52 protein-coding genes, 2 tRNA genes and 1 riboswitch (2 of these 55 cut by a window edge) are annotated in these 56,702 nt (G+C 54.1%); of the genes, 24 read left to right on the top strand and 30 right to left on the bottom strand.

Going from position 1 to position 56,702, the window contains the following annotated elements; all coding sequences use genetic code 11:
• From ldtD to LZP96_RS02270, 3 genes are all read left to right on the top strand, one after another.
• Positions 1-217, top strand: partial view of a L,D-transpeptidase gene (ldtD, locus tag LZP96_RS02280; RefSeq protein ID WP_064325573.1) — the 3' end only. The gene continues 1,607 nt to the left of window position 1, outside the view; only the last 217 of its 1,824 coding nucleotides appear in the window; the start codon falls outside the window, past its left edge; its stop codon occupies positions 215-217.
• Positions 218-391: 174 nt separating this feature from the next.
• Positions 392-943 (top strand): peptidoglycan L,D-endopeptidase MepK, encoded by a 552-nt coding sequence (gene mepK / locus LZP96_RS02275; RefSeq protein ID WP_064325574.1) that lies wholly within the window; start codon positions 392-394, stop codon positions 941-943.
• Positions 944-963: 20 nt separating this feature from the next.
• The gene (locus LZP96_RS02270; RefSeq protein WP_064325575.1) at positions 964-1,611 is read left to right on the top strand and encodes an MBL fold metallo-hydrolase; all 648 of its coding nucleotides are present in this window, start codon (positions 964-966) and stop codon (positions 1,609-1,611) included.
• Between the two features lie 71 nt (positions 1,612-1,682).
• Here the strand turns inward: LZP96_RS02270 and aspC are convergent, their stop codons facing one another.
• From aspC to pncB, 4 genes are all read right to left on the bottom strand, one after another.
• A complete protein-coding gene (aspC, locus tag LZP96_RS02265; RefSeq protein WP_064325576.1) occupies positions 1,683-2,873 on the bottom strand; it encodes an aspartate transaminase in 1,191 nt (396 codons plus the stop codon).
• 179 nt (positions 2,874-3,052) lie between these two features.
• Positions 3,053-4,210, bottom strand: a complete 1,158-nt coding sequence (locus LZP96_RS02260) for a porin (RefSeq protein WP_198324765.1) — start codon at positions 4,208-4,210, stop codon at positions 3,053-3,055.
• A 610-nt stretch (positions 4,211-4,820) separates the two neighbouring features.
• Positions 4,821-6,221, bottom strand: coding sequence for an asparagine--tRNA ligase (gene asnS, locus LZP96_RS02255; RefSeq protein ID WP_064325578.1), 1,401 nt, complete (start codon positions 6,219-6,221; stop codon positions 4,821-4,823).
• A gap of 167 nt (positions 6,222-6,388) precedes the next feature.
• On the bottom strand, positions 6,389-7,591 hold the full coding sequence (gene pncB / locus LZP96_RS02250) for a nicotinate phosphoribosyltransferase (RefSeq protein ID WP_064325579.1): 1,203 nt from the start codon (positions 7,589-7,591) through the stop codon (positions 6,389-6,391).
• Positions 7,592-7,856: 265 nt separating this feature from the next.
• On the opposite strand from pncB, the gene pepN reads away from it, so the two are divergent.
• On the top strand, positions 7,857-10,469 hold the full coding sequence (pepN, locus tag LZP96_RS02245) for an aminopeptidase N (protein WP_064325580.1): 2,613 nt from the start codon (positions 7,857-7,859) through the stop codon (positions 10,467-10,469).
• An 84-nt stretch (positions 10,470-10,553) separates the two neighbouring features.
• Here the strand turns inward: pepN and ssuB are convergent, their stop codons facing one another.
• Genes ssuB through ssuE form a run of 5 tightly spaced genes read right to left on the bottom strand, consistent with a single transcriptional unit; the run spans position 10,554 to position 14,795 of the window.
• Positions 10,554-11,324: an aliphatic sulfonates ABC transporter ATP-binding protein gene (gene ssuB, locus LZP96_RS02240; RefSeq protein ID WP_258925676.1), complete on the bottom strand. Its 771-nt coding sequence runs from the start codon at positions 11,322-11,324 to the stop codon at positions 10,554-10,556.
• A complete protein-coding gene (gene ssuC, locus LZP96_RS02235) occupies positions 11,321-12,112 on the bottom strand; it encodes an aliphatic sulfonate ABC transporter permease SsuC (RefSeq protein ID WP_064325582.1) in 792 nt (263 codons plus the stop codon). The genes ssuB and ssuC overlap by 4 nt, the downstream gene beginning before the upstream one ends.
• Before the next feature lie 10 nt (positions 12,113-12,122).
• On the bottom strand, positions 12,123-13,268 hold the full coding sequence (ssuD, locus tag LZP96_RS02230; protein WP_064325583.1) for an FMNH2-dependent alkanesulfonate monooxygenase: 1,146 nt from the start codon (positions 13,266-13,268) through the stop codon (positions 12,123-12,125).
• On the bottom strand, positions 13,268-14,227 hold the full coding sequence (locus LZP96_RS02225) for a sulfonate ABC transporter substrate-binding protein (RefSeq protein ID WP_258925675.1): 960 nt from the start codon (positions 14,225-14,227) through the stop codon (positions 13,268-13,270). The genes ssuD and LZP96_RS02225 overlap by 1 nt, the downstream gene beginning before the upstream one ends.
• On the bottom strand, positions 14,220-14,795 hold the full coding sequence (ssuE, locus tag LZP96_RS02220; protein ID WP_258925674.1) for an NADPH-dependent FMN reductase: 576 nt from the start codon (positions 14,793-14,795) through the stop codon (positions 14,220-14,222). Before ssuE ends, LZP96_RS02225 begins: the two co-directional genes overlap by 8 nt.
• A 247-nt stretch (positions 14,796-15,042) precedes the next feature.
• On the opposite strand from ssuE, the gene pyrD reads away from it, so the two are divergent.
• Both pyrD and zapC read left to right on the top strand, forming a co-directional pair.
• A complete protein-coding gene (pyrD, locus tag LZP96_RS02215; RefSeq protein ID WP_064325586.1) occupies positions 15,043-16,053 on the top strand; it encodes a quinone-dependent dihydroorotate dehydrogenase in 1,011 nt (336 codons plus the stop codon).
• 166 nt (positions 16,054-16,219) lie between these two features.
• Positions 16,220-16,762, top strand: a complete 543-nt coding sequence (gene zapC, locus LZP96_RS02210) for a cell division protein ZapC (protein ID WP_064325587.1) — start codon at positions 16,220-16,222, stop codon at positions 16,760-16,762.
• Here the strand turns inward: zapC and LZP96_RS02205 are convergent.
• Entirely contained in the window at positions 16,740-17,867 is a 1,128-nt protein-coding gene (locus LZP96_RS02205) for a YcbX family protein (protein WP_064325588.1), read from the bottom strand. The genes zapC and LZP96_RS02205 overlap by 23 nt on opposite strands.
• A gap of 103 nt (positions 17,868-17,970) precedes the next feature.
• On the opposite strand from LZP96_RS02205, the gene rlmKL reads away from it, so the two are divergent.
• The 6 genes from rlmKL (at position 17,971) to rmf (ending at position 25,896) form a co-directional block, all read left to right on the top strand.
• Positions 17,971-20,079, top strand: a complete 2,109-nt coding sequence (gene rlmKL / locus LZP96_RS02200; protein WP_064325589.1) for a bifunctional 23S rRNA (guanine(2069)-N(7))-methyltransferase RlmK/23S rRNA (guanine(2445)-N(2))-methyltransferase RlmL — start codon at positions 17,971-17,973, stop codon at positions 20,077-20,079.
• A gap of 12 nt (positions 20,080-20,091) precedes the next feature.
• A complete protein-coding gene (locus LZP96_RS02195) occupies positions 20,092-21,999 on the top strand; it encodes an ABC transporter ATP-binding protein (RefSeq protein WP_064325590.1) in 1,908 nt (635 codons plus the stop codon).
• Positions 22,000-22,012: 13 nt separating this feature from the next.
• Entirely contained in the window at positions 22,013-23,266 is a 1,254-nt protein-coding gene (gene pqiA / locus LZP96_RS02190; protein WP_064325591.1) for a membrane integrity-associated transporter subunit PqiA, read from the top strand.
• 4 nt (positions 23,267-23,270) lie between these two features.
• A complete protein-coding gene (gene pqiB / locus LZP96_RS02185) occupies positions 23,271-24,908 on the top strand; it encodes an intermembrane transport protein PqiB (protein ID WP_064325592.1) in 1,638 nt (545 codons plus the stop codon).
• Positions 24,908-25,474, top strand: coding sequence for a membrane integrity-associated transporter subunit PqiC (gene pqiC / locus LZP96_RS02180; protein ID WP_064325593.1), 567 nt, complete (start codon positions 24,908-24,910; stop codon positions 25,472-25,474). Before pqiB ends, pqiC begins: the two co-directional genes overlap by 1 nt.
• Positions 25,475-25,728: 254 nt before the next feature.
• Entirely contained in the window at positions 25,729-25,896 is a 168-nt protein-coding gene (rmf, locus tag LZP96_RS02175; protein WP_012016862.1) for a ribosome modulation factor, read from the top strand.
• A 69-nt stretch (positions 25,897-25,965) separates the two neighbouring features.
• On the opposite strand, the gene fabA is transcribed toward rmf, so the two are convergent.
• Positions 25,966-26,484, bottom strand: a complete 519-nt coding sequence (fabA, locus tag LZP96_RS02170) for a bifunctional 3-hydroxydecanoyl-ACP dehydratase/trans-2-decenoyl-ACP isomerase (RefSeq protein WP_064325594.1) — start codon at positions 26,482-26,484, stop codon at positions 25,966-25,968.
• A 68-nt stretch (positions 26,485-26,552) separates the two neighbouring features.
• Entirely contained in the window at positions 26,553-28,313 is a 1,761-nt protein-coding gene (locus LZP96_RS02165) for an AAA family ATPase (RefSeq protein ID WP_064325595.1), read from the bottom strand.
• Positions 28,314-28,499: 186 nt separating this feature from the next.
• Here LZP96_RS02165 and matP point away from each other — a divergent pair, with 186 nt between their 5' ends.
• Complete coding sequence (gene matP / locus LZP96_RS02160) at positions 28,500-28,952, top strand: macrodomain Ter protein MatP (protein ID WP_064325596.1); 453 nt, start codon at positions 28,500-28,502, stop codon at positions 28,950-28,952.
• Positions 28,953-29,018: 66 nt separating this feature from the next.
• Here the strand turns inward: matP and ompA are convergent, their stop codons facing one another.
• Both ompA and sulA read right to left on the bottom strand, forming a co-directional pair.
• The gene (ompA, locus tag LZP96_RS02155; protein ID WP_157685352.1) at positions 29,019-30,071 is read right to left on the bottom strand and encodes a porin OmpA; all 1,053 of its coding nucleotides are present in this window, start codon (positions 30,069-30,071) and stop codon (positions 29,019-29,021) included.
• Between the two features lie 355 nt (positions 30,072-30,426).
• On the bottom strand, positions 30,427-30,939 hold the full coding sequence (sulA, locus tag LZP96_RS02150; protein ID WP_064325597.1) for an SOS-induced cell division inhibitor SulA: 513 nt from the start codon (positions 30,937-30,939) through the stop codon (positions 30,427-30,429).
• 217 nt (positions 30,940-31,156) lie between these two features.
• Between sulA and LZP96_RS02145 the strand changes: the two genes are divergently transcribed.
• Positions 31,157-31,783, top strand: coding sequence for a TfoX/Sxy family DNA transformation protein (locus tag LZP96_RS02145; protein WP_064325598.1), 627 nt, complete (start codon positions 31,157-31,159; stop codon positions 31,781-31,783).
• Here LZP96_RS02145 and yccS read toward each other — a convergent pair.
• The gene (gene yccS / locus LZP96_RS02140) at positions 31,740-33,902 is read right to left on the bottom strand and encodes a YccS family putative transporter (protein ID WP_064325599.1); all 2,163 of its coding nucleotides are present in this window, start codon (positions 33,900-33,902) and stop codon (positions 31,740-31,742) included. The genes LZP96_RS02145 and yccS overlap by 44 nt on opposite strands.
• Before the next feature lie 19 nt (positions 33,903-33,921).
• Positions 33,922-34,368, bottom strand: coding sequence for a YccF domain-containing protein (locus LZP96_RS02135; RefSeq protein WP_064325600.1), 447 nt, complete (start codon positions 34,366-34,368; stop codon positions 33,922-33,924).
• Positions 34,369-34,490: 122 nt separating this feature from the next.
• Here LZP96_RS02135 and helD point away from each other — a divergent pair, with 122 nt between their 5' ends.
• Positions 34,491-36,545 carry a DNA helicase IV gene (gene helD, locus LZP96_RS02130; protein WP_064325601.1) on the top strand — a complete coding sequence of 685 codons (2,055 nt, stop codon included), beginning with the start codon at positions 34,491-34,493 and terminating at the stop codon, positions 36,543-36,545.
• 42 nt (positions 36,546-36,587) lie between these two features.
• Here the strand turns inward: helD and mgsA are convergent, their stop codons facing one another.
• Both mgsA and csgI read right to left on the bottom strand, forming a co-directional pair.
• The gene (gene mgsA, locus LZP96_RS02125) at positions 36,588-37,046 is read right to left on the bottom strand and encodes a methylglyoxal synthase (protein ID WP_064325602.1); all 459 of its coding nucleotides are present in this window, start codon (positions 37,044-37,046) and stop codon (positions 36,588-36,590) included.
• 80 nt (positions 37,047-37,126) lie between these two features.
• The gene (csgI, locus tag LZP96_RS02120) at positions 37,127-37,789 is read right to left on the bottom strand and encodes a curli synthesis inhibitor (protein WP_064325603.1); all 663 of its coding nucleotides are present in this window, start codon (positions 37,787-37,789) and stop codon (positions 37,127-37,129) included.
• Positions 37,790-37,961: 172 nt separating this feature from the next.
• Between csgI and LZP96_RS02115 the strand changes: the two genes are divergently transcribed.
• Positions 37,962-38,375: a CoA-binding protein gene (locus tag LZP96_RS02115; RefSeq protein ID WP_064325604.1), complete on the top strand. Its 414-nt coding sequence runs from the start codon at positions 37,962-37,964 to the stop codon at positions 38,373-38,375.
• 37 nt (positions 38,376-38,412) lie between these two features.
• Here LZP96_RS02115 and hspQ read toward each other — a convergent pair whose 3' ends face one another.
• Together hspQ and rlmI are read right to left on the bottom strand one after the other, a co-directional pair.
• Positions 38,413-38,730, bottom strand: coding sequence for a heat shock protein HspQ (gene hspQ, locus LZP96_RS02110; protein WP_064325605.1), 318 nt, complete (start codon positions 38,728-38,730; stop codon positions 38,413-38,415).
• Between the two features lie 60 nt (positions 38,731-38,790).
• A complete protein-coding gene (rlmI, locus tag LZP96_RS02105) occupies positions 38,791-39,981 on the bottom strand; it encodes a 23S rRNA (cytosine(1962)-C(5))-methyltransferase RlmI (protein WP_064325606.1) in 1,191 nt (396 codons plus the stop codon).
• 94 nt (positions 39,982-40,075) lie between these two features.
• Here rlmI and yccX point away from each other — a divergent pair, with 94 nt between their 5' ends.
• Positions 40,076-40,357, top strand: coding sequence for an acylphosphatase (gene yccX / locus LZP96_RS02100; RefSeq protein ID WP_064325607.1), 282 nt, complete (start codon positions 40,076-40,078; stop codon positions 40,355-40,357).
• Here yccX and tusE read toward each other — a convergent pair.
• Both tusE and yccA read right to left on the bottom strand, forming a co-directional pair.
• On the bottom strand, positions 40,354-40,683 hold the full coding sequence (gene tusE, locus LZP96_RS02095; protein ID WP_064328099.1) for a sulfurtransferase TusE: 330 nt from the start codon (positions 40,681-40,683) through the stop codon (positions 40,354-40,356). The genes yccX and tusE overlap by 4 nt on opposite strands.
• 88 nt (positions 40,684-40,771) lie before the next feature.
• Complete coding sequence (yccA, locus tag LZP96_RS02090; protein WP_064325608.1) at positions 40,772-41,431, bottom strand: FtsH protease modulator YccA; 660 nt, start codon at positions 41,429-41,431, stop codon at positions 40,772-40,774.
• Between the two features lie 269 nt (positions 41,432-41,700).
• Between yccA and LZP96_RS02085 the strand changes: the two genes are divergently transcribed.
• From LZP96_RS02085 to LZP96_RS02075, 3 genes are all read left to right on the top strand, one after another.
• On the top strand, positions 41,701-43,329 hold the full coding sequence (locus LZP96_RS02085) for an ABC transporter substrate-binding protein (RefSeq protein ID WP_064325609.1): 1,629 nt from the start codon (positions 41,701-41,703) through the stop codon (positions 43,327-43,329).
• A gap of 145 nt (positions 43,330-43,474) precedes the next feature.
• Positions 43,475-43,562 (top strand) — tRNA-Ser (locus LZP96_RS02080).
• 133 nt (positions 43,563-43,695) lie between these two features.
• Positions 43,696-43,783, top strand: a tRNA-Ser gene (locus LZP96_RS02075).
• Between the two features lie 54 nt (positions 43,784-43,837).
• Here LZP96_RS02075 and puuE read toward each other — a convergent pair.
• The 5 genes from puuE to puuD form a co-directional block, all read right to left on the bottom strand.
• Positions 43,838-45,103 (bottom strand): 4-aminobutyrate transaminase, encoded by a 1,266-nt coding sequence (puuE, locus tag LZP96_RS02070; RefSeq protein WP_258925673.1) that lies wholly within the window; start codon positions 45,101-45,103, stop codon positions 43,838-43,840.
• Between the two features lie 40 nt (positions 45,104-45,143).
• Positions 45,144-46,424: an NAD(P)/FAD-dependent oxidoreductase gene (locus LZP96_RS02065; protein ID WP_064325611.1), complete on the bottom strand. Its 1,281-nt coding sequence runs from the start codon at positions 46,422-46,424 to the stop codon at positions 45,144-45,146.
• 2 nt (positions 46,425-46,426) lie between these two features.
• Positions 46,427-47,914, bottom strand: a complete 1,488-nt coding sequence (gene puuC / locus LZP96_RS02060; RefSeq protein WP_064325612.1) for an aldehyde dehydrogenase PuuC — start codon at positions 47,912-47,914, stop codon at positions 46,427-46,429.
• A 157-nt stretch (positions 47,915-48,071) separates the two neighbouring features.
• Positions 48,072-48,629, bottom strand: a complete 558-nt coding sequence (puuR, locus tag LZP96_RS02055) for an HTH-type transcriptional regulator PuuR (RefSeq protein ID WP_064325613.1) — start codon at positions 48,627-48,629, stop codon at positions 48,072-48,074.
• Positions 48,630-48,654: 25 nt separating this feature from the next.
• The gene (gene puuD / locus LZP96_RS02050) at positions 48,655-49,407 is read right to left on the bottom strand and encodes a gamma-glutamyl-gamma-aminobutyrate hydrolase (protein ID WP_198324758.1); all 753 of its coding nucleotides are present in this window, start codon (positions 49,405-49,407) and stop codon (positions 48,655-48,657) included.
• Positions 49,408-49,630: 223 nt separating this feature from the next.
• Here puuD and LZP96_RS02045 point away from each other — a divergent pair, with 223 nt between their 5' ends.
• Both LZP96_RS02045 and LZP96_RS02040 read left to right on the top strand, forming a co-directional pair.
• Positions 49,631-51,049, top strand: a complete 1,419-nt coding sequence (locus LZP96_RS02045; protein WP_064325615.1) for a glutamine synthetase family protein — start codon at positions 49,631-49,633, stop codon at positions 51,047-51,049.
• Positions 51,050-51,406: 357 nt separating this feature from the next.
• A complete protein-coding gene (locus tag LZP96_RS02040; protein ID WP_064325617.1) occupies positions 51,407-52,798 on the top strand; it encodes an APC family permease in 1,392 nt (463 codons plus the stop codon).
• Positions 52,799-52,847: 49 nt separating this feature from the next.
• Here LZP96_RS02040 and LZP96_RS02035 read toward each other — a convergent pair whose 3' ends face one another.
• The gene (locus tag LZP96_RS02035) at positions 52,848-53,861 is read right to left on the bottom strand and encodes a magnesium transporter (protein ID WP_064325618.1); all 1,014 of its coding nucleotides are present in this window, start codon (positions 53,859-53,861) and stop codon (positions 52,848-52,850) included.
• Between the two features lie 58 nt (positions 53,862-53,919).
• A riboswitch (M-box (ykoK) riboswitch) is annotated at positions 53,920-54,089 on the bottom strand.
• A gap of 159 nt (positions 54,090-54,248) precedes the next feature.
• On the opposite strand from LZP96_RS02035, the gene LZP96_RS02030 reads away from it, so the two are divergent.
• On the top strand, positions 54,249-54,752 hold the full coding sequence (locus tag LZP96_RS02030) for a DedA family protein (protein ID WP_064325619.1): 504 nt from the start codon (positions 54,249-54,251) through the stop codon (positions 54,750-54,752).
• Positions 54,753-54,878: 126 nt separating this feature from the next.
• Entirely contained in the window at positions 54,879-56,120 is a 1,242-nt protein-coding gene (gene agp / locus LZP96_RS02025) for a bifunctional glucose-1-phosphatase/inositol phosphatase (protein WP_064325620.1), read from the top strand.
• A 30-nt stretch (positions 56,121-56,150) separates the two neighbouring features.
• On the opposite strand, the gene LZP96_RS02020 is transcribed toward agp, so the two are convergent.
• Both LZP96_RS02020 and wrbA read right to left on the bottom strand, forming a co-directional pair.
• Positions 56,151-56,378, bottom strand: a complete 228-nt coding sequence (locus LZP96_RS02020; protein WP_064325621.1) for a YccJ family protein — start codon at positions 56,376-56,378, stop codon at positions 56,151-56,153.
• Between the two features lie 18 nt (positions 56,379-56,396).
• On the bottom strand, positions 56,397-56,702 hold the 3' portion of the coding sequence (gene wrbA / locus LZP96_RS02015; RefSeq protein ID WP_064325622.1) for an NAD(P)H:quinone oxidoreductase. The gene runs 291 nt beyond the window's last position; only the last 306 of its 597 coding nucleotides appear in the window; the start codon falls outside the window, past its right edge; its stop codon occupies positions 56,397-56,399.

Genomic DNA, 56,702 nt, shown 5'->3' with positions numbered 1-56,702 from the left:
TGCGGGCTGGAACGATACGCGGATATCTGATGCGCTGAAGGAAGGGAATACCCGGTATGTGAATATCCGACAAAATATACCGGTCAATCTTTTTTATCTGACCGCCTTTGTCGGCGAAGATGGTCGTACCCAATATCGTACAGATATTTACAATTATGATCGCACCGCGCGATCCGGCGCACAAATTTTGCCAAAAGCTGAACAATTAATCAGGTAAATGAAGCAGTTCGGGAATAATGATTGTCGTAAGTAAGGGTGAAAACGGGGTGATATGGCTACAACCCCCGTCTTTACTGGGTTTGGTCACCTTGACGAGCGTCGTTTTCGCAGTTATGGTGCCCTTCGTGCGCTAAGCATATTACGATTTCATTGACCTGTAGACCTGATTATCATGGACAAATTTGACGCTAATCGCCGCAAACTGCTGGCGCTAGGTGGTGTTGCGCTCGGCGCTGCAGCCATCTTACCGACGCCAGCATTTGCCACCCTCTCGACACCTCGTCCGCGTATTTTAACGCTCAATAACCTTCATACGGGTGAGACGTTAAAGGCCGAATTCTTCGATGGCAGAGGCTATATTCAGGATGAATTAGCAAAACTAAATCACTTTTTCCGTGATTTCCGTGCAAATAAAGTTAAAGCGATTGATCCTGGATTATTCGATCAGCTTTTCCGCCTTCAGGGCCTGCTGGGAACCCGCAGACCGGTGCAGCTCATTTCGGGTTATCGCTCGCTGGATACCAACAATGAACTGCGCGCCCATAGCCGTGGGGTAGCCAAAAAAAGCTATCACACCAAAGGACAGGCGATGGATTTTCATATTGAAGGCGTTTCGTTAGCCAATATTCGCAAAGCCGCGTTATCTATGCGCGCAGGTGGTGTAGGATATTACCCACGTAGCAACTTTGTGCATATTGATACCGGGCCAGCGAGGCACTGGTAATAACAAAACACAGGAGCAGTATGAACTATCGTATTATTCCGGTTACCGCTTTCTCCCAGAATTGTTCCTTAATCTGGTGTGAACAAACCAAACTGGCCGCGCTTGTTGATCCCGGCGGAGACGCCGAGAAAATCAAGCAGGAAGTCGCAGCGTCCGGCGTGACGTTGATGCAGATTTTGCTAACCCATGGTCATCTTGATCATGTGGGGGCAGCGGCAGAACTGGCGCAGCACTATGGCGTGCCGGTTGTCGGTCCGGAAAAAGAAGATGAGTTCTGGCTGCAAGGGTTACCCGCCCAGAGCCGCATGTTTGGTCTCGATGAGTGTCAACCTCTGACGCCCGATCGTTGGCTGAACGAAGGGGAGAGCGTTCAAGTCGGTAACGTTTCGTTAAGCGTGCTGCATTGCCCCGGACATACGCCGGGTCATATCGTCTTCTTTGATAATGAGTCACGGCTGCTGGTCTCTGGCGATGTGATTTTCAAAGGCGGCGTTGGGCGTAGCGACTTCCCACGTGGCGACCATGGACAGCTGATTCAGTCGATTAAACAGAAGTTATTGCCGTTGGGCGATGATGTGACGTTTATTCCAGGACATGGACCGATGTCGACGCTGGGATATGAGCGTTTACACAATCCTTTCCTGCAGGATGAAATGCCTGTCTGGTAAAACGAACATAATAAAAAAGCCTGCGTCATGCAGGCTTTTTTGTGGGTCAGATCAGGCCCAATTTGTCACGATTAGAGTACCGCGACGATGGCTTCACAGAGTGGCGCCATATTGTCTGGCGTCATTCCTGCCACATTCACGCGACCCGAAGCGACGGCATACACGCCGAACTCTTCACGCAGGCGCAGAACTTGTTCTTTCGTCAGGCCACTGAATGAGAACATGCCATTCTGCTTAATGATAAAGCTGAAGTCGCGATCGGCCCCTTTCTCTGCCAGCGTATTCACAAACAGCAGACGCATGCGCTGAATGCGCTGACGCATGTCGTTTAACTCTTGTTCCCAGATCGCGCGCAGCGCGTCGTTGCTCAGGATAGTGGCAACAACAGAGGCACCGTGTGCAGGCGGGTTAGAGTAGTTGGCGCGGATCGCTGACTTCATCTGGCTGAAGGCGCGGTCTACGGTTTCTGCATCAGCTGCCACCAGCGTACAGGCACCCACACGCTCGTTATACAGGCCAAAGTTTTTAGAGTACGAGCTGGCAACAATCAGTTCCTGATGGACGGCGGCAAAGGCACGCAGACCTTCGGCATCTTCTTCCAGGCCACGGGCAAAGCCCTGATAGGCGAAGTCAAAGAGAGGTAACCAGCCTTTTTCAACGGAGAGTTTCGCCAGGTGTTCCCACTGCTCAAGCGTTGGGTCAATCCCGGTTGGGTTGTGACAGCAGCCGTGGAACAGCACGACGTCGCCCGCCTGCGCTTCGTTCAGGCTGGCCAGCAGGCCGTCGAAATCGAGCGAGTGGTTAGCGGCGTCGTAATAGGTATATTCACGGACTTCAAGTCCCGCTGAATTGAAGACGCTTTTATGGTTAGGCCAGCTTGGGTTGCTCACCCAAACACGCTTCACCGAGGTGTTTTTTGCAAGGAAATCCGCCGCGACGCGAAGTGCGCCGGTACCGCCAGGCGTTTGCGCCGTACGGGCGCGCTTATCGCTGACGATCGCGCTCCCTTTTCCGAACAGCAATTCCTGCGTGCAGTGACCAAATTCAGGGATACCATCAATACCGAGGTAGTTTTTGGTGGTTTCGTTTTCCAGCAGATACTGCTCAGCTTTTTTTACGCTGGTCAGGACCGGTGTTTTGCCGGTTTCATCTTTATAGACACCAATACCCAGGTTGATTTTTCCAGGGCGGTCATCGGCACGAAACAGATCGGCCAGGCCCAGAATGGGGTCGGCAGGAGCGGCAGTAATGTTCTCAAACATGACGAAGTTCCATTGTGATTACAGAAGTGAAATCCGCTATCAGGTTAACGGGAGATTTACAAAATGCCAACCGTTTGCGACAAAAAGCGTGCGTCTTTTCAAAACTTGCTGTAAATGACCTTCAGACATAAAAAAACAGGGCCGAAGCCCTGTTTCTTAAGCATATAACAGAGGAGGGTTTAGAACTGGTAAACGATACCCACTGCTGCCTGGTCGTCAGTTGCCAGACCAGCAGATTCAGAGTAGGAGTTGTCGTCCAGCAGGTTGAATTTGTATGCAGCATACACGTTCATGTTTTTGTTGAAGTAGTACCAGGTACCCACTTCCACGTATTTCACCAGGTCAGCATCGCCACCGCCGAAGGTGCCACGTGACTTCAGGTCTTTACCTTTAGACTGCACGTAACCCACGGATGGACGCAGGCCGAAGTCGAACTGGTACTGAACCACGGCTTCGATGTTCTGAGTTTTGTTAGCGAAGTTGTTGTCAGCTTCACGGGTCATGTTTGTGGTTTCAGCATACTGAACCGCTGCATAGACGTTGTTCGCATCGTATTTAGCTGCAGTAGACCAGGCTTCTGCGCGCTCGCCGCCAGCACTTGCCCATGCAGTTGAAGTACCTGCAGCAACCTGCTCGTTGGTACGGTCAGCAGTTTCATAACCTGCTGCCAGTGCGAAGCCTTCGCCGAATTCATACTGAACGGATGAGCTGAAGCCGTCGCCGTTACCTTTAGCGCCGTTACCACCACGACCGATGTTGATCAGCTGGCCGTCGTCAGTGTAGGTCGCAGAAATGGCGTTGCTGCGATCGTTTTTGCCCTGGTACTGGAGAGCGAAGCTCAGACCATCAACCAGACCAAAGAAGTTGCTGTTACGGTAGGTCAACAGGCCAGACGCACGACCGTTCATGAAGTTGTCAGTTGCAACCCAGGAATCGCCGCCCCATTCAACCAGCATATCGGTATAAGCTGCTGCGTCATAGATTGCGCCGTAGTTACGACCATAATCCAGAGAACCTGCATCGCCGAAGTTCAGGCCAGCGAATGCCAGACGGGTTTTAGTACCCTGAGAGCCTTCCGCATTGGAAGCGTCCATGTTGTATTCCCAGTGACCGTAACCAGTGATCTGGTCATTGATCTGGGTTTCACCTTTAAAGCCGATACGGGCATAGGTGGTGTCTTCGTTGCTGGTGTCACCATTGGTGGTCCAAATGTGTTCGCCTACAGCTTTACCGTAGAAGTCCAGTTTGTTGCCGTTTTTGTTATAGATTTCTGCAGCGTTTGCTGCACCGGCTACCAGCAGGGCAGGGATAACCACTGCCAGGATATTGCGCTTCATCATTATTTATTACCCTCATTGGTTTTTTTATGACACTCGCCACTGCCGTCAATAAATTCTGTCAATAAATATTTCCGGAACTATTGATGAGAGTTTGGTGTCTTTATGTATCTGACAGGCATCTTTCCATTCATATACCGGTTTCGCTAGCCTGAAAGTGCTACAAACATAAAGATTCAGTAACAAGATGAAATAATGTGTAAGAATTTATGTATTTTCGGGAACTTTGTGAACCACCTCAAATTTCAGAACTGATTGCGCTTTCAAAAAGAAAATCCTTTCCTATATATATGAATTGCTTATATTTAATCTTGATATAGGCTTTTCGTATCAACGGATGTTAAACGAATTGTTTTTTCCTGTTATCTTATTTAGACGTCTGGATGGTTGGGAAATTGGTCGAAATTTGTGCTAATGCATGAGTAAAGGATTACTCGCAATAAAAACAGGGTTTATTTTTTGTTTACAGTTGTTTCGTGGAAATAAAACGTAACAGGTAGAGGATTTGGCGGGGTTGCACTTTAGAGATGCTGACTTTCGGCTGACATAAACTGACAGTGCAGAATAAAATAATGGCCAGCAAGCGCTGGCCATTACGAATACATCAGAATCAGAAACTGGCGTTACGTGGCGTACGCGGGAAGGCGATAACATCACGAACGTTCTGCACGCCCGTGACATAGGCAATTAAACGTTCAAAACCGAGGCCAAAGCCGGAGTGCGGCACGGTACCATAGCGGCGCAGATCGCGATACCAGCTGTAATCTGCCGGATTCAGACCCATCTCAACCATACGGGCGTCCAGCACGTCAAGACGCTCTTCACGCTGAGAGCCACCGATGATTTCACCGATGCCCGGAGCCAGAACGTCCATGGCTGCCACGGTTTTACCATCTTCATTAAGGCGCATATAGAAGGCCTTAATGTCTTTTGGATAGTTTTTCACTACAACCGGCGCTTTGAAGTGTTTCTCGGCCAGATAGCGTTCGTGCTCGGAAGAGAGGTCCACGCCCCAATACACCGGGTTTTCGAACGTCTCGCCGCATTTTTCAAGAATGGCCACCGCATCGGTGTAATCGACCTGGGCGAAATCAGCAGAAACGAAGCGCTCAAGACGGGCAACCGCATCGCTATCCACGCGCTCGGCGAAGAATTTCATGTCGTCCGCACGCTCTTCCAGTACCGCTTTAAAGACATACTTCAGCATGGCTTCCGCCAGGCCTGCCACGTCGTTAAGGTCGGCAAATGCCACTTCCGGCTCCAGCATCCAGAATTCCGCCAGGTGGCGGCTGGTATTGGAGTTTTCTGCACGGAAAGTAGGACCGAAGGTGTAGATTTTGGACAGCGCACAGGCATAGGTTTCGCCGTTAAGCTGGCCAGAAACGGTCAGGAAGGCCTCTTTACCAAAGAAGTCTTTGTCGTAATCCACTTTGCCTTCCGGCGTGCGCGGCAGGTTTTCCATATCCAGCGTCGAGACACGGAACATTTCGCCCGCGCCTTCTGTATCAGACGCGGTGATCAGCGGAGTAGAGACCCAGAAATAGCCCTGCTCGTCAAAGAAGCGATGCAGCGCTTGCGCCAGCGTATGACGCACGCGTGCTACGGCACCAATCAGGTTAGTGCGCGGACGCAGGTGGGCGACTTCACGCAGATACTCAATGCTGTGGCGTTTTGCCGCCATCGGATAGGTATCCGGATCTTCAACCCAGCCGGTCACTTCAATAGCAGATGCCTGAATTTCGAAACTCTGACCCTGGCCCGGAGAAGCCACAACCACCCCGGTGACGATAACGGAGCAACCCGTTGTCAGGTGCAGAACATCGTCATTGTAATTGGGCAGAGAATTATTTATGACGGCCTGTACAGGATCAAAGCAGGAACCGTCATAGACGGCAAGGAAGGAGATGCCAGCTTTAGAATCTCGGCGAGTACGCACCCATCCGCGCACGGTGACTTCTTGGTCAACGGCGACACGGCCCTGGAGTACGTCGGCTACAGGCACAACGCTCATAATATTCTCTCTGTTAATAGTCGGAAAAAATAAATACTTGTCCGCCCTTATAGGGGGGATATCTATGTTACCTGGCATCCGCCATCAGACAAGCAGATTTCGCACTCTGATGAGAAGAAATCGGAAATAAATAAGGAGAGGGGAGCCGGTCAGGCTCCCAAAGGCGATTAACTGGCTTTTTTAACCTGTGGCAGATCGAACGCTTTTCGCAGGGCGCGAACAAAGGCTTTGTCATGACAGATAGTTTTACCCGGGCTGTCGGACAGTTTAGCAACCGGCTTGCCGTTACATTCCACCAGTTTGATGACGATATTCAGCGGTTTTACCTGAGGGATATCACAGGTCAAACGGGTGCCAATGCCAAAGCTCAAATTCACGCGGGACGAGAAATGCCGATAGAGATCGATGGCTTTCGCCAAATCCAGGTTATCGGAAAAAACCAGCACCTTCGTTAACGGATCGATGCCCAGCTTTTGGTAATGGGCGATGGCCTTTTCGCCCCACTCGACCGGATCGCCGGAGTCGTGGCGTAGCCCCTGATAGCGTTGAGCAAACTCAGGCCCGAAGTCACGCAGGAAAGCATCCATGGTGATGCAGTCGGTGAGGGCAATCCCGAGTTTGTCAGGGTATTCGTCCAGCCATGCAGCCAGCGCTGCTCGCTGGCTGGTAGCCAGATCGGGACTGATTTGCTGATGCGCCTGGAACCATTCATGCGCCTGGGTTCCCATTGGCGTCAGGTCAAGACGGCGCGCCAGATCGTAGTTGCTGGTTCCCACGAACCAGGACTCCTGCTGAAGCCGTTCGACAATGGCGTACTGAACTTCGCGGGAGAAACGACGACGAGTGCCAAAATCCATCAGACGGAAGCGGGACATATCAAGGTCTTCGGTCATCCGCGAAAAATCAAGAAGCTTATTTTCAAGCGTAGCGAGGGCCTGTCCGACGCCCGCTTCCGGGGAACGGTAGCGGTGGACCAGCTCGCTAATCACCGCCAGAAGCGGAACTTCCCACATGATCACTTCGCGCCACGGACCGGCGAGGCGGATATTGAGCTTGCCGTTGTCGTTCGTGACGGTTACCTGTTCAGGCTTATAGCGGAAGTCGCGCAGCCAGTTCAGATAATCATCTTTAAAGAAGGGGAGGCCGGAAAGCCACTGGTATTCGTCGTCCTGCAACGTCAGATGCTGCATGGCATCGACCTGTTCGCGGATGGCGTCGGCATAGATGCCGAGCAGGTCGTCACCGCGGCAACGGAACTCAGCCGCTACCTGCACGTCGTAGTAATGGTGATAAACGGCTTGCTGCATATGGAGCTTATACGCATCGGTATCCAACAACGTATGCAGAACAGGAGAAGCGAATTGAGTCATAGGTGCGCAGTAGCATCCTCTCACGGGAGCGTTTAGTACAATAAACAACTATTGAAACCGCTGGAGTATACCTTGTTTAGCGATTTATTGAACCCCGATCACAACATAAGGTGTTGCCAGGGTCGAGCGCATTTCGTGCCCCGTGTTATATAAATGTAGCAAAAATAGGGTTTGTACCTGAAAAGATGAAGATTCTGCGTAGCGCGATCTACACAACAGGAATAGACTGGATTCGATATTCGACAAACGATGCATAAGGTTTTCTATGACACAACAGCCTCAAGCCAAATACCGCCACGACTACCGTGCGCCGGATTACCTGATTAGCGATATCGATCTGACTTTTGACCTGGATGCCACTAAAACCGTCGTCACGGCCGAAAGCCAGGTCGCACGCCAGAGCGCCGCTGCCGTGCCGCTGCGCCTCGATGGTGAAGACCTGACGCTGGTTTCCTTACACGTCAATGGTGAAGCCTGGTCTGACTATAAAGAAGAAGATAACCAGCTGGTGATCGATAACCTGCCGGAACGTTTTACGTTGCGCATCGTGACTGAAATCAGCCCGTCCGCGAACACCGCGCTGGAAGGTCTCTACCAGTCCGGTGAAGCGCTGTGCACCCAGTGTGAAGCCGAAGGCTTCCGCCATATTACCTGGTATCTGGATCGCCCGGATGTTCTGGCGCGCTTCACCACGAAGATTATTGCCGATAAAACCAAATATCCTTTCCTGCTGTCGAACGGCAACCGCGTTGGTGAGGGGGAGCTGGACCAGGGGCGTCACTGGGTGCAGTGGCAGGATCCGTTCCCAAAACCGTGCTATCTGTTTGCGCTGGTTGCCGGCGACTTTGACGTCCTGCGCGACACCTTCAAAACCCGTTCCGGGCGCGACGTGGCGCTGGAATTGTTCGTAGACCGTGGCAACCTGGATCGCGCGCCGTGGGCAATGACCTCGCTCATTAACTCCATGAAGTGGGATGAAGAACGTTTCGGCCTCGAATACGATCTCGACATCTATATGATTGTGGCGGTCGACTTCTTCAACATGGGCGCCATGGAAAACAAAGGCCTGAACGTCTTTAACTCCAAATACGTTCTCGCGCGTACCGATACGGCGACCGATAAAGACTATCTCGATATCGAACGCGTTATCGGCCATGAATATTTCCATAACTGGACCGGCAACCGCGTGACCTGCCGCGACTGGTTCCAGCTGAGCCTGAAAGAGGGCTTAACCGTTTTCCGCGATCAGGAATTTAGCTCCGATTTAGGTTCGCGCGCGGTTAACCGCATCAGCAACGTGCGCACCATGCGCGGCCTGCAGTTTGCAGAAGATGCCAGCCCAATGGCGCATCCGATTCGTCCGGACAAAGTGATTGAGATGAATAACTTCTACACCCTGACGGTGTACGAGAAGGGTGCTGAAATCATTCGCATGATCCATACCTTGCTGGGTGAAGAGAATTTCCAGAAAGGGATGCAGCTCTATTTTGAGCGCCATGACGGCAGCGCCGCGACCTGCGACGACTTCGTGCAGGCGATGGAAGATGCCTCGAATGTCGATCTGTCCCATTTCCGCCGCTGGTACAGCCAGGCCGGTACGCCGATTGTCACCGTTAAGGATGATTACAACCCGGAAACCGAGCAATACACGCTGACCATCAGCCAGCGCACGCCACCAACGGCCGAGCAGGAAGAGAAACACCCGCTGCATATCCCGTTTAGCATTGAGCTGTATGACAACGAAGGCAAGGTCATTCCGCTGCAAAAAGGGGGGCATCCGGTCCATCACGTGCTGAATGTCACCCAGCCGGAGCAGACCTTCATTTTCGATAATGTCTACTTCCAGCCGGTGCCGGCATTGCTGTGCGAATTCTCTGCGCCTGTGAAGCTGGAATATAAGTGGAGCGATCAACAACTCACCTTCCTGATGCGTCACGCGCGTAATGATTTCTCTCGCTGGGACGCGGCGCAAAGCCTGCTGGCGAATTACATCAAGATCAACGTAAACCGCCATCAGCAGGGGCAACCGCTCTCTCTGCCTGTCCACGTGGCCGATGCTTTCCGCGCCGTCCTGCTGGATGAAAAGATTGATCCGGCCCTCGCCGCAGAAATTTTAACGCTGCCTTCCGTCAGTGAGATTGCTGAGCTCTTTGAGATCATCGATCCGATCGCCATCGTCGCCGTGCGTGAAGCCCTAACCCGGACGCTGGCCACCGAGCTGGCCGATGAGTTCCTGGTGATTTACAACCTCAATAAGCTGGCTGAGTATCGCGTTGAACATGCGGATATTGGTAAACGCTCCCTGCGCAACACCTGTCTGCGTTATCTGGCATACGGTGACGTGAAACTGGCCGATCGTCTGGTCAGCGAACAGTATCATCAGGCCGATAATATGACGGATGCGCTGGCTGCCCTGGCCGCAAGCGTGGCGGCTGAACTGCCGTGCCGCGATGCGCTGATGCAGGAGTACGATGATAAGTGGCATCAGGATGGCCTGGTCATGGATAAGTGGTTTATTCTGCAATCCACCAGCCCCGCTGCTGATGTGCTGAGCAACGTGCGCCGTTTGCTGAATCACCGCTCATTCACCATGGGCAACCCGAACCGCGTGCGTTCTCTCATTGGGGCATTCGCCAGCAGTAATCCGGCGGCTTTCCATGCGGAAGACGGCAGTGGTTATCAGTTTATGGTTGAAATGCTCACCGAGCTGAACAGCCGTAACCCGCAGGTCGCGTCACGTCTTATTGAGCCGCTGATTCGCCTGAAGCGTTATGATGCCGAGCGTCAGGCGAAAATGCGTGCGGCGCTTGAGCAACTCAAAGGGCTGGAAAACCTCTCTGGCGATCTGTACGAGAAGATTGCTAAAGCGTTAGCGTAAAAAAATTGCCCGGTGGCGCTGCGCTTACCGGGCCTACCTATGGTTTTCTCCCTCTCCCTGTGGGAGAGGGCCGGGGTGAGGGCATCAGGCATTAGCCGTAATCAACGCCCGCTCATTCACCCCGCGCTTCATCACCCGATCCAACACTTCCGCCTCCAGCTCCGCCAGTCTTGCTGACCCCACGCGGCGCGGGCGCGGGATGTCCACGCTCAAATCCAGACCGATTTTTCCTTCTTCTATAAGCAACACGCGATCGGCCATGGCGACCGCTTCGCTCACGTCATGCGTCACCAGGAGCACCGTAAAGCCGTGCGTCTGCCAGAGAGATTCAATCAAATCCTGCATCTCGATCCGCGTCAGAGCGTCGAGCGCCCCGAGGGGTTCGTCGAGTAATAACAACCCCGGACGATGAATCAAAGCCCGCGCCAGCGCGACGCGCTGTTTTTGTCCGCCGGAAAGCGCGGCAGGCCACTCCCCGGCGCGTTCTTCAAGCCCGACGGCGGCCAGCGCCTGACGCGCCTCATCGCGCCACGGGCCGGTTAATCCTAATCCCACGTTTTCAATCACGTTCTTCCACGGCAGAAGACGTGCGTCCTGAAACATCATGCGGGTATCGTCCTGTATAGTTGCCAGAGGCGTTGTCCCCGCCAGAATCTCACCGCCGTCTGGCGCTTCCAGGCCGGCTAACAGACGCAGCAAGGTACTCTTACCGCCGCCGCTGCGACCAACGACAGCCACAAATTGTCCGGCGGGAATATGCAGGTCCAGCGCATTAAGAATGGTGTTTTCGCCGTAGCGTTTGGTCACACCGCTGACCAGGAGCGGTGTTCCCTGAGTGAGTCGGGCAGTATTCATGCGTTTGCCTCCTTAAGGGAGTAGGCCGGATTCCAGCGGAGCCATTTGCGTTCAAGCCACTGTGCGCTAACGTCGGCGAGCTTGCCGAGCAGGGCATAAAGAATGATGGCAACCACCACCACATCGGTTTGCAGGAATTCGCGGGCGTTCATCGCCAGATAACCAATACCGGCGTTAGCGGAAATGGTCTCCGCAACGATGAGCGTCAGCCACATCAGACCCAGCGCGAAGCGCACGCCCACCATAATGGAGGGCAGGGCGCCCGGAAGAATGACATGGATAAAGAGCGCAAAGCCGGATAAACCATAGCTGCGCGCCATCTCAACCAGGCCACGATCGATATTGCGGATGCCATGCCAGGTGTTGATATAAATCGGGAATAACGTCCCGAGTGCCACGAGGAAGATTTTGGCGCTTTCATCAATGCCAAACCATAAAATGACCAGCGGGATCAGCGCCAGATGCGGTACGTTTCGCAACATCTGAATCGAGGTATCCAGCAAACGCTCACCCCAGCGGGAGAGTCCGCTGATGAGCCCCAGCGTCAGCCCGAGGCTTCCTCCAATGGAGAATCCAATCGCCGCCCGCCACGAACTGATCGCCAGATGTTGCCAGAGCTCACCGCTCACGCTGAGCGACCAGAAGGCCTCCACGACGCCCTCCGGGGAGGGCAAAATCCGGCTCGACAGCCAGCCTGCCGAGGAGGCAATTTGCCAGACAACGACAACTCCCGCGGGCAGCAGCCAGGGGGCAATGCGTAATAACCATTTTTGTGATGAGTTAGCCATGGTCGCCTCGCTAGCTTTGCGCACTTTTGCCAGGAATAAACGCGTTGGCTACCGCTTCACCCTGCGTTTGTAAAGGACGTGGCTGAGGAACCTCAGGGATGGCGACATCCAGATGGGGGAATAACAGTTCGCCAACCTTGTAGGCCTCTTCCAGATGTGGATAGCCGGAAAGGATAAAACTGTCGATTCCGAGGGCAGCGTATTCATTGATACGGGCTGCCACCGTCGGACCGTCGCCCACCAGTGCCGTTCCTGCGCCGCCGCGCACCAGTCCGACGCCCGCCCATAAATTAGGGCTTATCTCCAGTTTCTCGCGCTGGCCGTTATGCAGCGAGGCCATGCGATGCTGTCCAACGGAATCGGTTCGTGCAAAGGCCGCCTGCGCTTTAGCAATCGTCTCATCATCCAGATGGGAGATCAGACGATCGGCCGCCCGCCATGCTTCGTCGTTGGTTTCGCGCACAATAACGTGAAGACGAATGCCAAAACGAACCGTGCGACTACGCGCGGCGGCCCGGGCGCGAACCTGGTCAATCTTCTCTTTGACCTGCTCGGGTGGTTCACCCCAGGTCAGATAAAGATCCACCTGTTCTGCCGCCAGCTCCTGAGCGACATCGGACGACCCGCCAAAATAGAGTGGGGGGCGTGGCTGCTGGATCGGCGCAAAAAGAAGTTTTGCCTCCCGGACATGAACATGTTTGCCCTCAAAGGTTACGGTCTCCCCCTCAAGCAGCCGACGCCACACGCGCGTAAACTCCGCCGAAGCTTCATAGCGTTCCGTGTGATCGAGGAATACGCCATCGCCAGCCAGTTCCTGAGGGTCGCTGCCGGTGACCAGATTGAACAACGCACGTCCATTTGACAGCCGGTCGAGCGTGGCGGCCTGACGAGCGGCCACGGTAGGGGACACGACGCTCGGTCTGAGCGCCACCAGGAATTTCAGCCGTTGCGTGACCGGGATCATTGAGGCGGCGACAAGCCAGGCGTCTTCACAGGATTTTCCGGTTGGGATCAACACGCCGGTAAAACCAATCCTGTCTGCCGCCTGCGCGATTTGCTGCAGGTAGCCATAATCCACCGGGCGGGCGCGCTCTTCCGTCCCCAGATAGTGTCCATCACCGTGGGTAGGTAAAAACCAGAACATATTCAGGCTCATTATTGGGTTCCTTCTTTTTCAGAGGGGTGCCAGATACGATCGCCAATCACGACCTTTTTCGGCAGGAGACGATTTTCATAAAAGAGGTCAGCGGTTTGCTGTTGCAGGGCCGCAGTGGTCGCATCCACCGCGCGAATCGCGGTTGGCGGGCGATGATCCAGATAGCGGGCAATCACCGGCTCCGGGAGGCCCATCGTTTTGGCCAGCAGGCTGATGCTTTCCTGACGCTGGCTTTGCGTGAGGGCATCCGCCTCGCTAAAGACGTTCAGTACCCCCTGAATGAACGGGCCGTTTTTCCCGGCGTAGGGGCGTGCGGCCAGGTAGAAGGAGCCCGTTTGTTTGAGCGTCTCGCCATCTTTCAGCACCCGGACGCCCCCCTGAAGCAGAGCGGCGGAGTAGTACGGATCCCAGATAGCCCAGGCGTCGACGTTACCCTGCTGGAAAGCCGCCCGCGCATCCGCCGGGGATAAGAAAATGGGTTGAATATCATTGAACGTCAGTCCCGCCTGCTGCAGCGCACGCAGCAGCAAGTTGTGCGAGCTGGATCCTTTCTGAAACGCCACCTTATGTCCTTTCAGGTCGGCCACGCTTTTGATGGGGCTGTTTTCCGCGACCAGAATCACTTCCGCTTTAGGTTTGGGCGGTTCGACGCCAACGTAGAGCAGATCGGCGCCCGCTGCTTGCGCAAATATCGGTGGAATATCTCCTGTACTGCCGAGATCGATGCTCCCGACGTTGAGCGCCTCCAGCATTTGCGGACCAGCAGGAAACTCGACCCACGAAAACGTCGTATTGGGGTAGCGTTTTTCCAGCAAGCCGTGGCTTTTTGCCAGGACCATGCTCACGCTTCCTTTTTGATAGCCAATGCGCAAGGATTCCGGCGCTGAACCGGCGGCCTGCGCGAAAACAGATACCAGGATTAATCCGCTTAAACTCAGACGCCAGAGGGCATTAAACATGGGCGACTCCTTTCAACTGGCTCAGGACGGGCACCTGAACATCACGGCGGTGTAACGCCTGCCAGAAGGTCTCCAGCGCGGTATCAAGCCGGTGCTGTAAGTTTGGCGTGAACTGGGGTTTATGCTGGTAATCGATCACCTGTGAGTCGTCGGCAAAGACGCCGTGCAGAATTTCTTGCGCCTTGAGGGCGCTCAGAACCGGCTTCAGGGCGTAATCCACCGCCAGTAAATGGGCCACCGTGCCGCCCGTCGCAAGCGGCAGAACCACTTTTTGTTCCAGAGCACGCTCCGGTAACAAATCGAGCAACGTTTTGAGGGCACCTGAAAACGAGGCTTTATACACCGGGGTGGCCACAATCAGACCGTCCGCCTCGCTGAGCTGCTCAATGAACGTTTTCAGCGCCGGGCTATCAAAACGGGCGTAAAGCAGATCCTCGGGTTCAAAGTTATGCAGGTGCCAGTGGCACACATCAATACCCAGCGAAGTCAGCCGATCGCGGGCATACTCCAGCAGAGCGCTGGAACGAGAAGGGAAACGGGGACTGCCTGCCAGTGTGATGACGCGCATGGATGCTCCTTATAACCGTTTGTTTGCTTTTATCTAACATTCATAACAATTTTCAGGAGTGTGACACTGCTGCTTTATTCCACTAAATGATTTATCCGAAATTAAAATGCTGGAAATTGCATAAGAAAAGCGCAGAAAGGAAAACGATTGCGTTTTACGCGGTTTTTTTGCCACAGGTCAATTCCCTTTCCGGACAGGATCGCAGATAATCCCCACCCGGTTTGCCCACCGGAATCCAGGAGAGTTCATGTATTACCCCTTCGTTCGTAAAGCCCTTTTTCAGCTCGATCCCGAGCGCGCCCATGAAGTCACATTCCAGCAATTGCGTCGTATTACAGGCACCCCGCTTGAAGCCTTAGTGCGCCAGAAAGTCATGGATAAACCCGTTCAATGTATGGGGCTGACGTTCAAGAATCCCCTTGGCCTGGCGGCGGGTCTGGATAAAAATGGTGAGTGCATCGATGCGCTGGGCGCGATGGGTTTTGGATCCATTGAAGTCGGTACCGTCACGCCACGTCCTCAAGCGGGCAATGACAAACCGCGCCTGTTCCGGCTGGTGGAAGCGGAAGGGTTAATCAACCGTATGGGCTTTAATAACCACGGTGTAGACAACCTCGTTGAGAATGTTAAAAAAGCCCATTTTAACGGCGTCCTGGGGATTAATATTGGCAAGAATAAAGATACTCCCGTTGAGCAGGGGAAAGATGACTATTTGATTTGTATGGAAAAAACCTACGCTTATGCCGGGTATATTGCCATCAACATCTCCTCACCGAATACCCCTGGTTTGCGCACGCTGCAATATGGTGAGGCGCTCGACGATCTGCTCAGCGCCATAAAAAATAAACAGCGTGAGCTTCAGGCGATCCACCATAAATATGTTCCGGTCGCGGTGAAGATCGCCCCGGATCTTTCAGTGGACGAATTGATCCAGGTCGCCGACAGTTTAGTGCGCCATAATATTGACGGAGTGATTGCGACCAATACCACGCTGGATCGTTCTCTCGTTCAGGGAATGAAAAATTGTGACGAAACAGGTGGATTAAGCGGTCGCCCGGTGCAATTAAAAAGCACTGAAATTATCCGTGCCTTATCCGCTGAATTAAACGGACGCTTGCCGATTATCGGTGTCGGTGGCATTGATTCTGTCATCGCTGCGCGTGAGAAGATGGCAGCCGGCGCTTCGTTGGTCCAAATTTATTCTGGTTTTATTTTTAAAGGCCCACCGCTGATTAAAGAAATCGTTAATCATATCTAATCTTTTTCCTCATTCAGACAACCAGGGCTTTATTTCCGGCCCTGGTTGTTTTATATTCCGTCACTGTTGCTTATTTAAACATTATGGTCTTTTATTAATGGTGTTATAAACGAAGCGGTAAACAGGACATTTTTAGAACAGGATGTTGAGGTGATGGGAGAGGAACATGCGAATTAAACCTGACGATAACTGGCATTGGTATTATTGCGAAGAGCACGATCGAATGATGCTCGATTTAGCCAATGGTATGTTGTTTCGTTCGCGTTTTGCTCGCCGAATGTTGACCCCGGATGCTTTTGCTCCTTCAGGCTTTTGTGTGGATGACGCTGCTCTCTATTTCTCTTTTGAGGAGAAATGCCGCGATCTCACTCTGACAAAAGAACAACGTGCCGAGCTGGTACTGAATGCGCTGGTGGCGATTCGCTTCCTCAAGCCGCAAATGCCTAAAAGCTGGCATTTTCTTGCCCACGGCCAGCCCTGGGTACCCGCCACGGGTGATGCTGCCTGCGTCAGCCTGAGCGATACCGCCGAAGAGGTGAGTCTGCTGGTGGTGGAACCGGGCGAAAATGCTGCGTTGTGCCTGCTGGCTCAACCTGGCGTGATGATTGCCGGGCGAGCCATGCAGTTAGGGGACGCCATCAAGGTGATGAACGATCGACTGAAACCTCAACTGCGCGTTGATGCGTTTAGCCTTGAACAGGCGGTTTAGGCGCCAGTCGTAACGACGTTTTTGGCACACAGCTACAGCTGAGTATCGTTCCATCTTCCCCAATGGCTGATTTTTTCAGCGCACTGACTTCACCCTCTACAAGCGTAATGCGACAACTTCCGCACAGGCCCGCCCGACAGGAATAGGGCACGCGAATGCCCGCTTGCTCCAGTTGCTCAAGTATAATCTGCTGATTATTGCCGCGAAGCGTCTGGCCTTGCCATTCAATGTCAATGGCAGAGGCGGGGGCGGACTCGACGTCCACGTGCGCCTCTTCTTCTCCGGCGCCATAGACTCTGCCGGGTCCGGTGCTTAAAACCTCGACTTCATCACCGACACGCACGACGCCGCTGCTGCGTGGAATAAGGTTCTGCCCAAAATCGACGTCGCCGTTATCCTGGGCTGTGCGGAACGATTGCAGTGTGCTAAGCGGCTCGCCAGACGGGTGTTTTTGCCCTTTTTCCGGGCTGATGGTGGTGAAAATACAGCGGCTGCACGGCTTGACCACATCAAAAATCACGCTGCCAATGCGAATGACTTTCCAGGTGTCCTCTTCCCAGGGCTGCGTACCGGCTACCACCAGGTTCGGTCTGAACTGCTCCATTTGCACGCTGGCCTTACAGCGGTTTTGCAGATCGCGCAATGACGCCTCTGTCGTCAGCAGGAACGGAAAACCGTCGGCGAAAGAGAGAGGCACGGCCTCATAGCGCTTAACGCGACGTGTCAGTTCGGGTCCGACCCAGCGCAGCTGCACCTCGCGAGAGAAGAATCCGCTCAGCCAGCGGTTCACTTCATCCGGCGCCACGCGTGCAGTGAAATGATTGCCCCAGACTTCCGTTGGCGCATCCACCGCTGAAAAATCACTGAAGCGCACCACCGCGCTGGAATTATCGGGTGCGGTCAGGTGTAAACCGTCGTGTAACGGGGCTGGCGTGAAGCGGACCATTTGCGGAAACTGACGCGCCGTAATGAAGGTTCCGTCCGGTTCTGTCACCATGAAAATGCGATCAAAGGCAAAGCCGCTGACGTCCGCAAGCGCGTGGGTCAGGCCAATGCCACGCATTGATTTAACCGGATGAATGAAAAGCCTTGATAACGTCGCCACTGTTCCTGCCCTCGAACCTTTGAAAATAAGCCTTCAACTTTATGACATACACGTCATATTAGCTATAATGCGCAGCAATTTTCTAAGAGTAATAAGTGACGATATGAATTCTCTGTTTGCCAGTACGGCCCGTGGGCTGGAAGAGCTGTTAAAAACTGAACTGGAAGGCCTGGGCGCGCTTGAGTGTCAGGTGGTTCAGGGTGGTGTCCATTTTGAGGGCGACACGCGGCTTATTTACCAGAGCCTGATGTGGAGTCGTCTGGCCTCACGCATCATGCTGCCGCTAGGCGCATGTAAAGTCTACAGCGATCTAGACCTGTATCTTGGCGTGCAGGCAATCGACTGGACAGAGATCTTCGCACCGGGTGCGACCTTTGCCGTGCATTTCAGCGGGCTGAATGACGAAATCCGCAACAGCCAGTACGGCGCGTTGAAGGTAAAAGATGCCATTGTTGACAGCTTCACGCGTAAGAATCTTGAACGTCCCAATGTGGATCGTGAAGCCCCTGACCTGCGGATCAACGTATGGCTGAATAAAGAGACCGCCCATATTTCCCTGGACTTATGCGGTGAAGGCTTGCATCAGCGCGGCTATCGCGATTGCGCGGGTCTGGCCCCCATTAAAGAAAACCTGGCCGCTGCGATCGTGATGCGTTCCGGCTGGCAGTCAGGTACGCCACTGATCGATCCGATGTGCGGATCCGGTACCTTGTTGATTGAAGCGGCCATGCTCGCTACCGATCGTGCACCTGGCTTGCACCGTGGTCACTGGGGTTTTAGCGGCTGGGCACAGCATGATGACGCGCTGTGGAAAGAGGTGAAAGCCGAAGCGCAGGTTCGTGCGCGTAAGGGCCTGGCGGATTATGGTTCCCATTTCTATGGCTCAGATAATGATGCGCGCGTCATTGAGCGCGCACGCAGTAACGCCCGTCGTGCGGGTATCGCGGATTTGATCACGTTTGACGTGAAAGACGTGGCGCAGTTAACCAATCCGCTGCCAAAAGGGCCGTACGGCACGGTGATCAGCAACCCGCCATACGGCGAGCGGCTGGACAGCGAACCGGCGCTGATTGCGCTGCATAGCCTGCTGGGTCGCGCCATGAAAGATCAGTTTGGCGGCTGGAACCTGTCGCTGTTCAGCGCCTCACCAGAGCTGCTGAGCTGCCTGCAGCTGCGTGCTGAACGTCAGTTTAAGGCGAAAAACGGCCCGCTGGATTGCGTACAAAAAAACTATCACCTGACCGAAAAAGAGGGTGAGAGCAAGCCTGCGACCATCGCCGAAGATTACGCAAACCGTCTGCGTAAGAACCTGAAGAAATATGAAAAATGGGCGAAGCAGGAAGGCATCGAATGCTATCGTCTGTACGACGCCGACCTGCCGGACTATAACGTGGCGGTTGACCGTTATGCCGACTGGGTGGTGGTTCAGGAGTATGCTCCGCCGAAGACGGTAGATGCGCACAAGGCGCGTCAGCGTATGCTGGACGTCATTGCCGCCACCATTCACGTTCTGGGCATCTCGCCGAACAAACTGGTGCTGAAAACCCGTGAACGTCAGAAAGGCAAAAATCAGTATCAGAAAATGGGTGAGAAGGGCGACTTTATTGAAGTGGGCGAATACAATGCCCGACTCTGGGTCAACCTGACGGATTATCTGGATACCGGTCTTTTCCTCGATCACCGTATCGCGCGTCGTATGCTGGGCCAGATGAGCCAGGGGAAAGATTTCCTCAACCTCTTCGCCTACACCGGTAGCGCGAGCGTGCATGCCGGACTTGGCGGCGCACGCAGCACCACAACGGTGGATATGTCACGTACCTATCTGGAGTGGGCTGAACGTAACCTGCGTCTGAACGGCCTGACGGGGCGTCAGCATCGCCTGTTGCAGGCGGATGTGCTGGGCTGGTTACGCGATACGGATGAGCAGTTCGACCTCATCTTCATCGATCCGCCGACTTTCTCTAACTCCAAGCGTATGGAAGATAGCTTTGATGTTCAACGCGATCACCTGCGCCTGATGACCGATCTGAAACGTCTGCTGCGTAAAGGCGGCACGATTATGTTCTCAAACAATAAACGCGGCTTCCGCATGGATAATGACGGGCTGGCAGCGCTGGGACTCAAAGCACAAGAAATCAGTCAAAAAACCTTGTCCCAGGACTTCGCCCGCAACCGTCAAATCCATAACTGCTGGTTAATCACCGCCGCCTGAAAGGAATTATAAATGTCATTAATTAGCATGCACGGTGCCTGGCTGTCCTTCAGCGATGCGCCACTTTTAGACGATACCGAACTGCATATCGAAGATAACGAGCGGGTGTGTCTGGTTGGCCGTAATGGCGCCGGTAAATCCACCCTCATGAAGATCCTGAACCGTGAACAAGGACTGGATGACGGACGTATCGTCTATGAACAGGATTTGGTTGTTTCACGTCTGCAGCAGGATCCCCCGCGTAACGTGGCGGGCACTGTTTACGATTTTGTCGCGGAAGGGATCTCCGAGCAGGCCGAATACCTGAAAGCCTATCACGATATTTCGCACCTGGTGATGACCGATCCCAGCGAGAAAAACTTCAATGAGATGGCGCGTCTTCAGGACCTGCTCGATCACCACGGGCTGTGGCAGCTGGAAAGCCGTATTAACGAAGTGCTGGAGCAGCTGGGCCTGGAAGCCGATACCGAACTGGCGTCGCTTTCTGGCGGCTGGTTACGTAAAGCGGCGCTGGGTCGCGCGCTGGTGAGCGGGCCTAAGGTACTGCTGTTAGACGAACCGACGAACCACCTGGATATCGAAGCGATTGACTGGCTGGAAGGGTTCCTTAAAACGTTCAACGGGACCATTATTTTCATCTCGCACGACCGTTCGTTCATCCGCAACATGGCCACCCGCATCGTCGATCTCGATCGCGGCAAGCTGGTGACCTATCCAGGGGATTACGACACCTACCTGCTTGAGAAAGAAGAGAACCTGCGCGTGCAGGAACTGCAAAACGCAGAATTCGATCGCAAGCTGGCACAGGAAGAAGTGTGGATCCGTCAGGGCATCAAGGCGCGTCGTACACGTAACGAAGGCCGTGTGCGTGCGCTTAAAGCCATGCGAAATGAACGTAGCCAGCGCCGCGAAGTCATGGGCACTGCAAAAATGCAGGTCGAAGAAGCGGCCCGTTCCGGCAAGATTGTCTTCGAAATGGAAAACGTCAACTACCAGGTCGATGGCAAAGTGCTGGTGAGCGATTTCTCTGCACAGGTGCAGCGCGGCGATAAAATCGCCCTGATCGGCCCGAACGGCTGTGGTAAAACGACCCTGCTGAAATTGATGCTGGGCCAGCTGCAGGCGGATAGCGGTCGCGTTCACTGCGGTACCAAACTCGAAGTGGCCTACTTCGATCAGCATCGCGCCGAACTCGATCCGGACAGAACGGTGATGGACAACCTGGCCGAAGGCAAGCAAGAAGTGATGGTGAACGGTAAGCCTCGTCACGTGCTTGGCTATCTGCAGGACTTCCTGTTCCATCCTAAACGCGCCATGACGCCTGTTCGTGCGCTTTCCGGTGGGGAACGTAACCGACTTCTTCTGGCGCGTTTGTTCCTGAAACCAAGTAACCTGTTGATTCTTGATGAACCGACAAACGATCTGGATGTCGAAACCCTGGAACTGCTGGAAGAGCTGATCGATGGTTATCAGGGCACCGTTATGCTGGTGAGCCACGACCGTCAGTTTGTGGATAACACCGTGACCGAGTGCTGGATCTTCGAAGGCGAGGGGCGTATTGGCCGTTACGTCGGCGGATACCACGACGCGCGGGGTCAGCAATCCCAGTCACAGGCGGTAAAGCAGACAAAAGCTAAAAACGCGCCGGAAACGGCGGCGCCAAAAGTGGAAACGGCGAAAAAACAAACCGTTAAGATGAGCTATAATCTGCAACGAGAACTGGATGAGTTGCCAAAGCGTCTTGAAACGCTCGAAGCCAGCCTTGAATCGTTGCAGGCGCAGGTTGCAGATGCTTCATTCTTTAGCCAGCCGCACGACTATACTCAGAAAATCCTGGCTGACCTCGCTCAGGCTGAAAAAGCGCTGGAAGAGGCTTTCGAGCGCTGGGAGTATCTTGAGGCTCTGAAAAACGGCGCATAACCAGGGACATCTAATGTGTGATCAGCACCATGCCGACCGGCATATATTATGTTCACAATGCGACATGCTCGTGGCGCTGCCAGAGCTTGATCGCGGACATAAGGCGGCATGCCCGCGCTGTGGGGCAACGCTGACAACAGAGTGGGACGCGCCAAGGCAGCGTCCCACTGCTTATGCGGTTGCAGCGCTGTTTATGCTGCTCTTATCGAATCTCTTCCCTTTCATCTATATGAAAGTGGGAGGGATCACAAGCCAGGTAGACCTGCTTGAAATACCTGGCGTCATGTTCTCAGAGGATTACGCCAGCCTCGGAACCTTCTTCCTTCTGTTTGTGCAGATTGTACCCGCCTTTTGTCTGGTCGTTATTCTGCTGCTGGTTAACCGCGTCCGGATGCCCGTGACGCTCAAAATCAAACTTGCCAGAGTTCTGTTCCAGCTAAAGAGCTGGGGAATGGCAGAAATTTTTCTTGCCGGCATTCTGGTCAGTTTTGTCAAGCTGATGGCCTACGGCGACGTCGGTATTGGCAGCAGTTTTGTGCCCTGGTGCCTCTATTGTGTTCTCCAGCTGCGGGCCTTCCAGTGCGTCGACAGGCGTTGGGCGTGGGATGATATTGCGCCTGCCCCATTATTGCCCAGGACGGTGAAAGTGGGCGTGCCGGGGATACGACAAGGGCTGCGTTCCTGTTCATGCTGTACGGCCGTTTTACCTGCCGACCAGGAAATCTGTCCGCGTTGCGGCACGAAAGGCCACGTACGGCGTAAAAATAGCCTGCAGTGGACAATGGCCCTGCTGGTAACGTCCATCATGCTTTACCTGCCCGCAAATATCTTACCCATTATGATAACCGACCTGCTGGGCGATAAGATGCCCTCCACGATCCTCGCGGGCGTCGTTTTGCTGTGGGGAGAAGGATCCTATCCGGTGGCAGGGGTGATTTTTATCGCCAGTATTATGGTGCCGACGCTTAAAATGATCGCGATTGCCTGGCTGTGCTGGGATGCAAAAGGCCACGGTAAACGCGACAGTGAGCGCATGCACCTGATTTATGAAGTCGTCGAATTTGTTGGACGCTGGTCAATGATTGACGTCTTTGTCATTGCCGTTCTCTCTGCGCTGGTGCGCATCGGAGGACTGATGAATATTTATCCCGCTTTGGGTGCGCTGATGTTTGCGTTGGTCGTTATTATGACGATGTTTGCGGCACTGACTTTCGACCCACGCTTATCGTGGGATCGGGAGCCAGTGCCAGGCCATGAGGAAGAGTAAGAGCATGGAAAATAAGAGTGGAGAGGCGAAAGTGCAAAAGGTCAGAAACTGGTCGCCGGTGTGGATTTTCCCCATCGTGACCGCTCTGATTGGCGCATGGATCCTGTTTTATCATTACAGTCATCAGGGACCCGAAGTGACGCTTATCACCACTAACGCAGAAGGCATCGAAGGGGGGAAAACCACCATCAAAAGCCGCAGCGTGGATGTAGGCGTGGTGGAAAGTGCCACCCTGACGGACGACCTGACGCACGTTGAAATCAAAGCGCGGCTAAATGCGGGCATGGAAAAACTGCTGCATAACGACTCCGTGTTCTGGGTGGTGAAACCGCAGGTAGGACGCGAGGGGATCAGCGGATTAGGAACGCTGCTTTCGGGTGCCTATATTGAACTGCAGCCCGGGACAAAAGGTAGCCAGCCCGGTCAGTATCAACTGCTTGATGCCCCGCCTTTAGCCCCGCCTGATGCGAAGGGGATCCGCGTGATCCTTGAAAGTAAGAAAGCAGGGCAGCTGAGTCCAGGCGATCCCGTTCTGTTCCGTGGCTACCGTGTTGGGTCAGTTGAAACCAGCACTTTCGATGCGCAGAAACGCACCATTAGCTATCAACTGTTTATTAACGCGCCCAACGATCGTCTGGTCACCAGCAACGTCCGTTTCTGGAAAGACAGCGGAATTGCCGTGGATCTGACCTCAGCAGGGATGCGCGTAGAAATGGGCTCATTGACCACGCTGTTTGGCGGTGGGGTCAGTTTTGATGTGCCGGAAGGGGTCGATCTTGGTCAGCCGGTGGCGGAGAAAACGCCATTCCGCCTGTTTGACGATCAGAGGAGCATTCAGGATGCGCTCTATACCGACCATATCGATTACCTGATGTTCTTCAAGGATTCCGTACGCGGCCTGCAACCTGGCGCGCCGGTGGAGTTCCGTGGAATACGTCTGGGAACCGTGGGCCAGGTGCCATTCTATGTCCCGGGTATGAAGCAGATGCTGGATGATGATTATCGTATTCCGGTGCTTATTCGCATTGAACCTGAGCGGTTAATCAATCAGATTGGGGTGAATGAGGATATTGGTACGCACATCAATGAACTGATGAAACGAGGCCTGCGCGGATCGCTTAAGACCGGTAACCTGGTCACGGGCGCGCTTTATGTGGATATGGACTTCTATCCGAAAGCACCTCCGATAACGGGCATCCGTGAGTACGGTGGTTTTAAAATTATCCCGACCATGAGCAGCGGACTGGCACAAATCCAGCAGCGCCTGATGGATACGCTGGATAAGATCAACAATCTGCCGTTGAATCCGATGCTTGAACAGGCAACCCATTCGCTTAGCGAAAGCCAGGCAACCATGCGCCGTCTGCAAACCACGCTGGATAATATCAATAAGATCACGGCTAACCAGTCTATGCAGCAGCTGCCGCAGGATATGCAGAAAACCCTGCGTGAACTGAACCGGAGTATGCAGGGCTTCCAGCCTGGCTCAGCGGCTTACAACAAGATGGTGGCCGATATGCAGCGCCTGGATCAGGTCTTGCGTGAACTGCAGCCGGTCCTGAAAACGCTGAATGAGAAGAGCAACGCGCTGGTATTTGAAGCGAAGGACAAAAAAGATCCTGAGCCGAAGAGGGCAAAATAATGAAACAGTGGCTATTAATCGTTGGAGCAGTGGTGTTAACAGCCTGCAGCTCAGGAAGCGACACTAAAAATTACTACCAGCTGCCGATGTCCGCCCAGACGGGTGGACAAACCACGGCCGCGCACGGAAATCGGCTGTTATGGGTTGAGCAGGTTTCGGTGCCCGATTCTCTGGCCGGAAACGGCGTGGTTTACCAGACCAGCGACGTGCAATATGTGATCGCGAATAACAATCTCTGGGCCAGCCCGCTGGATCAGCAGTTGCGTAATTCGCTGGTGGCGAATCTCAGCAGCCAGCTTCCCGGGTGGGTTGTTGCTTCGCAACCGTTAGGCAGCGATCAGGACACCCTGAACGTCAACGTTACGGGCTTTCACGGACGTTATGATGGCAGGGTAGTGATCAGTGGCGAATGGCTTTTAAATCATCAGGGACAGCTGATTAAGCGCCCGTTCCATCTTGAGCTTAAACAGCAGCAGGACGGGTATGACGAGATGGTCAAAATGCTGGCACAGGGCTGGGCGCAGGAAGCAGCCAGCATAGCGAAAGAAATTTCACGTATGCCATAAGTAAAATTCATCACCGCAGACCGCATCCAGCGTTTCGCTGGGTGCGGTTTTTTTTTGTCATGCAGATCAGTTTGATACCTGTGCCAGCTCACATTCTTTGTACAAATGATATTCTGGCTAGCTCACAAATATGACATTGGCGTGAATTTTGCGCATTGACGATGCGATTGATTCAGGTTATTCGTTAACTGTGCTTGCATGTTTTGCAACCACTGTTTTCTTTCCACCAGACCAAAGAATGAGGGAAACGAGGCATGAAGAGACAGAAACGAGATCGCCTGGAACGGGCGCACCAACGTGGATACCAGGCTGGCATCGCCGGACGCTCAAAAGAAATGTGTCCTTACCAGACGTTGAACCAAAGATCATACTGGTTAGGAGGCTGGCGAGAAGCCATTGGGGATAGGGTACTACTTGCGTGACACGTCTCTTTAGAAACTGAAACCTCCGCATGGCGGAGGTTTCGCCTGTTAAGCCGGACTAAAGCTCAATCAGAATGCTGAAGTGTCCTGGAACAGACCCACTTTCAGATCGCTTGCCGTATAAATCACACGACCATCAACCAGCACTTCACCATCTGCCAGACCCATCACCAGACGACGGTTCACAATGCGTTTGAAGTGAATACGGTAGGTGACTTTCTTCGCGGAAGGGAGAACCTGACCAGTGAATTTCACTTCGCCGACGCCCAGCGCACGGCCTTTGCCTTCGCCGCCCAGCCAGCCTAAGTAGAAACCAACCAGCTGCCACATCGCGTCCAGACCCAGACAACCAGGCATGACGGGATCGCCGATGAAGTGGCAACCAAAGAACCACAGGTCCGGGTTGATATCGAGTTCCGCTTCTACATAACCCTTGTCAAAGTTGCCGCCGGTTTCGGTCATTTTCACGACACGGTCCATCATCAGCATGGAAGGGGCGGGTAACTGTGGGCCTTTAGCGCCAAACAATTCACCGCGACCAGAGGCAAGAAGATCTTCTTTTGTATAGGATTCGCGTTTATCTACCATGTTCTCAGTAAGCCTTATTTTAGTGAAGCACGCAGGATAGCTAACACGTGTACGCTGAACAAGTCCGATCAGTTGGGATTAAACCAACCGAGCCAGCGCAACGGCCATGGATAACGATGACGAGCATCCTGTTGCATTGCCTGAGCAATACGTTCCTGGATAGTCTGCATCAGTGTAGTTTGCCCTTCAGCATCCCAGACCAGGTTTGTCAGTAAGGGAAGTGCATCCGTTATGTCTTCGATTGCCCAGATAGAGAATTGTTCAGCTTCCACTGCATCAAGTATATTCTGGCTCAGACTGAGGTGTCGCGCATTGGGGGCAGGAATAATGACCCCTTGTTTGCCGCTTAAGCCACGCTGCTGGCAGATAGTGAAGAACCCTTCGATTTTTTCATTCAGACCGCCGACAGGCTGTGCACGACCAAACTGATCCACCGAACCGGTGATAGCGATATTCTGGTTTACCGGCACATCAGCCAGCGCACTGATTAAGGCACACAGCTCAGCCATTGAGGCGCTGTCACCGTCGACTTCGCTGTATGATTGTTCAAAGGTTAATGAGGCAGAAAAAGGAATTTGCTGCTCGAGCTGAAGCTGGGACATCAGGAAGGCCTGCATGATCATCATGCCTTTGGCGTGGATGTTGCCACCCAGCTCGGCCTTACGCTCGATATCGGTGAATTCACCGTCGCCAATATGCACGACGCAGCTGATTCGCGAAGGCTCGCCAAAAGCGCGCGGATGACCCGGAAACTCGATGACGGAAAGGGCATTGATTTGTCCTATGCGTTCACCTTCGGTTTCCACCAGAATCTGTTCAAGCAGAATTTCATCCTGCATGCGATCGGCGAGGTAGCCTTCACGCCATTCTCGCTGGGCCAGCATTTGAACATACTGTTCCCCGGTAAAGCGTCCTTCACCGCTAATGACGCCCACTTCACGCAGTTGCTTACTGAGCCAGAGTGGACATAACGGCAAGGTTTCTTGATCGCCGGTATAACGAACGGCTTCACGGATCAGGCTGGTCCATGCATCGGCTGCAGGCGTTGGCAGCGTAAAGCGTTCGGCCATCGCCAGCACCCACTGACACCATTGCGCCATGTCATCGGCATCGGCAACCTGAATGTTATCTTCAAATTCGGTGTATACCGCCTGTCCGGCTAACTCCGGCTCCATCTCCTGGAAGTCGGCCAGCGATTCGCGATCGCCCGTCAGCACCACTTTCAGCGACAACGGCATAGACGGCACGGAGACGGGCAGAGGACGCGATTCGTCGTAGGCAACCCAGTCAAAACGCTGCTCGGCCACAATCGTTTTCAGGCGCATCCACAGTAAAGGCTGAGCGAGAAGCGTGCCAAGCGAGATGATTAATACGCCGCCGTTTGCCTTATGCACCAGGCCAGGCTGTAAGGTCAGCTCGCCGTTGAACTGACGAAGGCAGCCGAACAGTTGCTCCGCTTCGGCCCAGTTGGCGGTAACGATTTTACCGGCTGCGGCAAAACGGTCGTCTGCCTGTTTGGCTGGCTCAAACGTAACATCATGTCCCGCGATATGATACTGGCCGCCAAATACGGCCTGGGTTTCAGGCTGCAGCTGACGCATAGCGTCTGCAATGAGCGCCAGGTATTCCGCTTCTTCCGGCGCTTTCAGCAGCATAAAGGGGGAGGTTGTCCATGGACTTAACACCTGCTCAAGCGCGTAATGCAAACGCGGTTGCGTATCGCTAAGTATGAAGTCGTGCTCTTTTGCGAGATCTGGCTGTGTGAAGCATTCCTGATAGCTTTCGGTATCCGGAACGAGGTCACGCCATGAGAGTTTCGTAATGGTCAAAGTTGATGTTTTTTAGTCAGATGTAAAACGGTGGATTATACCGCAAGCGAGACACTCTGCCCATGAAGGAATCGGTATTAAAGTGGCGGAAAGCGGTGTAATGGTTCACAGGTTATGATTTCTTTTCAGCAGATTGGCAAAAAACTGATATTCTGAACTGAGTTACAAGGTAACGCTGAGATCGCGATGAAATATCAACAACTGGAAAATCTCGAAAGCGGCTGGAAATGGAAGTACCTGGTTAAAAAGCACCGTGAAGGGGAGTTGATTACCTGTTACATCGAAGCCAGTGCTGCTAAAGAGGCCGTCGATTTACTGCTGACGCTCGAAAACGAGCCGGTTCTGGTCAACGGCTGGATAGAAAAACATATTAACCCTGCGCTGATGAACCGCATGAAGCAAACCATTCGTGCGCGGCGGAAACGGCATTTTAATGCCGAGCATCAGCACACGCGTAAAAAATCTATCGACCTGGAATTTATGGTGTGGCAGCGATTAGCGGGGCTGGCTCAGCGCCGTGGCAAAACGCTGTCAGAGACCATTGTTCAACTGATTGAGGATGCTGAACATAAAGAGAAGTATGCCAGCCAGATGTCGACGCTGAAGACAGACCTTCAGGCTTTGCTCGGCAAGAAATAAGTTAGCGCTTTTCTTCAGGCAATAAAAAACCCCGCATCGCGGGGTTTTTTGTCAGACAGAGGTAACTTATGCCGCAGGCTGAGTTACAACGTCTTTGATGCCTTTCACTTCGATCTCTACGCGACGATCTGGTGCCAGGCAGTCGATCAGTGCAGCGCGAGGTTTCACGTTGTCACAGGTGTTGCCGGTAACTGGGTTAGATTCGCCCATACCACGTGGGGAGATCTTGTTAGCCGGGATACCTTTAGAGATCAGGTAATCAACAACAGACTGAGCACGTTTCTCGGACAGACCCTGGTTGTAAGCGTCAGAACCGATACGGTCGGTGAAGCCCAGAACAACGACGTTACCGTCTTTAGGATCCAGGTTGCTCAGCTGGGAGTACAGCTGATCCAGTGCCTGCTGACCTTCTGGTTTCAGAGTCGCTTTGTTGAAGTTGAACAGAACATCAGACTTCAGAGTGAAGTGCTTGGTCTGTACTTCTGGAGCTGGAGCCGGTGCTGGAGCAACAACTGGTGCTGCTTCCTGCTGGCCGAAGCGGTAGGAAACACCTACGCTCAGCATGCCGTTGTCAGGACGAACGCCAACGGTGTTACCGTCGCCGATGTTGTTAACCCACTGGTATTCCAGACGGGTAGCGATGTCGCGGGTCATTGCCCACTCTACGCCACCAGCGAATACTGGAGAAACGCCAGTGTCGTGGTCGTCGCCAGCAATGCTGTTGCTGGAGTCAGCGCGCCATACCATGCCGCCCAGACGAGTGTACACGTCCAGATCGTCAGTTACTGGGTAACCCAGTTTAGCGGTCAGCTGTACGCCCTGAGCTTTGAATGCGCCGTTAACGTTGTCGCCTTTGTATGGCATACGACCTAACCAGTCGTAACCCATTTCAAAACCAACATACGGGTTAACCTGATAGCCACCGAACGCACCTGCACCGAGCTGACTTTCGTGAGTCGGGCCGTCGTTGTTCAGAGAGCTGTTGTACCAGCCGGTGTCATGGAACTGAGACCAGCCCAGTTTACCACCTGCATACCAGGTATTATCTTTCGGAGCGGCCTGCGCTACGGTAGCGAAGCCAGCCAGTGCCACTGCAATCGCGATAGCTGTCTTTTTCATTTTTTGCGCCTCGTTATCATCCAAAAATCGCCATGAAATTCTCATTGAGACATCACGGTTAAATCCTTCACCGGGGGGCAGCTCAAACTAGTAACTCTACCGATATCTTCGGCTTAGGCCGAGCACCCCTGGCGATGTAAAGTCTACAACGTAGTTGGAAACTTACAAGTGTGAACTCCGTCAGGCATATGAAAAAAAATCCTCCGTATAGGGAATATTTAACATTCTGTGCGCGCATTTTATGCTTTAAAATTAATGGAAACCGCGCCACACAAGACTTGTCGCATTTTTCTCTTACGGAACTAAAATCGTATTAGAGGGTCAAAAAAAATTCCAGGAAAAATCTTAATTTCACTCAATGATACAAATTTGAGTGAATTTTTAGCCCGTTTTGGTGTCCAGTGGCGTGAGGATCGAAACGAACCGGGCGCATGATAAAGCCGATTGCGTTACCTTCTTCAGCCGCTTCTGCCAGGCGGGCATGTTCCTCTTCCGTCACTTCTTCCGGCAGCCAACCAATCACCACACTGTAGTTCCCGGTGCGTAGCGCACGAATCATTGAATCAACGGTATCAAACGGCGAAAGCTGGCTGAGCTGCATCACTTTTGTCAGCGGCAGGCCAGCCGACTGGATCCATTGACGGCTTAATCGCTGCGGCGGCGTCAACCAGAGCTGCCAGCGCGACTGTTGACCGAGCTGCTGTAAAAGCGGCAGCAGCAGCAGTTGCGCCATCATGGGCTGGTCTTCACGGTAAACCACTTCGCTGATCAAGCCGGTAGAAACCTGTGGAGTAGCATTATTCTGCGCGGTTTTATGAGCAAAAGAAGAAAACGGTGTTGAGCGATTTGCGTAGTCTGAAGTGTACATAATCATTCCAGCCCTCTGGTTACTGTATGGATATACAGTAACCCCTGTACGACTAAAGATCAACCTAATTTTCTGAAAGCATCTCGCAAATTTGGCGCGATCTTGCCTCGCTTTAAAGAATCATCTTGCCGATTGACACTAAGTTGCCTATTTTCCTGCTAACGGATCCGATAGTACGAAATTCTGCTGTTAATATATGATTTACAAGGATTATATTATGAAAAAAATATCATACGAACGGATTTATAAATCCCAGGAATACCTTTCTCCGCTGGGTGAGATACACCATCGCGCCCTTTTTGGCGGGTATACCCTGGCGGTGGGGGATGCGGTGTTTGCCATGGTGTCAGAGGGCGAGTTATATCTGCGCGCCTGTGAGCAAAGCGCGCCTTACTGCGTCAAACATGCTTCGTCATTTCTCACCCTGGTCAAACGAGGCCGGCCCGTTTTACTGAACTATTTTCGTGTCGATGAAGGGCTCTGGCAGGACAGGGAGCGGTTATTGCACCTGTCCTCATTGTCGCTTGAATCGGCCAGACGAGAACGTAACCAGCGCCAACAACGTCACCGCCTGAAAGACCTCCCCAATCTCACGTTTCAGATAGAAGTTCTCCTCTGTGAAGCCGGCATTACCGACGAAACTGCACTCCGCGCGCTGGGGGCTGAAGCATGCTGGCTAAAAATGCGCACTAAAAACAGGCATCTCGGGATAAAAGTGTTGTTTGCCCTTGAAGGCGCCATAGAGGGACTACACGAGGCGGCACTCCCGGCGCATCGCCGCCGGGAGCTTATGGAGTGGTTTAATGCGCTTCCTGCATCGAAGGCGCGTCATTCCGGTAGGTAGCCACCAGACGCTGCAGGCGACAAATCTCCGGCAGTAGCGCAATTAACAGGCCGATTTGCTGCAGCACCAGGGGCGCTTTGTTGTCAGTGCCTGGGTCCAGATGGGCAATACGTTCGGACAGTTCATCAAGCGATTGCAGCACTCGCGGTTCGTCAGCGGGACGATGATGCAGCGCATCGTCCACGTAGCATACGGCATCATCCAGAAAGGCGAGTATACCCGGATTTGTCAGCTTCTCGCGATGCGCACCCAGCGTAGAGATGTAGCTGGTGAAGGTGTGGTTAAGGCAAAGCAGACGAAAAGCCACATCGCGGATTTCAGCGGTGGCACGGGGCTCGGTGGAGAGATTCGATACCACCGAGGCCAGTTCCGCATCGCGGTTATGGGCATCACGTCTGGCAATTCGGTAGGCCAGGCGGTTGTCGCGCCCCTGGTGATACTGCTCAAGAATGGCATCGAGATAACGACAGTTTGCATTCAACGCCTGCTCCAGCACCAGCGGCAAATTGCGGAACCGCCAGTCGGGCCAGATAAAACTGACCGCAGCCCAGGCGATGGCGCAACCAATCAGAGTATCAATCACGCGCGGCAGCGCCACCTCGAACCCTTCGCCCAGCAGGTTGAAGCACAACAGCACTAACAGGGTGATAAACATGGTGGCATGGGCGTACTGCACATTTCGGAAGGCGAAGAACAGCACGCCGGTAATCACGAGCAGAATCAGCTGGCCTTCCACCGATGGCACAAAATAGAGAATCGGCAGGCCGATCGCGACGCCCACCAGGGTGCCTATCACGCGCAGCGCGAGACGATGTCGGGTCGCGTTATAGTTGGGCTGGCACACAAACAGGCTGGTTAACAGGATCCAGTATCCATGGTTTAACCCCGTAATCTGTATAAAGGCATAGCCCACGCACAACACCACGGACATCCTGACCGCATGGCGGAAGAGGGCCGATTCTGGCGTGAAATTGCGACTTACCCGCAGCCACATATCGGCGAAACCATGAGGGCTGTCGTCGGCAAGCACGTTTTCTGCATCGTTGCCCGGCAACGCGAGCGCTTGTTCCGATTGAATGGTAGCCAGCTGGGCGTCGATGGCCCGCAGGTTATTCAGCAAAAAGCCTAAGGCTTTCATCTGGTCGGGCGAGGTGCCATTCGCCTGAACGCGATCCAGAGCCGCATCAAGATGGCTGAACATTCTGTCAAAGCGCGCGTCATGCTGATAGGGCGTTCTCAGAAGAATAGACCGTGCAAGCTGCTGACAGGCCTGGGACTGCATCGACAACAACCGCTGAAAACGGAACATCACGTCGCTGTAGCGGAACGTCTCCCGCAACGCGGCATACTGGATATGCGATGAGCTAGCGCGTTCGTGAATATCCTGGGCAACAAAATAATAATGCAGCGTTTGCCGCGTACCGCGCTGTCCGCGATCCCCGCGCAGACGGGTCAGAAGAGAGGCTTTTGTCTGATTAAGGGTGGTGACGAGCTGCCCATTGGCCAGGGCAAGATCGTACATGGGCGCCTGGCTCTCATCTTCAATGTCCGGATCGAAGAGCCGGGACTTCAGTTCAAGATAGTGCGCCAGTTGCTCATAGCTGCGGGCAAGGTTGTCCTGCAACGGACGAACAGGAAAGATCAGATGTCCAATCAGCGTCAGGGCGTTATACCAGATGGCCCCCAGCAACAGCAGCAGCGGCTGCTGATACCACTGTTCATAAAGCGACACCCCGAGCATGGTATAAATGGCGATCAGCAACGCGCCAAACGCGATGGTGGCGTACCGTTGCCCCAGGCCACCGAGGAGAATGAAACCGCTGGTGGAAATCGTCAGGCCGATGGCGAATAACCACGGCCAGGGGAAAAGGAGTTCGACCGAGGCGGAGGCAATAAAAAAGCAGACCAGGGTGATGATCAGGTTTCGCAGTCGCCCCGCCAGACGGTCATCCAGATCGGCAAGCGCACCCGCCACGACGCCCAGGGTAAGCGGAATGGTCAGCTTGACGTCCCCGAGCCACCAGGGCAGGGCCGCCGCCCCGCAAAGTGCGAGAAAGATCCTGACGTTATAAAGCCAGGTACTGTTCCATGTGTATCGGCGAAGCAATGGGCTTAGCATGTGCGCGGACGATCCTTAATTACTGAAAACGACGGCGGGCATTGGCTTCGCGTGCCGCTTTGGCCACTTCCACAGAGACCACGCGACGGCCCACCGGCCACAGGGCGATGGCCGCAATTTTAAAGTTGGCGATGCCAACCGGGATGCCGATAATTGAAATGCACTGGGCGATACCCGCCATAATATGCATCAGACATAACCACCAGCCGAAAAGCACCAGCCACAGAATATTAAGCAGCGTCCCGCCGGTATTGAGCAGGGCGTTCTTGCTATCCGGATTCAGCTCGTCAACGTGAATGGCTTCGTTGCCATAAGGAAACAGGGACAGCCGCGTGATTTCCCAGCATGAACGCGTCAGCGGAAGAGTGAAGATCAGAACAATACTCAGAAGGGTCGCGACAAGCCATGACAGGGTTGTGGCAAATCCGCCAAGGACAAAATTTAAAATATTCAGAATGGTACGCATAAACCCTCACTTCCTTTCGATATGATTAAAGCCTGATGATTGTAACGTTTTTTTGCGCTGGAGCACCTGAAAACTGGCGGTTACACTATCCAACAAATTCTCTCCCCTGAATCAGGCTGGACATGGAACTCAAAGCAACTTCTTTAGGCAAACGCCTGGCCCAACATCCGTACGATAAGGTGGTGCTGCTCAACGCCGGGGTGAAAGTGTCGGGTGAGCGTCATGAATATCTCATCCCGTTTAACCAGCTTCTGGCGATCCACTGCAAACGTGGCCTGGTCTGGGGCGAGATGGAATTTGTCCTTCCGGCCGGCAAAGTGGTGCGTCTTCACGGCACCGAGTGGGCGGAAACCCAGCGATTCCATCATCATCTGACCCAGCTCTGGCAGCGATGGGGTGAAGAGATGAGCGCGGTCGCCGCCGGGGTGCTTGAACAGGTTCTGGCTGATATCGCGCAAAGTCAGGAACAAAAAAGGTGGCTGACCCGTGCGCAAACGGCCGGGATGCAGCAACGTATTCATCAGGCTTTAAGCGCCCTGCCGCTGCCCGTGTCTCGCCTGGAGGAGTTCGACAACTGCCGTGAGGCCTGGCGGCAGTGTCAGGCCTGGTTAAACGATGCAGACCAAAGCCGTCTTGCGCATAATCAGGCCTGGACGGATGAGATGCTCACGCAGTACGCCGCGTTTTTCAATACCATAGAGTCTTCTCCGCTTAATCCGGCTCAGGCGCGTGCGGTGGTAAACGGCGAGCACTCTTTGCTGGTGCTTGCCGGAGCGGGAAGCGGCAAAACGTCAGTGCTGGTGGCGCGGGCGGGCTGGCTGCTGACCCGAGGGGAAGCTTCGGCCGATCAGATCCTGCTGCTGGCCTTTGGACGCAAGGCGGCGCAGGAGATGGATGAGCGAATAAAGGCTCGTCTTCACACTCAGGACATCTCTGCCCGTACCTTTCACGCGCTTGCTTTGCATATCATTCAGCAGGGCAGCAAAAAGGTGCCGGTGATAAGCAGGCTGGAAAACGATACCCAGGCGCGACTGTCGCTGTTTATTGAAGCGTGGCAACAGCAGTGCAGCGAGAAAAAAGCGCAGGCGAAAGGGTGGCGGCAGTGGCTTGAAGAAGAGCTGGCGTGGACGGTGCCGGAAGGCAGCTTCTGGCAGGATAAATCACTCGCGCGCCGTCTGGGCTCCCGACTGGATCGTTGGGTGAGCCTGATGCGCATGCATGGGGGAACGCAGGCGGAGATGATTGAAGGCGCGCCAGAAGAGGTACGCATGCTCTTCTCGAAACGCGTAAAACTCATGGCGCCATTGCTGAAGGCCTGGAAAACCGCGCTGAAAGAAGAGAACGCGGTAGATTTCTCCGGGCTGATTCATCAGGCCATAATTCTGCTGGAGAAGGGTCGTTTCGTAAGCCCCTGGAAGCATATTCTGGTCGATGAGTTTCAGGATATCTCCCCGCAGCGCGCGGCGTTACTGGCTGCGTTACGTAAACAGAATAAACATACTGCGCTCTTTGCCGTGGGGGATGACTGGCAGGCGATCTACCGTTTCAGCGGCGCCCAGCTGTCGTTAACCACCGCCTTCCACGACTATTTTGGCGAAGGCGATCGCAGCGATCTGGATACGACCTATCGGTTTAACGCCCGCATTGGAGAAGTAGCGAACCGCTTCATCCAGCAAAACCCGCATCAGCTGGAAAAACCGTTGAACAGCCTGTCGACGGGGGATAAAAAAGCGGTGACGCTGTTAGCGGATGACCAGCTTGAACCGCTGCTGGATAAACTGAGTGGTTTTGTGAAAGGGGATGAGCGCATTCTGATCCTGGCGCGCTATCACTATTTAAAACCTGCCATTCTGGAGAAAGCCGCGACGCGCTGGCCTAAACTTCAGCTCGATTTCATGACCGTGCACGCCAGTAAGGGCCAGCAGGCCGATTACGTGATTGTGGTTGGCTTGCAGGAAGGAAGTGACGGTTTCCCGGCCCCGGCGCGTGAATCCGTTATGGAGCAGGCGTTGCTGCCGGCCCCGGAAGATTTTCCGGATGCGGAAGAACGTCGGCTGCTCTATGTTGCCATTACCCGCGCCCGTCATCGTGTCTGGCTGCTGTATGATAAAGAGCGGCCATCGCCGTTTGTCGAGGTCTTAAAACATCTTGATGTGCCGGTGGCGAAAAAACCGTAGCGACGAAAAGGCCGGGCAGGCGCAGGTCTGCCCGGCAGAGGATCACTTCAACCGATCGGCCAGATAGCGTGGGTAGTCCGGGATCAGAATATCAATCGGCTTATTGAACTGCGGCGACTCGATAATAAAGTCGGCTGTCGACAGGTTCGTGGCGACGGGGATATTCCAGACAGTGGCCAGACGCAACAGGGCTTTGACATCCGGATCGTGCGGTACGGCATTAAGCGGATCCCAGAAGAAGATCATCACATCAATTTTACCTTCCGAGATTTGTGCTCCCACCTGCTGATCGCCCCCCAGCGGGCCGCTGAGCATTGCGTTGACTTCCAGCCCGGTTTCCCGGTGAATCAGATTCCCGGTGGTGCCGGTTGCGGAAAGCGCATGTTGCGCCAGCAAAGGCTGGTGGCGGCGCACCCAGTTCAACAGCATCTGTTTACAGTGATCGTGCGCCACCAGCGCAATGTGCTTACGCTCCGGGAGCGTGCGTGTTGTCAGTTCCATAATATCTTCCGTCAGATTAACTTCTTACACGATGACGGGAAGCGACGCAGGCTGCAAGAGCAAGGGCAAAAAAATGCGGCTCAGGACGAAGGTTGTTGCCTGGTCCATTGCAAAAACCGGGCACGCGTGTCGGGATCGGCCTGCTGGAACCAGAATTTCAACCGCTGCTCTGTCAGCGTCTGGGACTGAGGGGGGATGACATCCAGTTCGGATACGCCTGATAACAGGGTACTGTCGTCGGCCATCATGGTCGCAAACTGGGGCAGCGACGCGCTCTTACCCGCTTTGTTGTACCGTTCAGTCTCCGCCTCATAATCGATGCCTTTAGGCGTGCGGGTAAGGGCCAGGATATCGAGCTTCACGGGAATGGGCATGGCATCCCCGTCGAGCAACGCCATTCTGGGGGCCGCTTCAAAGGCTTCGGTGTCCTTCAGGCTGTTCAGACCGGGAAGGTTAAAATTGACCTGGCTGATTTTTTCTGTGTTAAAGCTCATAACCAGCGGCGGGGAGATGTACAGACGCTGCTCGTGGCCGGAAAGGCGGATAGTTTTCTCGACGCGAAAGACAATCTGATGCGGACCGTTATCCAGTTCAATACTGTCCGCCCCCCGCAGCAATGAGCTGGAGACTTTTTTTCCGTCCAGGACCAATAAATCGATGTCGGTAGATAAACGTAGCGTCGTGGCATATACGCAGATCGGCATCACTAACATGACGAAAGCAGAGACAATGCCGGTCTTCATAGGGCGCTCCTGTCAGGAAAGGGATCGTGCAATAATGTATCAAAATTTTTCGACAATCATGTTTACTAACATATAGACATATTTTATCCGTTTGCCCTCATGCGGACGTATGGGATGCGTGGTGGAGATCCCCCCTATGGCATACACTTAAAAAAAAGCCAGGAGAAACATAATGAAAGATAACGAGCTGGTCGACATTCTGACCTCAACCCGGACGATTGCGCTGGTGGGTGCCAGCGACAAGCCTGACCGCCCAAGCTATCGGGTTATGAAGTATCTTCTTGATCAGGGTTATCACGTGATCCCCGTATCGCCAAAGGTGGCAGGTAAAACGCTGCTGGGTCAACAGGGATACGCCACGCTTGCCGAGGTGCCAGAAAAGGTTGATATGGTCGATGTGTTCCGCCAGTCCGAAGCGGCGTGGGGCGTGGCGCAAGAAGCCATCGCCATTGGGGCAAAAACCTTATGGATGCAGCTAGGCGTGATAAATGAACAGGCCGCGGTGCTGGCGCGGGAAGCCGGGCTGAAGGTGGTGATGGATCGCTGCCCGGCGATTGACATTCCCCGCCTGGGGCTGGCGAAATAAAAAAAAGCCCGGTCATCGACCGGGCAATTTCAGGGAGTTAGTTGCGCAGGCGCGGCGCCTGGAGCTGTTGGCGGATAGTCCGGGCGAGTTCATCCATGGAGGGCTGCTCCGGATGATCTCGCTTCGGCTCACTGCTAAGCTGGGCTTCTGCCAGATAGGAGTGAACGGGCTGGCCCTCGTCATCTTCCATCACGACGTGGTACCACGGCGCGGCGCGCAGTTCGGCATTGACCGCCAACTCATCCGCGGAGGGCTCTTCAAGGGAGTATTCCGGGTCGATATCCACGACCACGCCCAAATAGCCCAACAGGATGTGGCGGACCTGCTGGCCGATACCGAATTTGCTGGCAATCATAGTCACCTCCCGGGAAACGTTACTTACACAAGATGTATGGGCAACATTCCACTTTTCAAGTTACATGATGCGACAGGCAAACCCTTTCAGATAAAGGCCTTCCGGGTAGGTTGCGATCACCGGATGATCGGCCGCCTGACGGAACTGCTCTATAAATTGTACATCACGACCCGCATCGACGGCGGCATCGGCGACAATTTTCTGGAATAATTCTGTGGTCATCAGGCCGGAACAGGAGAAGGTCAACAGCACGCCGCCGGGATTCAGCAACTGGATCGCCAGCATATTAATATCTTTATAGCCGCGACAGGCGCCCATCAGCTGGCTTTTGTTCTCCACAAACTTCGGCGGGTCCATCACGATAACGTCGAATTTCTCACCCTGGTCGCGGTATTTACGCAGCAGTTTAAACACGTCGTCGCGAACGAATTCGGCCTTGCTCAGATCCAGCTTGTTAAGTTCGACGTTCTGCTTTGCCACATCCAGCGCTTCCTGCGAGGTATCAACACTCACCACCTGAGCACATCCGCCCATCAGGGCAGAGACGGCAAAACCGCCGGTGTAGGAGAAACAGTTCAGCACGCGTTTGTTATTTACATACTGGCGGGTCGCGAGGCGACTGTCGCGCTGGTCAAGGTAGTAACCGGTTTTGTGACCCCCCTGGATATCCACCAGCAGTTTCATTCCATGCTCTTCAATCGGCAGCAGGGCAGGCGGCAATTCACCGGTCACGGTGCCTTGCGTCAATTCCAGCCCCTCTTTTTTACGCACGGCCACGTCACTGCGGTCGTAGATAGCACATTCCGGATAGCACGTTTGCAGGGCGCTAATTAACGCCGCACGTTGATATTCTGCGCCAGCGCTTAACAGCTGAAGGACCAGAAAGTTGCCGAAGCGGTCAATCGTCACGCCCGGTAAGCCGTCGGATTCTCCGGCGATTAAACGGTAGCTGTCCAGCCCGTCACGTTTTGCCAGCCAGTCACGCCACTGCTGTGCCTGCTGTAAACGGCGGGTGAAGAAGGCGATATCAATGGTTTCGTCTTTATCAAAACTCCAGACGCGTGCACGAATCTGCGAGGCGGGTGAGTAGGCGCCGCGCGCTAACCATTTCCCCTGATGGTCAACAATATCAATGGTTTCACCGAGGCTTGCTTTGCCCTCCATGCGGGCGACAGCGCCTGAAAAGACCCAGGGGTGACGGCGCAGTAATGACTTCTCGCGCCCTTTGGCTAACACTAAACGTACACTCATAATTTGCTATTCTGTCTATTCAATGAATTGGCCGCCATTTTCCCGAGTTCAGTGGGGAATTGCAACGCGCCTGGTATGGATAAGGAGAAGGAAGATGTCAAAAGTCTGCACCCTTGCATGGGTTCATGGCACCGTACAGGGTGTCGGGTTTCGCTATAGCACCCAGCACCAGGCAACCGAACTGGGGCTGACGGGGTATGCGCGTAACAGGGATGACGGCAGCGTGGAGGTGCTCGCCTGCGGAGAGGCGGAGCAGGTTGAAAAGCTGATTGCCTGGTTAAAAGCGGGTGGCCCCCGTAGCGCCCGGGTTGAAAAGGTGTTGACGGAGCCTCATCAACCCGGACGTGAATACATGAATTTTGGTATTCGCTATTAAATACACTTTACGGGTTTAGGCAGACCGGCAATTTTAGTCGCCTGCTTCGCGGGGCCTTTCGGGAACAGGCGATACAGGTAGCGACTGTTGCCTTTCTCTTCGCCAAACTTATTGGCCATCGCCTTGACCAGCATTCTGATCGCGGGTGAGGTATTAAATTCCAGATAGAAATCCCGCACAAAACGCACCACTTCCCAGTGTTCCGGCGAAAGGGTAATGGACTCTTTTTCTGCAATTACTTCTGCCAGGGCTTCGCTCCACTGGCTGCTCTCTTTGAGATAACCGTCGTTATCGGTTTCGATCTCTTTACCGTTAAAGCTCAACATAGTCATTCACACGTCAGTCAACAAACCCGGGCAGTCTACCAAAAAACAAAGCCCCGCATAAGCGGGGCTTGATTGACAGCTTGATGGGTTAATCGCGGCTGGCGAAGCCCAGGATGCTCAACAGGCTGACAAAGATATTGTACAGCGAGACGTACAGGCTCACGGTGGCGCGGATGTAATTAGTCTCACCGCCGTGAATGATGTTGCTGGTTTCATACAGGATAGCGCCCGAAGAAATCAGGATAAACACCGCACTGATCGCCAGGTGCAGCGCAGGCAGCTGCAGGAAGATGTTCGCCACCATTCCCACCAGCACAATGACGATACCCGCCATCAGCATCCCGCCCAGGAATGACATATCCTTACGGGTGGTCAGCACGTAAGCTGAACAGCAGAAGAACACCAGCGCGGTGCCGCCCAGCGCCATACCAATCACGTCACCCATGCCGGCGGACAGATAGGCATTCAGAATCGGCCCAAGAATGTAGCCCAGGAAGCCTGTAAAGGCGAAGGCGGACAAAATACCGACCGGCTTATCTGCCGTTTTGTAGGTCAGGAACATCAGACCATACATCCCCACCAGCGTCAGGATCAGACCAGGAGAGGGCAGCATCAATACGGTGCTGGCCGTCGCGGTAATAGCCGAAAACGCCAGCGTCAGGCTGAGCATAAAATAGGTGTTGCGCAGCACTTTGTGCGTGCTGAGTAGCGATGTGCGGTCGCGGGAAGAACTAACAATACGATCCATGAGTCACTCTCTTATGACAGATGTAATTAACGGCAAGAATAGGAAACCCCGCGTCAGTCTCATAGTGGTTTTACCCATCTTTACTCAAGGCCTTAGGCAATCACGTCCGGAGTTTCTTTCATAAAAATGCTTTCTCGCAGTACGAATGTGGGTTTCAACGATTTATTCAGATCAACCTCTTATAGGTTACTGAAAAATATTGCGTTATTTCACTTAGAGCGCTAAGAGTTATTCCGCATCGTCAAAAAACCTACAAAAAGGCGAAGGAAATGAAAACATCATCACGCACGCATTTTACACGTTCTTTACTGACTGCGGGGATCCTGTGCGCAAGCGTACCGGCTCTGGCAGCCAGTGTGCCAGCAGGCACCGCGCTGGCAGAAAAACAGGAGCTGGTCAGGAATAATGGCAGTGAACCCGCCTCGCTCGATCCGCATAAGGTCGAAAGCGACGTCGAATTTAATATCATCAGTGATTTGTTCGAAGGGCTGGTGAGCGTCTCGCCTGAGGGGGCTATACAGCCCCGGCTGGCAGAAAAATGGGAGAACAAAGACAACACCGTCTGGACCTTCCATTTACGCCCTGGGGCGACATGGAGTGACGGCACCGCGATTACGGCGCAGGATGTGGTGTGGAGCTGGCAACGTCTTGTCGATCCTAAAACGGCCTCGCCTTACTCCAGCTACCCAGGCAACATGCACATTGTGAATGCAGCTGACATTGCGCAAGGCAAAAAAGGGACCGATACCCTGGGCGTGAAGGCCATAAATGACACGACGCTCGAAGTGACGCTGACCCAGCCCAACGCCGCTTTCCTGGCGATGCTGGCGCACCCGTCTCTGGTGCCGGTAGATAAGGTGCTGATTGGCCGGTACGGTGACAAGTGGACGCAGCCAGCGCATTTTGTCAGCAGCGGGGCGTATAAACTGACGCAATGGGTCGTGAACGAGCGCATCGTTGCAGAACGCAATCCACGCTACTGGGATAACGCGCATACGGTTATCAATAAGGTGACCTATCTGCCGATTACCTCTGAAGCCTCCGACGTGAACCGTTACAAGGCCGGGGAGATCGATATCGTTTACACGGTCCCGATTAACCAGTTCAATCAGCTTAAGAAAACGATGGGTCCTGAGCTGAATGTCTCTCCGCAGCTGGCGACCTACTATTACGAATTCAACACCACGCGACCGCCGTTTAACGATCCGCGCGTGCGCAAAGCACTCAACCTGGCGCTCGATAAAGACATTATTGCTGACAAAGTATTGGGGCAGGGGCAGCGCCCGGCGTGGCTTATCAGTCAGCCTGATATCGGCGGCGTCACGCTGAAAAAGCCAGACTACGCCAGCTGGCCCATGGATAAGCGTATCGCAGAGGCGAAAAAACTGTTGAATGAAGCCGGCTTCAATGAAAACCATCCGCTGAGTTTTAATCTGCTCTACAACACCTCGGAATCCCATCAGCGCATTGCGATTGCCGCAAGCTCCATGTGGAAGAAAAACCTGGGCGTGGAAGCAAAACTGCAAAACCAGGAGTGGAAAACCATGCTGGACACGATGCACACGCATAATTTCGATGCGGTGCGCTATGCCTGGATCGCAGATTACGATGATGCCGCGACCTTCCTGAATAATTTCCGTACTGGCGACAGTGAAAACACCAGCCAGTACAGCAACGCTGACTACGATCGGGCACTGGTTGATGCCGCCAAAGCGAAAACCTCCGCCGAGCGCGGCGCCTTCTATCAAAAGGCAGAAGATATGCTGGCGCGTGATGTCCCTGCAATCCCGGTTTATCACTACGTTCGTACGCACCTGGTCAAACCCTGGGTGGGCGGATTTACGCCAGACAAGCTGGGCTACTATTTCACCAAAGATATGTATATCAAAAAACACTAAGGCGTAACGTGCAAAAGGTGTGTTGAGAAAATGGTCAACGCGTTGTCTTTTCAACCGATTAAACGCGTTTTGGCTATTTTTAAAGCGAACGAATGCACGGAGTCTTTACAGCACGCGGTGAGGTGTTTATAGTTCGCCTCACTTAGGAAGCGTGGCCGAGCGGTTGAAGGCACCGGTCTTGAAAACCGGCGACCCGAAAGGGTTCTAGAGTTCGAATCTCTACGCTTCCGCCAAATTTAAAAACCCTGCGATAGCAATATCGCAGGGTTTTTTGCTTTTTATTTCGTCTCTTTACGCGTCTGCGTAAATTTAGAAAAATTCCTGCTTTACAAGGCGCTAATAGATGTTTATAGTGCGCCTCACTTTGGAAGCGTGGCCGAGCGGTTGAAGGCACCGGTCTTGAAAACCGGCGACCCGAAAGGGTTCTAGAGTTCGAATCTCTACGCTTCCGCCAAATTCGAAAACCCTGCGATAGCAATATCGCAGGGTTTTTTCGTTTCAGGCCAGTTTAGTCGCGAATCACCTGCTGAAGGATCTTCAGCGCCTTATTGAACTGCGCTTCCGGGATGGTGAGCGGATACAGGAAGCGGATCACGTTGCCATACTGCCCGCAGGTGAGCAGCAGTAAGCCCTGCTCAAGGGCCTTTTGCTGAATACCCTGTGCAATGGCCGCAGACGGCTGGCCCGTGCCGGGGTCAAAAAATTCTGCCGCGATCATCGATCCTACGCCACGTACGGCGGCAAGCGCCGGGGTAGTGCTTTTAATCTCCTCAAGCGTGGCCTGTAGCCGGTCACCGAGCTGCTGGGCGCGTTCGCACAGTGATTCTTTATCGATAATCTTCAGCACCGCGTGCGCGGCGGCAACGGAGAGCGGATTACCGGCATAGGTGCCTCCCAGACCGCCGGGCGCAGGCGCATCCATAATCTCTGCCTTGCCCACTACGCCGGATAATGGCATTCCTCCTGCCAGGCTTTTCGCCATCGTCATTAAATCGGGCTTATCGGCATAATGATCCATGGCAAAAAGCTTACCGGTGCGGGCGAATCCGCTCTGGACTTCATCCGCAATCATCACAATGCCGTGCTCATCACAGATGCGGCGAACCGCGGCCACCAGCTCTGCTGGCGCGACGTTAAAGCCGCCTTCGCCCTGAACCGGCTCAAAAATGATGGCGGCAACCTGTTTAGCCTCGATATCCGCCTTGAAGAGACGTTCGATAGCCGTGATGGCATCCTGCGTCGTCACATTGTGCAGGGCTGACGGATAGGGCACATGGTAGACAGAGCCAGGGAAGGGGCCAAAACCCAGTTTATACGGCGCGACTTTCCCGGTGAGTGCCATGGTCATATAGGTGCGGCCATGGAAACCGCCGCCAAACGCAATTACCCCAGGGCGCCCGGTATGGGCGCGGGCTATCTTAATTGCGTTTTCAACCGCTTCCGCGCCGGTGGTGAAGAAGGCCGTTTTCGCCTGGCCCTGAATCGGCGCCAGCTCGTTGAGCTTCTCGGCTAATGAGACATAGCTCTCGTACGGCACGATTTGATAGGCCGTGTGGGTGAACTGATGAAGCTGTTTTTCCACGGCGGCCACCAGCTCAGGGTGGCGATGGCCGGTGTTAAGGACGGCAATCCCGGCGGCAAAATCGATATACTCGTTGCCTTCCACATCGGTTAACGTAGCGTTCTCTGCGGACTGGGCAAAGAAATTACACATCACGCCCACGCCGCGAGGGGTGGCTGCCAAACGACGCTGATGAAATTCATTGTTGCTCATAGTAAAGACCCTTTATAAAAAGCCAGTCGATGAAAGAGAACTACACGCCGAGACGGTCGCGCAGGCTGTAATAGGCCGCGCCCATCGCCGTGAACGGAATGCGCAGGCTACGCCCACCCGGGAAGGGGTAGTGCGGCAGTTTAGCGAAGGCATCAAAACGTTCAGCATCGCCGCGCAACAGTTCCGAAATTAATTTCCCTGCCAGGTGGGTACAGGTGACCCCATGTCCGCTGTAGCCCTGCATGTAATAGATATTTTTATCGAGGCGGCCAAACTGCGGCATGCGGGAGAGCGTCAGCAGGAAATTGCCGGTCCAGCGATAATCAATTTTGACCCCTTTCAGCTGCGGGAATGTTTTGAGCAGTTTGGGCATCACCAGCCGCTCGACATCCTCCGGATCGCGTGCGCCATACACCACGCCGCCGCCGTAAAGCAGGCGGTTGTCGGCGGTCAGACGGTAGTAGTCCAGCAGGTAATTGCAGTCTTCCACGCAGTAGTTATTCGGGATGAGCGAGCGGGCAAGATCCGCCGGGAGGGGCGCGGTGGTCACCACCTGCGTTCCACAGGGCATGCTGCGCTTCGCGAGTTCAGGCTCGACCTTATCGCCCAGATAGGCGTTTCCGGCGACGATAACGTACCGTGCGGTCACCTGCCCATGCGCGGTGCTGACCACGGCCGGGCTGGTATGCGCGATGCCGGTAACCGGAGACTGCTCGTACACCCGTCCCCCGTTCAGGCGAATCGCGTCGGCCTCGCCGATGGCTAAATTAAGCGGATGGATATGCCCGCCGCTGCGATCCAGCAGGGCGCCGGCATAGCGATCGCTGTCCACCTCACGCCGGATCGCGCTGGCGTCGAGCAGCTCCAGCTGCGTATTGCCGTAGCGCTCCCAGTTCTCTTTTTGCTCCTCCAGCGTCTCCAGCTGCTTGTGGTTGAGCGCCACGAACAGGCCGCCGGGGCGGTAGTCGCAGGCAATTCGGTAGCGCTCAATGCGCTGGCGAATGATCTCCCCGCCTTCAAACATCATACTGCCGAGCATGCGGGCGGCGTCGGGTCCGTAAGTTTTCTCAATCACGTCGATATCGCGACTGTAGGAGTTCACCAGTTGACCGCCGTTACGGCCACTGGCGCCATAGCCGATGCGTGCGCCTTCAAGCAGCACCACGTCAAAGCCCATTTCAGCAAGATGCAGGGCGGAGGAGAGGCCCGTGTAGCCGCCGCCCACCACGCAGACGTCGCAGGTAATGGATTCGTTTAGCGACGGAAAAGGTTCATACGTATTGGCGCTGGCGGCGTAATAGCTGGTGGTATGTTCGGTCATGATTAAGACTCCAGAGCGATCCAGATCGTTTTCAGTTCGGTGAATTTTTCGAGGGCATGCAGGGACTTATCGCGGCCATTGCCGCTCTGCTTGTAGCCGCCGAACGGCACGGTCATATCGCCGTCGTTGTAGTTGTTCACAAAGACAGAACCGGCCTTCAGGCGGCGGCTCATGCGATGGGCGCGGGAGAGGTCGCGCGTCCAGACCGCAGCACCCAGGCCGTAGTCGCTGTCATTGGCCAGGCGCAGCGCCTCTTCTTCGGTTTTGAAACGGATAACCACCAGCACCGGGCCGAAGATCTCCTCGCGGCACAGGGGGGAGGCGGGATCAACATCTACGAAGATGGTAGGGCCTACCGCAGCGGGCCAGGGATTCTTGCGTCCATCAATCAGAAGCGTGGCTTTTTGGCTGCCCTCGCGAATGAAGGTATGCACCGCGTCGGCATGGCTATTGTCGATGAGCATGCCCATGGTGGTTTCGGGATCGAGTGGATTGCCCGGCTGCCAGGCGCGGGCCTGCTCTTGCAGGCGGCTGAGAAAGGCGTCGGCGATGCTCTCTTCGAGCAGCAGGCGAGTGCCGGCGATACAGACCTGTCCCTGGTTATAGAAGATACCGGCAGCCGTGGCGCTCACGGCCTTGTCCAGATCCGGGCAGTCGGCGAAGACGATATTGGCGCTTTTTCCTCCGGCCTCCAGCCAGACGCGCTTCATATTACTGTCACCCGCATCCTTCAGCAGCTGCTTGCCGGTGCGGGTGGAGCCGGTAAAGGTCATCACTTCCACGTCGGGATGTCGCGCCAGCGCCTGACCTGCTTCGTGACCGAACCCGGTGACCACGTTCAGCACGCCGTCCGGCAGACCGGCCTCTTTTGCCAGCGCGGCCAGTTTGAGGGCGGTCAACGGCGATTTTTCCGAGGGCTTAAGCACCACGCTGTTACCGGCAACCAGCGCCGGCCCCAGCTTCCAGCAGGCTAACAGCAGAGGGAAGTTCCACGGGACGATGGCGGCCACTACCCCAATCGGCTCGCGTACAATCATGGCCAGCTCGTGATGGCCGGTAGGGGCGACTTCACCATACACTTTGTCCGCCGCTTCGGCATACCAGCGAAGGGCGCGCGCGGCGCCGGGAATATCATCGCGCAGGCTATGGCGTATCGGTTTGCCGGTATCCAGCGTTTCCAGCAGCGCCAGCTCTTCGCCGTGGCGCTCCATCAGGTCGGCTAAGCGGGATAAAACGGCTTTACGTTGCCCCGGCGATGCCTGCGACCAGTCGCCGTCATCGAATACTCGACGTGCGGCCTGTACGGCGCGATCAACGTCCGCTTTTTTGCCCCGGGCGACGTTTGCCAGCGTCTGCTGCGCACCGGGATCGAGCGTTTCGAAAGTCGACCCGTCTGCGGCGTCACTGTATTCACCATTAATAAATAGCCGTGTCTCAATGGCAATATCTCGGGCTTTATCCTGCCAGTAAGTCAGGTGCTGAAAATTCATATTCACTCCTTTCTTTCGCAATCAGATAAATAAAAACACGGCGGTTTTCGGGCAATACGAGGCCGTGAAGCATCCCGGGGATTAACCCGTAAAATGCCGTTAAAAAGGCTTTTTTAATTACGCTGGCAGAAGGACTCTTCCGCCAGCGGGACAGAAATTAGAACGTGGTGGGGGTATGAGCACTGATAATACGGCAAACGCCTGCCGAGGTATTGCTGAAGCTGTGTGGAATGCCGGTATTAATGGCATAACTTTGCCCTGCAACCAGGTGATATATCTGTCCGTTAATCGTCAGCATAATTTCACCTTCCAGTATCGTGCCTATTTCCTCACCCTGATGTTTGATTCTCTCCCCGGTGGTGGTTCCAGGCTGGTAAGTTTCAAAGATCATCGCCAGCGTTCGGTTCGGATCCCCGTTGTGAACCAGCTTCATCGAAACGCCCTGACTGCCCATTTCGATAAGGTCATCCTGATTAATAACCACCTGGGGTTGATCAGGTTTTTCCGGTTCCGAAAAGAATTCCGAGAGCGACAGCCCATAAACTTTCAACAGCTTTTGCAGCGTGCTTATAGCAGGACTGACTTTATCCTGCTCTATGGTGCTGATGGCACTGTGTGTCAAACCAGACAGTTCGGCGGCACGTCGCTGAGAGAGACCCAGTTGCTGGCGGATCTCTGACAAGCGTTTCCCTGGCGCCAGTCCGTCATCGCTCATAGTTGCATTTCCTTAACGGTAGTGGTCAAAGCCGCTGCTTTTCAGCAATATAGCCCTGACAGGCGGTGATAAAACCATCGAACAACATACGCGACAGGGCATACTCGCTGCTGTTCCATTCCGGATGCCATTGAACGCCGAGGGCGAAAGGGTGGTCCTGTACGCTGACCGCTTCCACCAGCCCATCCGTCGAGCGGGCTTCTACGCGCAACCGTGACCCCACTGTTTTAGCGGCCTGGCCGTGTAACGAGTTTACCCAAAATTTGTTACATCCAGGTATTAATTCAGCCAGCAATCCCCCGTCCTGAACCTGCACTTCATGCGACGGCGCATACTGCATTTCAACCGGCAGTTCAGGATCTTCGCGATGTTCCAGCAGATCGTTTTGTTCGAACAGGCGACGATACAGCGTCCCTCCGGTGGCGACAACCAGTTCCTGCAGCCCGCGGCAGATGGCGAAAATGGGGATGCGCCTTTCGAGTGCCGCGGTAATCAGCGCCATGCTCAGAAGATCACGCCCGGGATCGGCGTCAGGCTCATCGCCGTTTTCACCATACAGGTGCGGCTGTACGTTGCTGGGGCTACCTGGCAGGTAAATCCCGTCGAGTTTCGGCAGTAGCACCTCAAGCAATTCAGGTTCGGCCAGCGCGTGCGGTAAGGCAATGGGTAAGCCGCCTGCGTGGATAATGGCATTCAGGTACTTTTCTTGCAGAGTTTGGGTTTCATGACCCTTAACCCTGTTCCTGCACATCACGACGCCAATGACTGGCTTGTACATTATATTTTCCATGATCGCCCTCACAAAGTGGACTAAATTTAGGCCGTTTCCGCCTATTAAACGGCCATTTCGTTCAATATTTTTTCAATCTAGCAGTGAGATCTGCCGTTTGCAAACTTAATTTAACATTTGACAAACAATTTGTTTGCATACAGATTCGATAGTGTGGACATTATATTTGACAGTCATGGTCAACGACCGGAAACCCAAAACGGTGGTAATTATGGAAACCAATATCGTAGAAGTTGAAAACTTTGCGCAGCAGTCAGAAGAGAGACGGGGCAGCGCATTCACGCAGGAAGTGAAGCGCTATCTGGAGCAATACCCCAACACCCAGTTTATCGATGTGTTACTGACGGATCTGAACGGCTGCTTCCGCGGCAAGCGTATTCCGGTGGCCGGGCTGAGCAAGCTTGAGAAAGGATGTTATTTCCCGGCATCGGTATTCGCCATGGACATTCTTGGCAACGTCGTTGAAGAGGCGGGGCTAGGGCAGGATATGGGCGAGCCGGACTGTACCTGCATCCCGGTTCCGGGCACCTTAACACCCTCGGCCGCTGACCCGGAATACATTGGTCAGGTGCAGTTGACCATGGTTGATGAAGATGGCGCTCCCTTTGACGTTGAGCCACGGAACGTACTCAACCGACTCTGGCAGCAGTTGCGCCAGCGCGGTCTGTTCCCCGTGGTAGCGGTAGAGCTGGAGTTCTATTTACTTGACCGTAAACGCGATGCTGAAGGGTATCTCCAGCCGCCTTGCGCACCCGGAACCGACGTACGTAATACCCAAAGCCAGGTCTATTCCGTTGATAATCTTAACCACTTTGCTGACGTACTGAATGATATTGATGAACTGGCGCAGCTTCAGCTGATTCCGGCAGACGGCGCGGTGGCAGAAGCCTCGCCGGGCCAGTTCGAGATCAACCTACACCACACAGAAAACGTTCTGGATGCCTGTGATGATGCGCTGGCGTTAAAACGTCTCGTGCGTCTGATGGCAGAAAAACATAAGATGCACGCCACTTTTATGGCGAAGCCGTACGAAGAGTACGCCGGCAGCGGGATGCACATCCATATCAGCATGCAAAACCATAAAGGCGAAAACGTGCTGGCAGATAAAGAGGGCGAGGATTCCGCGCTGCTCAAGCGGGCGCTTGCGGGGATGATCGATTTGATGCCTGCCTCTATGGCGCTGCTGGCTCCCAATGTGAACTCTTATCGCCGTTTTCAGCCGGGGATGTATGTGCCCACGCAGGCGTCCTGGGGACATAACAACCGTACGGTGGCCCTGCGTATTCCGTGCGGCGATCGCCATAACCACCGCGTGGAATACCGTGTAGCGGGGGCAGATGCTAACCCCTATCTGGTCATGGCCGCTATTTTCGCCGGTATCCTGCATGGTCTGGATAACGATTTACCGTTACAGGAAGAGGTAGAGGGGAACGGTCTTGAGCAGGACGGCCTGCCGTTCCCGATTCGCCAGAGCGACGCGCTGTGGGAATTTATGCAAAACGATAGCCTGCGCGACTATCTGGGCGAGCGTTTTTGCCACGTTTATCACGCCTGTAAGCATGACGAATTACTGCAGTTTGAGCGTCTTATCACAGAAACCGAAATTGAGTGGATGCTGAAAAACGCCTGATAACGTGCCCCGTTCGGGGCCGGTTTGTTTCATCTAATGAGTAGCATCATACGGTCTCGCGGAGCCTGGCCGAATAAATCGCTGGACGACCAGCCATTTCCCGAGTGTCGCGTTAAGGAGCGCAGGCGGCAACGGGGCTCTAGTTAACGACACGTGTGTGACGAGGAAATGAAATGATGCAGATGTTTAACTATCCGCAGGGCGAGGGAGGGCAGGTTGCCCTCGATCATGAATGTGTACCAGAACGGGGCCGTAACACGCTTTACCCTTCCTCTTTGTTGTCACCTCCCTTGCTAAGCAGGTTTGATCCGCGGCTACTGCCCCGACAGATCACCGTAAGCATGGGAGGGATGGCGTATGGCGACTAATACGACGGTTAACGCTGCCACGCCTGCCGAAAAACCCCGGCTGCGCAAATCACTGAAGCTATGGCAGGTGGTGATGATGGGGCTGGCGTACCTGACGCCCATGACGGTTTTTGATACCTTTGGCATTGTTTCCGGGATCAGCAACGGGCACGTGCCTGCCTCCTATCTGTTGGCGCTGGCGGGCGTGCTCTTTACCGCGATCAGCTACGGCAAGCTGGTGCGTCAGTTTCCGGAGGCCGGCTCAGCGTATACCTATGCGCAAAAATCGATAGGCCCACACGTTGGGTTTATGGTTGGCTGGTCTTCGCTGCTTGATTATCTCTTCCTGCCGATGATTAACGTGCTGCTGGCGAAGATCTATCTCTCTGCGATGTTCCCTGAGGTACCGCCGTGGATCTGGGTGGTGACTTTCGTGGCGATATTGACCCTGGCCAACCTCAAGAGTGTGAATCTGGTTGCCAACTTTAATACCCTGTTTGTGCTGGTGCAGGTGGCGATTATGGTGGTCTTTGTGGTCCTGGTGGTTCATGGGCTGCACAAAGGGGAAGGGGTCGGCACCGTCTGGTCGCTGCAGCCGTTCATCAGTCAGAACGCGCATCTGATCCCTATTATCACCGGCGCGACCATCGTCTGTTTTTCCTTCCTCGGTTTCGACGCCGTGACCACGTTATCGGAAGAGACGCCGGATGCAGGGCGGGTGATCCCCAAAGCGATATTCCTCACCGCGCTGTACGGCGGGCTGATCTTTATCATTGCCTCGTTCTTTATGCAGCTCTTCTTCCCGGATATCAGTCGCTTTAAAGATCCGGATGCCGCGCTACCGGAGATTGCGTTATACGTTGGCGGTAAGCTGTTCCAGTCCATCTTCCTGTGCACCACCTTCGTCAACACGCTTGCCTCGGGGCTGGCCTCCCACGCCAGCGTTTCGCGATTGCTGTACGTAATGGGGCGCGACAACGTCTTCCCGGAACGCGTGTTTGGCTATATCCACCCGAAATGGCGAACGCCTGCCCTGAACGTGATTATGGTGGGGGTGGTTGCCCTGTCGGCGCTGTTCTTCGATCTGGTGACCGCGACGGCCCTGATTAACTTTGGCGCGCTGGTGGCCTTCACCTTCGTCAATCTGTCGGTGTTCAACCATTTCTGGCGACGCAAAGGCTACAACAAAACGTGGAAAGATCGTTTTCACTATCTGCTGCTGCCGCTTATCGGTGCGGTGACGGTCGGCGTGTTGTGGCTCAATCTTGAGGCCACGTCCCTGACGCTGGGGCTGGTGTGGGGTGCCGTGGGCGTCCTCTATCTCACCTACCTGACGCGACGCTTCCGCAAGCCGCCGCCGCAATATCAGGCGGGCAAGGCAGAGCAGGCCTGGGATTCATAGCATCGGGCGGTGCGAGCGGCTGATTTTTGACGCTCGCACCGCGCAGAACTTATTCCAGCCCCAGAGTGTACTGGGCAATTTTGAAGTAAATGATCAACCCGGTGCCGTCAATCAGCGTGGCGATAAACGGGGCCGAGACAACGGCGGGATCGATGCCGCAGCGCTTAAGCACCATCGGAATGACAGAGGAGACAATAGCGCTCCACAGCGTAATACAGACCAGCGTCAGGCTGACAATCACCGTAATCTCAACGCCAATACCCATCATCCAGGCCCTGAAACAGCCCGCAAGGCCCATCGTGATGGCAATCATCATTGAGGTGGTCATCTCTTTTTGCAGCACGCGACCCACATCTTTTAACCCCACTTCCCCCAGCGCCATCGCACGCACCAGCGTTGAGGTGATCTGAGTTCCGCTGTTACCCCCCGTGCCAATCAACAGCGGGATAAAAAACGCCAGCGCGATGGCCGATTCCAGTGCCTCTTCAAAATGCTGTAATACCGTGCTGGTGTAAGCCTCAGCGACGAACAGCAGCAATAGCCAGACGGCACGCTTTTTCCACAGGCTGAACGCGCTGGTCTCCAGATAAGGTTTTTCGAGCGGCAGCGTGGCCCCCTGACGTTGCGCATCTTCCGTGGCATCATCTTCAAGAAGATGGGCGATCTCACGCTCTGTCAGACAACCGACCAGTTTGCCCTTATCCACCACCGGCACCACATCCGTTCCGCTGTGCGCGAGCAGGGCGGCCACGTCGGCGCGTTCATCGTCAGGCTTAACCTGCAAAAAGTGGGACAGCATCAGCGCCTTCAGCGGCTTTGCCGTATCGGGTTCCTGTAATAATTTTCTGACCGCGACCATACCGGCAAGGCGACCATTTTCTTCAATAAAAAGATGTGCGGGAATATCATCATCGTTTAATTGCGCGAGGAATTTTTCACGCGCCAGGGCAACGCTGAATAAGGCATCCAGCGTAATGAAATCCACACGCATATATTGCGCGATGGCATTATCGTTGAATTCAGCATTATGGTAATGCGCGGGGGTATGAATAGTTTGAGACATGATAAAACTCCCTTTAGATTAAATAATCTCTCAGGGGCGAGCAAGACAGGGCATATCGAAGAGATCCCCACGTCCTGGGTTCAGCACTGTACACCGTATCCCGTAAGGGAAGTTATACTGACAAAGCCTTGATTCGACAGTGCCTGTTTTACCCTGTGCAGATTCTCTCGAATCCACCAGAGCGATAACGTGTATTTGTACAGGAGCCTCGCCATAACGAGATCGTTGTTTAGCGGGAGGAATAATACTGAAGTTTTTAATCATTGCTTTAAAACAGATAGCGTGTTGATGAAACGTTTAGATAATTCTATTTTCGCGAAAGGTTGATGCGCCATTGAGGTAGGGTCATTTTAAATAGGCCTGTTTGTTTAAAAAGGCGAGGTGAATATGGCAGGGTGGGAAAGCGTATTACATCATTTTTCGCTCTACCCGGTGCACCTGTTTGCGCTGCTGTTTGCGGTGGCATGGTGTAAATCCACGATAGTTGTTTCGTCGGTGCTGCCGCCTGCCTCGGTGATGCTGCTTGCGGGCATCAGCGTCAGCGTGTCTGTTCTTCACCCTCTGCTGACATGGAGCGCGGTCATGCTGGGGGCCGCGACAGGGTCCGTGCTCAATTATCATGTTGGTCAATTAATGGGGCAGACGCGGTATGTTACCCGTCTGACCGAACGGCACGCCGCGATCTTCCTTCGGGTGCAGAACAGCTTGCACAAAAACAGCGTGATGGCGATTTTCAGCTCCCGTTTTCTTGCCGTACTCCGCTATCTGGTGCCGCTTGCGGCGGGCATTCTTCGTCTTCATGCCGGAAAGGTTTACTTCATCAGCCTGCTTTCAGCCAGCCTTTGGGCAGGGATTTTTGTCGGGGCAGTCACCGGCTTTCATGCCTGGTAAACACCGCCTCTTTGCCGAAATCGTCCCTCATTGTTGGTGCAATCTATCAGTTTGAGAAATACTTCCCGGAAATCGATCGTCAATCTGTCACACTGGTTTTAACAATAACAACACGAGGGACGAAGGATGAGAAAAGCAATACTGGCTCTGGCCGTGGCGGGAAGTGTCACGATGGTATCGGGCGTACAGGCGCAGCCCGCGCCAGAGGGATACCAGTTACAGCAGGTATTAATCATGAGTCGCCACAACCTGCGTGCGCCGCTGGGCAATAACGGCAGTGTGCTGGAACAATCCACCCCAAATAAATGGCCCGAATGGGAAGTGCCCGGCGGGCAGTTAACCACCAAGGGCGGTATCCTTGAGGTCTATATGGGCCATTACATGCGTGAATGGCTGGCCGAGCAAGGGATGGTCACGACGGGAGAGTGTCCGCCACCTGAGGCCGTTTATGCGTACGCAAACAGCCTGCAACGCACCGTTGCCACCGCGCAATTCTTTATCACCGGGGCCTTCCCGGGCTGTGATATTCCTGTCCATCATCAGGAAAAAATGGGCACCATGGATCCCACCTTTAACCCGGTGATCACCGACAACTCCCCAGAGTTCCGTGAAAAAGCGCTGAAAGCCATGGAGACGGAACGGCAGAAACTGCAGCTTAACGATAGCTATAAGCTGCTGGAAAAGATGACGAATTACACCGATTCGCCGTCCTGTAAAGAGAAGAAGGTGTGCGATTTAACGCAGGCGAAAGATACCTTCACGGCGGATTACGAGAAAGAGCCTGGGGTATCTGGCCCGCTGAAAGTGGGTAATTCGCTGGTGGATGCTTTTACGCTGCAATATTACGAAGGCTTCCCGATGGACCAGGTGGCCTGGGGAGAAATCAAAACCGATCAGCAATGGCGCGTCTTGTCGAAGCTGAAAAATGGTTATCAGGACTCGCTATTTACCTCGACGGAAGTAGCGCAAAACGTGGCGAAACCCTTAGTGAAATACATTGATAAGGCCTTAGTCACGGACCAGAGCAAAGCGGCAAAAATCACCCTGCTGGCAGGACACGATTCTAACATTGCCTCTCTGCTGACGGCACTGGAGTTTAAGCCATACCAGCTGCATGACCAGCACGAACGTACGCCGATTGGCGGTAAAATTGTCTTCCAGCGCTGGCATGACAAAAATGCCAACCGCGATCTGATGAAAATCGAGTATGTCTATCAGAGCTCGGAGCAACTGCGTAATGCCGACGTGTTATCGCTGAAATCCCCGGCACAGCGCGTCACGCTGGAACTGAAAGGTTGCCCTGTCGACACCAACGGATTCTGTCCCGTAGACCAGTTCAATACGGTCATGAATAACGCGGCGAAATAAGAAAAACCCCCGCTTCGGCGGGGGATTCGTTTAGACGTTTTTACGTTCGATGGTTTGCTCGCCCCAGAACAGCGAGTCTTTGTCCGTTTTGCTGAAGGCCAGAGGCAGCACTTCGTCACTGCCTTCTTCCCAGATTTTTTCAGCCAGCTTTTCGTCATAGTTGGCGAGTTCAAAAATGGCTTCGGCAATTTCTGGCGAAGTATTACGTAAGCTTGCCCATTCCCCTACGTGATGAGCTTTCGATTCTTGAGTTGGCATGCATGCCTCCTTTTAAGGTTAGCCGTTCAGTTTTTTGGCGAGCTTCGCGACGTGTTCACCCTGATAGCGAGCAATTGCCAGCTCTTCCTGGCTGGGTTGACGCGATCCGTCACCGCCGGCAATGGTCGTTGCGCCATAAGGCGTGCCGCCACGCACCTGTGAAACATCAAATAATTCTTGCGCACCGTAGCCGATAGGCACTATCACCATCCCATGATGGGCGAGGGTTGTCCAGGTGGAGGTGATCGTCTGTTCCTGCCCACCGCCGGTGCCGGTTGAGCTGAATACGCTGGCGAGTTTGCCGTACAGGGCACCGGAAGCCCA

This window comes from Huaxiibacter chinensis, assembly GCF_022171985.1.
Taxonomy (GTDB): Bacteria; Pseudomonadota; Gammaproteobacteria; order Enterobacterales; family Enterobacteriaceae; genus Enterobacter; species Enterobacter chinensis_A.
Note: the sequence above shows the minus strand (reverse complement) of the source record. Positions and strands in the feature narration are given on the sequence as shown.

What these genes read in the sequence shown, in the direction of transcription:
- mepK (WP_064325574.1), top strand. Translation starts at nt 392, where the DNA reads ATGGACAAATTTGACGCTAATCGCCGCAAACTGCTGGCGCTAGGTGGT.
- LZP96_RS02270 (WP_064325575.1), top strand. Translation starts at nt 964, where the DNA reads ATGAACTATCGTATTATTCCGGTTACCGCTTTCTCCCAGAATTGTTCC.
- aspC (WP_064325576.1), bottom strand. Translation starts at nt 2,873, where the DNA reads ATGTTTGAGAACATTACTGCCGCTCCTGCCGACCCCATTCTGGGCCTG.
- LZP96_RS02260 (WP_198324765.1), bottom strand. Translation starts at nt 4,210, where the DNA reads ATGAAGCGCAATATCCTGGCAGTGGTTATCCCTGCCCTGCTGGTAGCC.
- asnS (WP_064325578.1), bottom strand. Translation starts at nt 6,221, where the DNA reads ATGAGCGTTGTGCCTGTAGCCGACGTACTCCAGGGCCGTGTCGCCGTT.
- pncB (WP_064325579.1), bottom strand. Translation starts at nt 7,591, where the DNA reads ATGACTCAATTCGCTTCTCCTGTTCTGCATACGTTGTTGGATACCGAT.
- pepN (WP_064325580.1), top strand. Translation starts at nt 7,857, where the DNA reads ATGACACAACAGCCTCAAGCCAAATACCGCCACGACTACCGTGCGCCG.
- ssuB (WP_258925676.1), bottom strand. Translation starts at nt 11,324, where the DNA reads ATGAATACTGCCCGACTCACTCAGGGAACACCGCTCCTGGTCAGCGGT.
- ssuC (WP_064325582.1), bottom strand. Translation starts at nt 12,112, where the DNA reads ATGGCTAACTCATCACAAAAATGGTTATTACGCATTGCCCCCTGGCTG.
- ssuD (WP_064325583.1), bottom strand. Translation starts at nt 13,268, where the DNA reads ATGAGCCTGAATATGTTCTGGTTTTTACCTACCCACGGTGATGGACAC.
- LZP96_RS02225 (WP_258925675.1), bottom strand. Translation starts at nt 14,227, where the DNA reads ATGTTTAATGCCCTCTGGCGTCTGAGTTTAAGCGGATTAATCCTGGTA.
- ssuE (WP_258925674.1), bottom strand. Translation starts at nt 14,795, where the DNA reads ATGCGCGTCATCACACTGGCAGGCAGTCCCCGTTTCCCTTCTCGTTCC.
- pyrD (WP_064325586.1), top strand. Translation starts at nt 15,043, where the DNA reads ATGTATTACCCCTTCGTTCGTAAAGCCCTTTTTCAGCTCGATCCCGAG.
- zapC (WP_064325587.1), top strand. Translation starts at nt 16,220, where the DNA reads ATGCGAATTAAACCTGACGATAACTGGCATTGGTATTATTGCGAAGAG.
- rlmKL (WP_064325589.1), top strand. Translation starts at nt 17,971, where the DNA reads ATGAATTCTCTGTTTGCCAGTACGGCCCGTGGGCTGGAAGAGCTGTTA.
- LZP96_RS02195 (WP_064325590.1), top strand. Translation starts at nt 20,092, where the DNA reads ATGTCATTAATTAGCATGCACGGTGCCTGGCTGTCCTTCAGCGATGCG.
- pqiA (WP_064325591.1), top strand. Translation starts at nt 22,013, where the DNA reads ATGTGTGATCAGCACCATGCCGACCGGCATATATTATGTTCACAATGC.
- pqiB (WP_064325592.1), top strand. Translation starts at nt 23,271, where the DNA reads ATGGAAAATAAGAGTGGAGAGGCGAAAGTGCAAAAGGTCAGAAACTGG.
- pqiC (WP_064325593.1), top strand. Translation starts at nt 24,908, where the DNA reads ATGAAACAGTGGCTATTAATCGTTGGAGCAGTGGTGTTAACAGCCTGC.
- rmf (WP_012016862.1), top strand. Translation starts at nt 25,729, where the DNA reads ATGAAGAGACAGAAACGAGATCGCCTGGAACGGGCGCACCAACGTGGA.
- fabA (WP_064325594.1), bottom strand. Translation starts at nt 26,484, where the DNA reads ATGGTAGATAAACGCGAATCCTATACAAAAGAAGATCTTCTTGCCTCT.
- matP (WP_064325596.1), top strand. Translation starts at nt 28,500, where the DNA reads ATGAAATATCAACAACTGGAAAATCTCGAAAGCGGCTGGAAATGGAAG.
- ompA (WP_157685352.1), bottom strand. Translation starts at nt 30,071, where the DNA reads ATGAAAAAGACAGCTATCGCGATTGCAGTGGCACTGGCTGGCTTCGCT.
- sulA (WP_064325597.1), bottom strand. Translation starts at nt 30,939, where the DNA reads ATGTACACTTCAGACTACGCAAATCGCTCAACACCGTTTTCTTCTTTT.
- LZP96_RS02145 (WP_064325598.1), top strand. Translation starts at nt 31,157, where the DNA reads ATGAAAAAAATATCATACGAACGGATTTATAAATCCCAGGAATACCTT.
- yccS (WP_064325599.1), bottom strand. Translation starts at nt 33,902, where the DNA reads ATGCTAAGCCCATTGCTTCGCCGATACACATGGAACAGTACCTGGCTT.
- LZP96_RS02135 (WP_064325600.1), bottom strand. Translation starts at nt 34,368, where the DNA reads ATGCGTACCATTCTGAATATTTTAAATTTTGTCCTTGGCGGATTTGCC.
- helD (WP_064325601.1), top strand. Translation starts at nt 34,491, where the DNA reads ATGGAACTCAAAGCAACTTCTTTAGGCAAACGCCTGGCCCAACATCCG.
- mgsA (WP_064325602.1), bottom strand. Translation starts at nt 37,046, where the DNA reads ATGGAACTGACAACACGCACGCTCCCGGAGCGTAAGCACATTGCGCTG.
- csgI (WP_064325603.1), bottom strand. Translation starts at nt 37,789, where the DNA reads ATGAAGACCGGCATTGTCTCTGCTTTCGTCATGTTAGTGATGCCGATC.
- LZP96_RS02115 (WP_064325604.1), top strand. Translation starts at nt 37,962, where the DNA reads ATGAAAGATAACGAGCTGGTCGACATTCTGACCTCAACCCGGACGATT.
- hspQ (WP_064325605.1), bottom strand. Translation starts at nt 38,730, where the DNA reads ATGATTGCCAGCAAATTCGGTATCGGCCAGCAGGTCCGCCACATCCTG.
- rlmI (WP_064325606.1), bottom strand. Translation starts at nt 39,981, where the DNA reads ATGAGTGTACGTTTAGTGTTAGCCAAAGGGCGCGAGAAGTCATTACTG.
- yccX (WP_064325607.1), top strand. Translation starts at nt 40,076, where the DNA reads ATGTCAAAAGTCTGCACCCTTGCATGGGTTCATGGCACCGTACAGGGT.
- tusE (WP_064328099.1), bottom strand. Translation starts at nt 40,683, where the DNA reads ATGTTGAGCTTTAACGGTAAAGAGATCGAAACCGATAACGACGGTTAT.
- yccA (WP_064325608.1), bottom strand. Translation starts at nt 41,431, where the DNA reads ATGGATCGTATTGTTAGTTCTTCCCGCGACCGCACATCGCTACTCAGC.
- LZP96_RS02085 (WP_064325609.1), top strand. Translation starts at nt 41,701, where the DNA reads ATGAAAACATCATCACGCACGCATTTTACACGTTCTTTACTGACTGCG.
- puuE (WP_258925673.1), bottom strand. Translation starts at nt 45,103, where the DNA reads ATGAGCAACAATGAATTTCATCAGCGTCGTTTGGCAGCCACCCCTCGC.
- LZP96_RS02065 (WP_064325611.1), bottom strand. Translation starts at nt 46,424, where the DNA reads ATGACCGAACATACCACCAGCTATTACGCCGCCAGCGCCAATACGTAT.
- puuC (WP_064325612.1), bottom strand. Translation starts at nt 47,914, where the DNA reads ATGAATTTTCAGCACCTGACTTACTGGCAGGATAAAGCCCGAGATATT.
- puuR (WP_064325613.1), bottom strand. Translation starts at nt 48,629, where the DNA reads ATGAGCGATGACGGACTGGCGCCAGGGAAACGCTTGTCAGAGATCCGC.
- puuD (WP_198324758.1), bottom strand. Translation starts at nt 49,407, where the DNA reads ATGTACAAGCCAGTCATTGGCGTCGTGATGTGCAGGAACAGGGTTAAG.
- LZP96_RS02045 (WP_064325615.1), top strand. Translation starts at nt 49,631, where the DNA reads ATGGAAACCAATATCGTAGAAGTTGAAAACTTTGCGCAGCAGTCAGAA.
- LZP96_RS02040 (WP_064325617.1), top strand. Translation starts at nt 51,407, where the DNA reads ATGGCGACTAATACGACGGTTAACGCTGCCACGCCTGCCGAAAAACCC.
- LZP96_RS02035 (WP_064325618.1), bottom strand. Translation starts at nt 53,861, where the DNA reads ATGTCTCAAACTATTCATACCCCCGCGCATTACCATAATGCTGAATTC.
- LZP96_RS02030 (WP_064325619.1), top strand. Translation starts at nt 54,249, where the DNA reads ATGGCAGGGTGGGAAAGCGTATTACATCATTTTTCGCTCTACCCGGTG.
- agp (WP_064325620.1), top strand. Translation starts at nt 54,879, where the DNA reads ATGAGAAAAGCAATACTGGCTCTGGCCGTGGCGGGAAGTGTCACGATG.
- LZP96_RS02020 (WP_064325621.1), bottom strand. Translation starts at nt 56,378, where the DNA reads ATGCCAACTCAAGAATCGAAAGCTCATCACGTAGGGGAATGGGCAAGC.